51 protein-coding genes (1 of these 51 running past the window's edge) are annotated in these 57,671 nt (G+C 68.6%); 33 read left to right on the top strand and 18 right to left on the bottom strand.

All coding sequences use genetic code 11. The features are described from left to right. The 4 genes from RJ1_RS28075 to asnB form a co-directional block, all read left to right on the top strand. Nucleotides 1–660: the 3' portion of a GOLPH3/VPS74 family protein gene (locus RJ1_RS28075; protein ID WP_073365799.1), read on the top strand. Its footprint begins 15 nt before the window's first position; only the last 660 of its 675 coding nucleotides appear in the window; its start codon lies off the left edge, out of view; it ends in the stop codon at nucleotides 658–660. Nucleotides 661–727: 67 nt separating this feature from the next. Continuing rightward, nucleotides 728–970 carry a hypothetical protein gene (locus tag RJ1_RS47900; protein ID WP_240319775.1) on the top strand — a complete coding sequence of 81 codons (243 nt, stop codon included), beginning with the start codon at nucleotides 728–730 and terminating at the stop codon, nucleotides 968–970. Then, nucleotides 922–2,103, top strand: coding sequence for an HNH endonuclease signature motif containing protein (locus RJ1_RS28070; protein ID WP_240319774.1), 1,182 nt, complete (start codon nucleotides 922–924; stop codon nucleotides 2,101–2,103). The genes RJ1_RS47900 and RJ1_RS28070 overlap by 49 nt, the downstream gene beginning before the upstream one ends. A gap of 300 nt (nucleotides 2,104–2,403) precedes the next feature. Beyond that, a complete protein-coding gene (gene asnB / locus RJ1_RS28065) occupies nucleotides 2,404–4,245 on the top strand; it encodes an asparagine synthase (glutamine-hydrolyzing) (protein ID WP_073365798.1) in 1,842 nt (613 codons plus the stop codon). Here the strand turns inward: asnB and RJ1_RS28060 are convergent. Beyond that, on the bottom strand, nucleotides 4,242–5,735 hold the full coding sequence (locus tag RJ1_RS28060; protein ID WP_073365797.1) for an acetyl-coenzyme A carboxylase carboxyl transferase subunits beta/alpha: 1,494 nt from the start codon (nucleotides 5,733–5,735) through the stop codon (nucleotides 4,242–4,244). The genes asnB and RJ1_RS28060 overlap by 4 nt on opposite strands. Before the next feature lie 203 nt (nucleotides 5,736–5,938). On the opposite strand from RJ1_RS28060, the gene RJ1_RS28055 reads away from it, so the two are divergent. From RJ1_RS28055 to RJ1_RS28040, 4 genes are read left to right on the top strand one after another with little or no spacing between them, the layout of a single operon-like run. Next, nucleotides 5,939–6,763 (top strand): FAD binding domain-containing protein, encoded by an 825-nt coding sequence (locus RJ1_RS28055; protein WP_073365796.1) that lies wholly within the window; start codon nucleotides 5,939–5,941, stop codon nucleotides 6,761–6,763. Next, a complete protein-coding gene (locus tag RJ1_RS28050; protein WP_073365795.1) occupies nucleotides 6,763–9,480 on the top strand; it encodes a molybdopterin-dependent oxidoreductase in 2,718 nt (905 codons plus the stop codon). The genes RJ1_RS28055 and RJ1_RS28050 overlap by 1 nt, the downstream gene beginning before the upstream one ends. Nucleotides 9,481–9,497: 17 nt before the next feature. Continuing rightward, entirely contained in the window at nucleotides 9,498–10,481 is a 984-nt protein-coding gene (locus RJ1_RS28045; protein ID WP_073365794.1) for an antibiotic biosynthesis monooxygenase, read from the top strand. A 21-nt stretch (nucleotides 10,482–10,502) separates the two neighbouring features. Beyond that, a complete protein-coding gene (locus RJ1_RS28040) occupies nucleotides 10,503–10,970 on the top strand; it encodes an SRPBCC family protein (protein WP_073365793.1) in 468 nt (155 codons plus the stop codon). A 6-nt stretch (nucleotides 10,971–10,976) separates the two neighbouring features. On the opposite strand, the gene RJ1_RS28035 is transcribed toward RJ1_RS28040, so the two are convergent. The 5 genes from RJ1_RS28035 to RJ1_RS28015 all read right to left on the bottom strand — a co-directional run bounded on the left by RJ1_RS28035 (nucleotide 10,977) and on the right by RJ1_RS28015 (nucleotide 17,222). After that, complete coding sequence (locus tag RJ1_RS28035; protein WP_073365792.1) at nucleotides 10,977–14,162, bottom strand: multicopper oxidase family protein; 3,186 nt, start codon at nucleotides 14,160–14,162, stop codon at nucleotides 10,977–10,979. Nucleotides 14,163–14,251: 89 nt separating this feature from the next. Then, complete coding sequence (locus RJ1_RS28030) at nucleotides 14,252–15,445, bottom strand: ABC transporter permease (RefSeq protein ID WP_073365791.1); 1,194 nt, start codon at nucleotides 15,443–15,445, stop codon at nucleotides 14,252–14,254. Further along, nucleotides 15,442–16,338 carry an ABC transporter ATP-binding protein gene (locus tag RJ1_RS28025; RefSeq protein ID WP_073365790.1) on the bottom strand — a complete coding sequence of 299 codons (897 nt, stop codon included), beginning with the start codon at nucleotides 16,336–16,338 and terminating at the stop codon, nucleotides 15,442–15,444. The genes RJ1_RS28030 and RJ1_RS28025 overlap by 4 nt, the downstream gene beginning before the upstream one ends. A 31-nt stretch (nucleotides 16,339–16,369) precedes the next feature. Beyond that, nucleotides 16,370–16,924 (bottom strand): hypothetical protein, encoded by a 555-nt coding sequence (locus RJ1_RS28020; protein ID WP_073365789.1) that lies wholly within the window; start codon nucleotides 16,922–16,924, stop codon nucleotides 16,370–16,372. Next, entirely contained in the window at nucleotides 16,917–17,222 is a 306-nt protein-coding gene (locus RJ1_RS28015; protein ID WP_073365788.1) for a helix-turn-helix transcriptional regulator, read from the bottom strand. Before RJ1_RS28015 ends, RJ1_RS28020 begins: the two co-directional genes overlap by 8 nt. Nucleotides 17,223–17,412: 190 nt before the next feature. Between RJ1_RS28015 and fdxA the strand changes: the two genes are divergently transcribed. Next, the gene (gene fdxA / locus RJ1_RS28010; RefSeq protein WP_005244047.1) at nucleotides 17,413–17,739 is read left to right on the top strand and encodes a ferredoxin; all 327 of its coding nucleotides are present in this window, start codon (nucleotides 17,413–17,415) and stop codon (nucleotides 17,737–17,739) included. Here the strand turns inward: fdxA and RJ1_RS28005 are convergent, their stop codons facing one another. Together RJ1_RS28005 and RJ1_RS28000 are read right to left on the bottom strand one after the other, a co-directional pair. Beyond that, nucleotides 17,740–19,380 (bottom strand): ABC-F family ATP-binding cassette domain-containing protein, encoded by a 1,641-nt coding sequence (locus RJ1_RS28005; protein WP_073365787.1) that lies wholly within the window; start codon nucleotides 19,378–19,380, stop codon nucleotides 17,740–17,742. Nucleotides 19,381–19,395: 15 nt separating this feature from the next. Then, entirely contained in the window at nucleotides 19,396–19,989 is a 594-nt protein-coding gene (locus RJ1_RS28000; RefSeq protein WP_073365786.1) for a class I SAM-dependent methyltransferase, read from the bottom strand. Between the two features lie 139 nt (nucleotides 19,990–20,128). Between RJ1_RS28000 and RJ1_RS27995 the strand changes: the two genes are divergently transcribed. Beyond that, on the top strand, nucleotides 20,129–20,977 hold the full coding sequence (locus RJ1_RS27995; protein WP_073365785.1) for an aldo/keto reductase: 849 nt from the start codon (nucleotides 20,129–20,131) through the stop codon (nucleotides 20,975–20,977). Here RJ1_RS27995 and RJ1_RS27990 read toward each other — a convergent pair. Further along, nucleotides 20,974–21,417 carry a cupin domain-containing protein gene (locus tag RJ1_RS27990; protein WP_073365815.1) on the bottom strand — a complete coding sequence of 148 codons (444 nt, stop codon included), beginning with the start codon at nucleotides 21,415–21,417 and terminating at the stop codon, nucleotides 20,974–20,976. The genes RJ1_RS27995 and RJ1_RS27990 overlap by 4 nt on opposite strands. A 185-nt stretch (nucleotides 21,418–21,602) precedes the next feature. Between RJ1_RS27990 and RJ1_RS47895 the strand changes: the two genes are divergently transcribed. Beyond that, a complete protein-coding gene (locus tag RJ1_RS47895; RefSeq protein WP_009478066.1) occupies nucleotides 21,603–21,731 on the top strand; it encodes a hypothetical protein in 129 nt (42 codons plus the stop codon). A gap of 4 nt (nucleotides 21,732–21,735) precedes the next feature. Continuing rightward, a complete protein-coding gene (locus RJ1_RS27985; RefSeq protein ID WP_073365784.1) occupies nucleotides 21,736–22,107 on the top strand; it encodes a hypothetical protein in 372 nt (123 codons plus the stop codon). On the opposite strand, the gene RJ1_RS27980 is transcribed toward RJ1_RS27985, so the two are convergent. Then, nucleotides 22,067–24,172 (bottom strand): MMPL family transporter, encoded by a 2,106-nt coding sequence (locus tag RJ1_RS27980; protein WP_073365783.1) that lies wholly within the window; start codon nucleotides 24,170–24,172, stop codon nucleotides 22,067–22,069. The two genes, RJ1_RS27985 and RJ1_RS27980, sit on opposite strands and share 41 nt — an antisense overlap. Before the next feature lie 55 nt (nucleotides 24,173–24,227). Continuing rightward, nucleotides 24,228–27,515 (bottom strand): ATP-binding protein, encoded by a 3,288-nt coding sequence (locus tag RJ1_RS27975; RefSeq protein WP_073365782.1) that lies wholly within the window; start codon nucleotides 27,513–27,515, stop codon nucleotides 24,228–24,230. Nucleotides 27,516–27,582: 67 nt separating this feature from the next. On the opposite strand from RJ1_RS27975, the gene RJ1_RS27970 reads away from it, so the two are divergent. Continuing rightward, a complete protein-coding gene (locus tag RJ1_RS27970; protein ID WP_073365781.1) occupies nucleotides 27,583–28,257 on the top strand; it encodes a hemerythrin domain-containing protein in 675 nt (224 codons plus the stop codon). On the opposite strand, the gene RJ1_RS27965 is transcribed toward RJ1_RS27970, so the two are convergent. After that, on the bottom strand, nucleotides 28,230–29,723 hold the full coding sequence (locus RJ1_RS27965; RefSeq protein WP_073365780.1) for a phospholipase D-like domain-containing protein: 1,494 nt from the start codon (nucleotides 29,721–29,723) through the stop codon (nucleotides 28,230–28,232). The two genes, RJ1_RS27970 and RJ1_RS27965, sit on opposite strands and share 28 nt — an antisense overlap. A gap of 114 nt (nucleotides 29,724–29,837) precedes the next feature. Here RJ1_RS27965 and RJ1_RS27960 point away from each other — a divergent pair, with 114 nt between their 5' ends. Beyond that, nucleotides 29,838–30,938 (top strand): lipase family protein, encoded by a 1,101-nt coding sequence (locus tag RJ1_RS27960; RefSeq protein ID WP_073365779.1) that lies wholly within the window; start codon nucleotides 29,838–29,840, stop codon nucleotides 30,936–30,938. Here RJ1_RS27960 and RJ1_RS27955 read toward each other — a convergent pair. Then, nucleotides 30,931–32,040 carry an NAD(P)-binding domain-containing protein gene (locus RJ1_RS27955; RefSeq protein ID WP_073365778.1) on the bottom strand — a complete coding sequence of 370 codons (1,110 nt, stop codon included), beginning with the start codon at nucleotides 32,038–32,040 and terminating at the stop codon, nucleotides 30,931–30,933. The genes RJ1_RS27960 and RJ1_RS27955 overlap by 8 nt on opposite strands. Before the next feature lie 144 nt (nucleotides 32,041–32,184). Here RJ1_RS27955 and RJ1_RS27950 point away from each other — a divergent pair, with 144 nt between their 5' ends. From RJ1_RS27950 to RJ1_RS27885, 14 genes are all read left to right on the top strand, one after another. After that, nucleotides 32,185–32,916: an enoyl-CoA hydratase gene (locus RJ1_RS27950; protein ID WP_073365814.1), complete on the top strand. Its 732-nt coding sequence runs from the start codon at nucleotides 32,185–32,187 to the stop codon at nucleotides 32,914–32,916. Nucleotides 32,917–32,961: 45 nt separating this feature from the next. Further along, nucleotides 32,962–34,077, top strand: a complete 1,116-nt coding sequence (locus RJ1_RS27945) for an MBL fold metallo-hydrolase (protein WP_174695028.1) — start codon at nucleotides 32,962–32,964, stop codon at nucleotides 34,075–34,077. Nucleotides 34,078–34,127: 50 nt separating this feature from the next. Then, entirely contained in the window at nucleotides 34,128–36,578 is a 2,451-nt protein-coding gene (locus tag RJ1_RS27940; RefSeq protein ID WP_073365776.1) for an HAD-IC family P-type ATPase, read from the top strand. A 126-nt stretch (nucleotides 36,579–36,704) separates the two neighbouring features. Beyond that, entirely contained in the window at nucleotides 36,705–36,896 is a 192-nt protein-coding gene (locus RJ1_RS27935) for an antitoxin (protein WP_015888853.1), read from the top strand. Nucleotides 36,897–37,002: 106 nt separating this feature from the next. Then, complete coding sequence (locus tag RJ1_RS27930) at nucleotides 37,003–38,619, top strand: Na+/H+ antiporter (protein ID WP_073365775.1); 1,617 nt, start codon at nucleotides 37,003–37,005, stop codon at nucleotides 38,617–38,619. After that, complete coding sequence (locus RJ1_RS27925) at nucleotides 38,616–39,863, top strand: lipase family protein (protein WP_083400499.1); 1,248 nt, start codon at nucleotides 38,616–38,618, stop codon at nucleotides 39,861–39,863. Before RJ1_RS27930 ends, RJ1_RS27925 begins: the two co-directional genes overlap by 4 nt. Next, nucleotides 39,860–40,225, top strand: a complete 366-nt coding sequence (locus tag RJ1_RS27920; protein WP_073365773.1) for an MmcQ/YjbR family DNA-binding protein — start codon at nucleotides 39,860–39,862, stop codon at nucleotides 40,223–40,225. Before RJ1_RS27925 ends, RJ1_RS27920 begins: the two co-directional genes overlap by 4 nt. Then, entirely contained in the window at nucleotides 40,222–41,430 is a 1,209-nt protein-coding gene (locus RJ1_RS27915) for a sensor histidine kinase (RefSeq protein WP_073365772.1), read from the top strand. Before RJ1_RS27920 ends, RJ1_RS27915 begins: the two co-directional genes overlap by 4 nt. A 51-nt stretch (nucleotides 41,431–41,481) precedes the next feature. Further along, nucleotides 41,482–42,261: a LytR/AlgR family response regulator transcription factor gene (locus RJ1_RS27910; RefSeq protein WP_170008905.1), complete on the top strand. Its 780-nt coding sequence runs from the start codon at nucleotides 41,482–41,484 to the stop codon at nucleotides 42,259–42,261. Then, the gene (locus tag RJ1_RS27905) at nucleotides 42,258–42,629 is read left to right on the top strand and encodes a cofactor assembly of complex C subunit B (protein ID WP_073365813.1); all 372 of its coding nucleotides are present in this window, start codon (nucleotides 42,258–42,260) and stop codon (nucleotides 42,627–42,629) included. The genes RJ1_RS27910 and RJ1_RS27905 overlap by 4 nt, the downstream gene beginning before the upstream one ends. A 7-nt stretch (nucleotides 42,630–42,636) precedes the next feature. Next, nucleotides 42,637–44,391, top strand: coding sequence for a sodium/solute symporter (locus RJ1_RS27900; protein ID WP_073365770.1), 1,755 nt, complete (start codon nucleotides 42,637–42,639; stop codon nucleotides 44,389–44,391). Nucleotides 44,392–44,575: 184 nt separating this feature from the next. Beyond that, the gene (locus tag RJ1_RS27895) at nucleotides 44,576–44,938 is read left to right on the top strand and encodes a DUF485 domain-containing protein (protein WP_073365769.1); all 363 of its coding nucleotides are present in this window, start codon (nucleotides 44,576–44,578) and stop codon (nucleotides 44,936–44,938) included. After that, entirely contained in the window at nucleotides 44,935–46,569 is a 1,635-nt protein-coding gene (locus RJ1_RS27890) for a monocarboxylic acid transporter (protein ID WP_073365768.1), read from the top strand. Before RJ1_RS27895 ends, RJ1_RS27890 begins: the two co-directional genes overlap by 4 nt. Before the next feature lie 71 nt (nucleotides 46,570–46,640). Then, nucleotides 46,641–47,072, top strand: coding sequence for a type II toxin-antitoxin system Rv0910 family toxin (locus RJ1_RS27885; protein ID WP_073365767.1), 432 nt, complete (start codon nucleotides 46,641–46,643; stop codon nucleotides 47,070–47,072). Between the two features lies 1 nt (nucleotide 47,073). Here the strand turns inward: RJ1_RS27885 and RJ1_RS27880 are convergent, their stop codons facing one another. Beyond that, entirely contained in the window at nucleotides 47,074–47,988 is a 915-nt protein-coding gene (locus RJ1_RS27880) for an ABC transporter substrate-binding protein (protein ID WP_073365766.1), read from the bottom strand. A gap of 88 nt (nucleotides 47,989–48,076) precedes the next feature. Here RJ1_RS27880 and RJ1_RS27875 point away from each other — a divergent pair, with 88 nt between their 5' ends. After that, nucleotides 48,077–50,359, top strand: coding sequence for an ATP-dependent DNA ligase (locus RJ1_RS27875; protein WP_439958217.1), 2,283 nt, complete (start codon nucleotides 48,077–48,079; stop codon nucleotides 50,357–50,359). After that, nucleotides 50,356–50,952 carry a hypothetical protein gene (locus RJ1_RS27870; RefSeq protein WP_073365764.1) on the top strand — a complete coding sequence of 199 codons (597 nt, stop codon included), beginning with the start codon at nucleotides 50,356–50,358 and terminating at the stop codon, nucleotides 50,950–50,952. Before RJ1_RS27875 ends, RJ1_RS27870 begins: the two co-directional genes overlap by 4 nt. On the opposite strand, the gene RJ1_RS27865 is transcribed toward RJ1_RS27870, so the two are convergent. Then, nucleotides 50,902–51,168, bottom strand: a complete 267-nt coding sequence (locus RJ1_RS27865; protein WP_073365763.1) for a hypothetical protein — start codon at nucleotides 51,166–51,168, stop codon at nucleotides 50,902–50,904. The genes RJ1_RS27870 and RJ1_RS27865 overlap by 51 nt on opposite strands. Nucleotides 51,169–51,189: 21 nt before the next feature. Continuing rightward, nucleotides 51,190–51,744, bottom strand: coding sequence for a hypothetical protein (locus RJ1_RS27860; RefSeq protein ID WP_073365762.1), 555 nt, complete (start codon nucleotides 51,742–51,744; stop codon nucleotides 51,190–51,192). Nucleotides 51,745–52,002: 258 nt separating this feature from the next. On the opposite strand from RJ1_RS27860, the gene RJ1_RS27855 reads away from it, so the two are divergent. The 3 genes from RJ1_RS27855 (at nucleotide 52,003) to RJ1_RS27845 (ending at nucleotide 55,266) form a co-directional block, all read left to right on the top strand. Continuing rightward, nucleotides 52,003–52,689, top strand: coding sequence for a response regulator transcription factor (locus tag RJ1_RS27855; RefSeq protein WP_073365761.1), 687 nt, complete (start codon nucleotides 52,003–52,005; stop codon nucleotides 52,687–52,689). Nucleotides 52,690–52,712: 23 nt separating this feature from the next. Then, nucleotides 52,713–53,690 (top strand): HAMP domain-containing sensor histidine kinase, encoded by a 978-nt coding sequence (locus RJ1_RS27850; RefSeq protein WP_073365812.1) that lies wholly within the window; start codon nucleotides 52,713–52,715, stop codon nucleotides 53,688–53,690. Between the two features lie 79 nt (nucleotides 53,691–53,769). After that, nucleotides 53,770–55,266, top strand: a complete 1,497-nt coding sequence (locus RJ1_RS27845; RefSeq protein WP_073365760.1) for a DUF4153 domain-containing protein — start codon at nucleotides 53,770–53,772, stop codon at nucleotides 55,264–55,266. Here the strand turns inward: RJ1_RS27845 and RJ1_RS27840 are convergent. Next, the gene (locus RJ1_RS27840; protein WP_073365759.1) at nucleotides 55,263–56,636 is read right to left on the bottom strand and encodes an HNH endonuclease signature motif containing protein; all 1,374 of its coding nucleotides are present in this window, start codon (nucleotides 56,634–56,636) and stop codon (nucleotides 55,263–55,265) included. The two genes, RJ1_RS27845 and RJ1_RS27840, sit on opposite strands and share 4 nt — an antisense overlap. 810 nt (nucleotides 56,637–57,446) lie before the next feature. After that, the coding region (locus RJ1_RS47330) for a hypothetical protein (protein ID WP_218026511.1) at nucleotides 57,447–57,671 on the bottom strand (225 nt) is incomplete at its 5' end.

The following is a 57,671-nucleotide window of genomic DNA, read 5'->3' as shown; positions in this document are numbered from 1 at the left end:
GAAGACCTGCTGTTGCTGCTTCTCGACGACGCCTCGGGCAAGCCCGTCGTGGACGGGACTCGGATGCCGCGCGTCCTCGCCGGCGCCGTTCTTCTGGAACTGGCCCTCGATGACGTCGTCACCCCCGCCGAACTCGGCGAGGACGTGAAGAAGGGGCGTCTCGTCGTCCGGGACGGAGCGCGACCTCAGGATCCGCTGCTCGCTCGGGCCGTCGACCTCATCGGTACGTCCAAGCCGATGAAACCGGAGACAGCCATCGAGAAGCTCGCCAAGAACCTGCGCGACGAACTCGCGAAACGCATCGTCGACGCGGGCTGGGTCCGCGAGGAGAAGGGCAAGGTGCTGGGCATCTTCCCCACCACGCGGTGGCCGGAGGTCGACGGACGCCACGAACGCGCGGTGCGCTCCGAGCTGAGCGCCGCGATCCTCGACGGGGTCACCCCCACTCCGCGCACCGCCGCGCTCGTCTCCCTTATGTCCGCTGTCGACGCCGCGCCGAAGTTGTTCCCCGACGCCGATCGTCGCGCCGTGAAGAAACGGGCGAAGGAGATCTCCGAAGGCGAATGGGCGGGCAAGGCAGTGCGCAAATCCGTCGAGGCCGTCAACGCCGCCATCATCGTCGCCGCCACTGTGCCCGCCATCGTCGCGGGGAGTGGGTAGAACCGCTCCGGGCGCGGATTGTTGTGGGGTCTTGTGGAGCGCAACGACTTTCGCTACTGTAGAACGCATGTTCGATACGGGGGTATTCGATCGAGGGGTCCGTGAGACGATCTGCTGTCTCGCCGACGCGGAATCCGATGTGGGTCTGGTCGAGTTGATGACCGATCTGCATCGCAGTGAGTCGGTGGTGGCCGAACGGAAGCTGGCGGTGATTGCCGAACTCTTCGTTCGTCGAACCGCGGAAGTCGAATCCGACGGGGCGTGGACCTCGACCACGAAGTGGTCGAGGCCGAGATCGGTGCCGCGCTGACCATGGGGCGAGCGTCGGCGGGTCGGCTGATCGGACTGGGTATGGCTCTGCGCACCCGGTTGCACGCCACCCGCGAGGCCATGGCGCGCGGTGATCTGGACATGTACCGGGTGCGCCTGATCGACGATGCGACGGCAAACGTCGGCGACGAGCGGATCGGTGAAGTCGAACATCAACTCCTCGAACAGGTTCTGGCCCTGCCACGCTCCGGTGGAACCGGGCTGACCGGCCGCAGGCTGACGAACGCCGCGAATCGCATCATCGCGAGGCTCGACCCGGCGGGGGTGCGGGCCAAGCGGGAGAAGGCGCAGGCGGACAGGTTCGTCGGAGTCGGCGCGGCGGAGGACGGTATGTGTCGAATCCTCGGATCGCTTCCCGCGGCGCAGGGACGTGCATTCGACGCGCGATTGCGCGAACTGGCAAACACCGTGTGCCCGAAAGATCTTCGAACGTACGAACAGAGACGGGCCGACGGATTGTCCGCACTCATCGACGGGGTCGGGTTCGTGCAGTGTGAAAGCGGGCGGGTCGATTGCGGCCAGGACTCCCGCATCGCAGCGACGGCGCGCAAGCCTCTCGTGCACCTGATCATGCTCGACTCCACACTCGCGGGCGGCGACGAACCGGCCTATCTCGACGGCTACGGAATCGTCGATGCCGCGCATGCGCGCGACATCGCCGCCGCCGCGGATGTCGAACCGCTGCGGGCTCCGAGCGCTGTCGTCCCAACCACGTACCGTCCCGGCGCCGTACTCGACACCTGGATGCGGGTGCTGGCCGGCGGATGCGAATGGCTGCACTGTGGCGTTGCGGCGTGGAACACGGACCTCGATCACCATCGGCCATTCGACCACGCAGATCCCGCGGCCGGCGGTCCGACAGTGGCCGGCAACATGACCGCCTACTGTCGAAATCATCACCGGCTCAAACATTCCGGACACTGGACGGTGACCGCCGACGGTGGAATCGAGTTGATCGCGCCCACCGGTCACCGATACCGCCCGCGGTCGTCGGGGCTCCTGGGTGTCGGACGGAGCGATGCTGGCGGACGTGACCACGATGCCGGAAGCGACCATGTTGCTGGAAGTGGCCACGTCGCCGACGGGGGAGCGCTTCGCCGCACCTGTGAGTAGAACACGGCTGCCCGGATCCGGGCGGAGCGCCGCCGACGGCAGGCGCGCCTGGATGTGGCGCGGCGCCGGTCGCCCCACGCACGCGCAGCCGACACCTGCGCTGTCGACGACCCTGCGCCGTTCTGACGTGCGGCGTTCCGTGCCCCACCGGCTGTGCGTCGAAAAGGGTTACCGTGGAAGGTAGGTGGTTAGCAAGAGTAAAGAACTGTCAATGTGATCGCTACGGTTCGGACTCGGGCCCGCCGCCTCGCAACTGACCATGCGCCGAAGGAAGAGCGCCAGCGACAGCCGGAGGAAACAATGTGCGGAATCGCCGGATGGATCTCGTTCGAACGCGACCTACGCGTCGAACAGTCCACCGTGGATGCCATGGCCGAGACGATGAACTGCCGCGGGCCGGACGACCGTGGCACGTGGGTTGTCGAACATGCAGCGCTCGGGCATCGAAGGCTCGCGATCATCGACCTGCCGGGCGGGCACCAGCCGATGAGCGTGGAGACCCCTGGCGGCACCGTGGCGATGGTCTACTCCGGTGAGGTCTACAACTTCGGTGAACTGCGTGAGGAGTTGTACGGGCGCGGGCACCGGTTCGTCACGGACTCCGACACCGAGGTGGTCCTCCACGGGTACCTGGAATGGGGGGAGGCCGTCGCCGAGCGCCTCAACGGCATGTACGCATTCGCCATCTGGGATTCGCGCACCGACACACTCGTGATGATCCGTGACCGTATGGGCATCAAACCGTTCTACTACTACAAGACTCCCGACGGTGTGCTGTTCGGTTCGGAACCTAAAGCGATCCTTGCCAATCCGATCGCCGAGTCGACCGTCACGATGGACGGGATCCGCGAGTTGTTCGCGTTCGTGAAGACGCCGGGCCACGCAGTGTGGGAGGGCATGCGCGAGGTGGAACCGGGCACGGTGGTCACCGTCTCCCGCACCGGGCTGCGCACCCACCGGTACTGGACTCTGCAGACGCGTCCGCACACCGACGACCGGGACACGTCCGTCGCACACGTCCGGGAACTCCTCGACGACATCGTGCGCCGGCAACTGATCGCCGACGTACCGCGGTGCACCCTGCTGTCCGGTGGTCTCGACTCCTCGGCGATGACCGGAATCGCCGCCGAGCAGCTTGCCGAGGTCGGCGAGACGGTCCGGACGTTTGCCGTCGACTTCGTCGGCCAGACCGAGCATTTCGTCGCGGACGAACTGCGGGGCACCCCGGACGCCCCGTATGTGCACGACGTGGCCCGGCGATCCGGCACCGCGCACCAGGACATCGTCCTCGACTCCGACGCGTTGGCCGACCCCGCCGTGCGTGCGAAGGTCATCCGGGCACGCGACATTCCCATGGGCCTCGGCGACATGGACGCGTCGCTGTATCTGCTGTTCAAGGCGATCCGTCGGCACTCGACGGTGGCGCTGTCCGGTGAGTCGGCAGACGAGGTGTTCGGCGGGTACAAGCAGTTCTTCGACCCGAAGGCACAGCAGGCCGACACCTTCCCGTGGCTCGTACAGTTCGCCGAGCATTTCGGCGACGAGAGCAACATCTTCACCCCGGAGGTGACGGCCGGGTTGAACATGGATGCGTACGTGCAGGACTCGTATTCCTCAGCCGTATCCGGGATCGACCGGTTGGACGGTGAATCCGACTTCGAATGGCGGATGCGGAAGATCTGCTACCTGCACCTGACGCGTTTCGTGCGGGTCCTGCTCGATCGCAAGGACCGCGCCAGCATGGCCGTCGGACTCGAGGTGCGGGTGCCGTTCTGCGATCACCGGTTGGTCGAGTACGTCTACAACACACCGTGGTCGCTGAAGACGTTCGACGGCAAGGAGAAGTCGTTGCTGCGAGCCGCGACGAGGGATGTGCTGCCGCAGTCGGTGATCGATCGGGTGAAGTCGCCGTATCCGTCCACCCAGGACCCCAAGTATGCGGTGGCGTTGCAGCAGCACGGCAAGGAGCTGCTCAGCGACCCCACGCACCCGGTGTTCGGCCTGGTCAGTGCGGACTGGCTGGCGCGGGCGGTGTCCGTCGACACGCCGCAGATCACTCAGGTGTCGCGCCGCGGACTCGAGCGCACCCTCGACCTGGCGCTGTGGCTGGACATGTACAACCCGACGATCAAACTGTCTTAGTGCAGCCCGAGGTTCCGGTAGCGGGCGAGTCGGGCCGCGAAGCGTTCGCTCTCGGGAACCCCGGTCAGCGCGCGGAGTTCGCGGGAGATGGCCTCGCCGACCCGCTTGGAGAAGTCGACGGGCTCGTCGGCGGCATCGGGGTGCTCGGGGATGATGGCGTCGATGACGCCGTCCCGCAGCAGATCGAGTGAGCGGATGCCCTGCGCGGCCGCCATCTCGGGTGCGTGGGTGGTGTCGCGGTGGACGATGGCGCTGGCGCCTTCGGGCGGAAGCGGGGCCAGCCACCCGTTCTGAGCGGCGAGCACGCGGTCGGCGGGGAGGAAGGCGAGCGCCCCGCCGCCCGTGCCCTGACCGAGCAGGACCGACACGGTCGGCGTCTTCAGGGTCACGAGGTCGGAGATGCAGCGTGCGATCTCGGGGGCCAGTCCGCGTTCCTCCGCCTCCTTCGACAGTGCGGCGCCGAGGGTGTCGATCACCAGGACCAGCGGGATCTGCAACTCCTCGGCCAGTCGCATGCCTCGGCGTGCCTCGCGCAGAGCGGCGGGGCCCATCGTGTTCAGGGCGGATTGGCCGGCGCGGTCCTGCCCCAGCAGCACGCACGGTGCGCCGCGGAAACGGGCCAGCGACAACAACACCGTCCCCTCGGTCTCGCCCTGGCCGGTGCCGCTGAGGGGGACCTGTTCGGTGGCGGCGTGCCGCAGCAGGTGGCGGATGCCGGGCCGGTCGGCGCGCCGCGACAGCATCACCGACTGCCAGGCGGGTACGTCGGGAATGTCGGTGGCCGGCGCCGGCTCGGTGACGTCGGGTGACGTGGGCGGGTCGATCAGCACCCGCAACGCTCGATGCACGAGCCGCCGCAGGCGGGTGGCGGGCACGACGCCGTCGATGACACCGTTGCGGTAGAGGTTCTCGGAGGTCTGCACGCCGTCGGGGAACTTCTCGCCGTACAGGGCTTCGTAGACGCGGGGTCCGAGGAACCCGACGAGTGCACCGGGTTCGGCCACCGTGATGTGCCCGAGAGAACCCCAGGACGCGAACACGCCGCCGGTGGTCGGGTTCCGCAGATACACCAGATAGGGGAGATGGGCGGCCTTGTGGGTGGCGACGGCCGCCGCGATCTTCACCATCTGCACGAAGGCGACGGTGCCCTCCTGCATGCGTGTGCCCCCCGACGTGGGCGAGGCGAGCAGGGGGAGACCCTCACGGGTGGCGCGTTCGATGGCGGAGACGATCCGCTCGGCGGCGGCCACGCCGATCGAACCGGCCAGGAATGCGAACTCGCAGGCGATCACCGCGACCGGGCGGCCGCGGACGGTGCCGACACCGGTGATCACCGATTCGTCGACGCCCGACTTGTCGGCGGCCTTCTGCAGGTCGGCGCGGTACTTCTCGTTCGGCCGCGCGTCGACGGGTGTGGTGTCCCAGGAGACGAAGCTGCCGGCGTCCAGTACCAGCTCGAGCACGTCGTGGGCGGAGATCTTGGCGGCCATGGCCCTGAGAGTAGCGGTCGGGCCGGGGCGGGGGATGTCTGCTACGGCGGGTGACGGTCGCTCTCGGCCGCGGAACACGGCAAACAGCGCCCGGGTGGAACCCGGCAATTAACACCGAGACCGCTGCCGCGGTGTCTAAAGTCAGATGGGTTGACGCAGGCCGGGTACGAGAACGACGACATTTTCCCGAGTGGAGCAGTCATATGGACCTCAACACCATCACCGACGTCGTGCGGCGACCACCCGACCGGCCGGGTTCGGAGTGGCGCGACGGCGACGCCTGGCTGGCCGGCGGAACGTGGTTGTTCTCCGATCAGCAGCCCCACCTGCGCCGTCTCGTCGATCTCACGACGCTCGGCTGGGAACCGCTGGTGCGGAGCGACGCGGGCCTCGAGATCGGGGCGACGTGCACGATCCGTGACCTGTATGCGTTTGCGCCGCCGGACGACTGGCGCGCCGGGTCGTTGTTCGGGACGAGCTGTGAGGCCTTCCTGGCATCGTTCAAGATCTGGAATTCGGCCACGGTGGGCGGCAACATCTGCATGTCACTGCCGGCGGGCCCGATGATCACGATGACGGTCGCGCTCGAGGCGACGTACACGCTGTGGGCCGTCGACGGATCCGAGCGCACCGTCGATGCCGCCGACTTCGTCACGGGCAACCACGAGAACGTACTGGCGCCGGGTGAGGTCCTGCGGCGCATCGACATTCCGGTCACCGCTCTGCGCAAGCGTCACACGCACCGCCGCTTCACGCTGACGCACCTGGGCCGGTCGACGCTCTTCATGATCGGCACCCGGACGCCCGGCACCGACGACTTGCTGCTCACGATCACGGCGGGCACCACACGTCCGATCCGCCTGGCGTTCGACGCCGCGCCCGACGCGGAGGCACTGCAGCAGAGCATCGATGCGATACCCGCGGACGAGTGGTTCGACGACCCCAACGGCACACCAGACCACCGTCGCCACCTGGCGAAGCATTTCGCCGAGGAGATCCGGACCGAGTTCGCGGCAGGAGACCGGTGATGACGTACACCGTGAACGGCAGGACGTTCGACGAGGAGCCGAATCCCGGCCAGTGCCTGCGTACGTTCGTGCGTTCGCTGGGCCATCACGGCGTCAAGAAGGGTTGTGACGCAGGAGATTGCGGAGCCTGCACGGTGTGGCTCGACGGAGACCCGGTGCACAGTTGCATCACGCCCGCGTTCCGCGCGGAGGGGCGTGAGGTGACCACGATCGAAGGCCTCGGCACGCCCGACGACCTGCACCCGCTGCAACGGCAGTTCCGGGACGCCCCCGGCTTCCAGTGTGGCTTCTGCACCGCGGGGATGATCATGACGTCGGCGACGTTCACCGACGCCCAGAAGCAGGACCTGCCCCGAGCGTTGAAGGGCAATCTGTGCCGCTGCACCGGGTACCGGGCGATCGAGGACGCGGTGAACGGCGTCGCCGCGATCGAGGTCGCCGAACCGGGCCGGGCCGTCGGCACCAGCGTCGGGGCGCCCGCCGCCACCGACGTCGTCACGGGCCGCGCCGAGTTCACGATGGACACCGCGATCGACGGCCTGCTGCACCTGAAGGTGCTGCATTCCCCGCATGCCCACGCCCGCATCGTCTCGATCGACACGGCGGCGGCGCTCGCCGTCCCCGGTGTGCACCGTGTGTACACGTGGGAGGACGTGCCCCGGAAGCGGTTCACGACCGCCATCCACACCGATCACCTCGTCGACCCCGACGATACGTACATCCTCGACGACACGGTCCGCTTCGCCGGCCAGCGGGTGGTCGCGGTGCTGGCGGACACGGTCGGCGCCGCGGAGGAGGGCTGCCGCGAGGTGGTCGTCGAATACGACGTGTTGCCTGCGGTGTTCGACCCGGAGGAGGCGATGGCCGACGGCGCACCGCAGTTGCATGGTTCGGACGACCCGTTCGTCCGCGATCCTGTGCACAACATCCTGCTCGAGCTCCACGGGGAGGTGGGCGACATCGAGGCGGGGTTCGCCGAGGCCGACGTGATCCACGAGGGCACCTACTTCACCCCGCGCGTGCAGCACGCTCATCTCGAGACGCACGGGTCGATCGCCTGGATGGAGGACGGCCGCCTGCACGTGCGCACGAGTTCGCAGTCGCCGTCGATCGCCAAGGTCAAGCTGGCTCACCTGTTCGACCTGCGCCCCGACCAGCTGCGCGTGTTCTGCAAGCGTGTCGGTGGCGCTTTCGGCGGCAAGCAGGAGGTGTTCTCGGAGGATCTCGTCGCGCTTGCGACCCTCGACACGGGCAGGCCGGTCTGCTTCGAGTTCACCCGGGAGGAAGAATTCACGACGGCGTCGCCGCGGCATCCGATGAAGCTGACCATCACGCTCGGCGCCCGGTCGGACGGCACGCTCACCGCGTTCCAGGTGCGCAACGTGTCGAACACCGGGGCGTACGGGAACCACGGGGGTGAGACGTTGTTCGCGGCCGGTGCCGCCATCTCGGCGTACCGGTGTCTCAACAAGAAGTTCGATGCGTACGCCGTCTACACGAACAGCGTGCCCAGCGGAGCGCTGCGGGGCTACGGGATGACCCAGCCCGCCTTCGCGGTGGAGTCCGCGATGCACGAGCTGGCGGTCGCCCTCGATATCGACCCGCTCGAGTTGCGGCGCCGCAACATCGTCCGCCCCGGTGACTCACTCGTGGCGATCGACGACGTCCCCGACGACGTCGGGTTCGGGGAGGACGGACTCGGGCAGTGCATCGACCTCGTCGACGACGCATTGCGGCGGACCGCGAACGGGCAGGTGCTGGGCGACGACTGGCTCGTCGGCGAGGGCACCGCGAGTTCGCTGCACGAGACCGCGCCTCCGACCGAGCACATCTCCGAGGCGTGGGCGACGCTCGGCGACGACTGTGTGTACGAACTCGCCGTCGGTACCGTCGAATTCGGTGAGGGGACGTCGACTGCGCACGTGCAGATCGCGGCCACCCATCTCGGCACCACACCCGCACGGATCCGTCTCGTGCAGTCCGACACCGACCGTACGGGTTTCGATACGGGGGCCTTCGCCAGCGCCGGCCTCTTCGTCGCCGGCAACGCCGTGTCGAACGCCTCCGTTGCCCTGCGCGACCGCATCCTGGCGTTCGCCGCCGCGCACACCGGAGTCGACGTGACCGAGTGCTCGATGGACGACGACGGGGTGCTCTGCGGGAGCACCCGAGTGCCGTTGACCGACCTTCTCGCCGCGGCCCGTCGCCGGGGCATCCGGTTCACCGTGGCGCGCAAGGCGTACGGGTCGCCGCGCAGCGTCGTCTCCAACACCCACGGTTTCCGCATCGCCGTCCACCGGATCACGGGCGAGATCCGAATCCTCTACAGCGTGCAAGCCGCGGACGTCGGGGTCGTCATCAACCCGGTGCAGGTGCGCGGTCAGATCGAGGGCGGCGTCGCCCAGGGAATCGGCTTCGCGTTGACCGAGAATTTCCACGTCGACGCGAACGGCGTGATGATCAACCCGAACCTGCGCAACTACCGCATCCCCACCTACGCCGACATTCCCCGCACCGAAGTGCTGCTGGTCGAGTCGGATGACTCCGTCGGGCCGATGCGGGCGAAGGGAATGGCGGAGTGCTGCATCAACCCGGTGGCGCCTGCGCTGGCCAACGCCCTGGAAAACGCGACGGGTGTGCGTTTTCGCGAGTTGCCGCTCACTCCCGAGCGGATCTACCACCGAATCGGCGAGAACCGATCGGTTCCGACGACCTGAGCCGTGAGGAGAGGGCGATGGACACCGAGAAGCCCACCGAGAAATCCACCGGCAGCGCCGCGACGGTCATCATCGGCCAGAAGGTGCGCGCCGGATCCGAGGAGGCGTTCGAGGCCTGGCAGCAGGACATGAATGCCGCCGCGTCCCATTACCCCGGATTCCTCGGCGCCGAGATCTCCGCACCCACCGCCGTGCAACCCGACTGGGTCGTGGTCTACCGCTTCGACTCCGTCGCCCACGTGCAGGCGTGGATCAACAGCGCCACCCGGCAGGACCGCCTGGACGCGGGGCAGCAGTACTTCGACGGCCCCGCCACCCAGCAGGTCATCAGCGGCGGCACGCGGGAGACGGATCCGCTGGTGACGGTCGTCGTGACGCATCGCGTCGATCCGAAGCACGTCGACGACTTCCTCGTCTGGCAGGACCGACTGCGACTGGAGGAGAGCAAGTTCGACGGCTTCCGCGGCAGCGAACTGTTCCGCCCGATCGAGGGGGTCCAGGACGAGTGGACCGCGCTGTACCGCTACGACAGCGCGGCCGACCTCGACGTGTGGCTCACGTCGGAGAACCGCCGGGAACTTCTCGCGGAGGGGGAGAAGTTCCACGACTTCGAATTGCGCACCATCGACAACTCATTCGGGAGCTGGTTCGCGTTCGACGAGAAGGGCAACGAGGCGCCCCCGCCGTCCGAGACCAAGACATCGATCGCGGTGTGGGTCGGTCTCTATCCCACCGTCGTGATCCTCACCCTCGCGCTGTCGCCGCTGAAGATGCCGCTGTGGCTCGGTCTGCTCATCGGAAACCTGCTGTCCAGCTTCATCATGAGCTTCGTGACGATGCCGTACTACGTAAACCGTCTGCTCGCGCGTTGGCTGAGGCCGCCCCCGGACGTCCCGGTGGCGAAGACGAACCGTCGCGGGGTCGCGGTGGTCGCCGGGGCTATGGTGTTCTGGGTCGTCGTCTTCTACTTGGTGACCATCCAGTTCTGGACCCTGCCCTGAGAAGAGAGAAACGGGTGCCTCATGTCAGCCTCGGAAATCCGGGTGAGCCGAACGATCGATGCGCCGGTCGGCGCCGTATGGGCGGTCCTCACCGACCTCGACAACGCGGAGTCGGTGCTGAGCGGTGTGGAGAAGCTCGAACGGCTCGACTCGACGAAGTACGAAGTCGGCACGCGGTGGCGTGAGACCCGGGTGCTGTTCGGGAAGTCGTCGACCGAGGAAATGTGGGTCACGGAGATCGACCCGGAGAAGCGCACCGAGGTGAAGGCGTCGTCCCACGGCGCGGACTACACGACGGTGTTCACCCTGTCGCCTGCCGGTGACGGCACAACCCTGACCTTTCATTTCTCCGCGGAACCCACTGGCCTGGGCGCGTTGTCGAAGTTCATGATGAAACTGTTCGGCTCCTTCGCGCTGAAGGCCACCACCAAGGCGATCCGGCGCGATCTCGACGACATCGCCGCCGCGGCCGCGAAGCGCGCCGGCTGACCGGGTCTACCGGCCGCCGAGGGGCACGGGCCCCGTCGTCGCGGGGAGCGTGGGGAGTGTGCCCAGCGGCAACGGCACGACCGTCGTGGACTGCGGGTCCGGGCGGCCGAGCCCGAACTTGCGGACCTCGGTGCCGCCGGCGCCGGCGCCGCTGACCAGGAGGTCGGCGCCGGTGGTGGTGCTGGTCGTGGCGACCTGCACGCCGATGCCGGGAGGGCCGCCGGCGAACGGCGCGAACGACGCGATCTGTGTGAAGGCGACGGCGCCGTCGGAGTGATGGTTCGGGCTCTCGAGATACATGCTCGGTTCACCGTCGAGGCGCGACCCGCTCGACCACACCCGCACCGTGCCGTCGCCGCCGAGCATGCCGGTGACGATGCTCTTCGCGCCGCCCTCGGCGCCGGCCACCCACCCCGTGGACAGGGACACGCCGTCGTGGTAGCTCTCGTCGAACGCCAGGAACTCCGATGTCGTTCGCGGCCCGCCGGTGTGGCCGGCGTGCTCGTCCGCGCTGCCGTTCGATGCGGCGGCGGCGGTCGGCTCGAACAGGTCGTAGCGGAACGTCTTCACCCGGGGCGCTTCTCCCGGACCCGGGGCGGTGACGATGCTCGCCCGGCCCGAGGCGGCGTCGACCAGCCCTGTCGCGACCGTGACCCCGGACTGCGATCCGGGGTAGGGCGTGAAGGCCGAGAACGGTTCGGGTACCGAACCCTTCTCGGTGGGCAGCGTCGACGAGAACACCTTCACCTGCGATTCGGTGCCGGGGCCGGTGCCGACGATGATGTTGTCGGCCAGCGCGTTTCCGTCGATGTCGGCGCCCGCGACGGTCACGCCGCCGTGGAAGCCGGCGTCGAACGGGGCGAACCGGGTCAGTTCGGAGGTGAACGGGCCGGAGCCGACGTCGTTGCCGTCGTAGGCGACGACCTCCGGTGCCACGCCCGCGCCGGTCCCGGCGACGAGGTCGAGAATCATGTCGCCGTTGACATCGGCCATCGCCACCGTCGGGGCGCCCTCGAAGGCCGGGAACGGCGTGACGGCGGCGATCACCTTGTCGCCGTTGCCGTCGTGGACCTGCACGGTCGCGGGGGTACCCGGGGTTCCCGGCACCGCCACCGCGTACGTCGACACTTCGGGGATCACGTTGACGGTGGCCATCAGCCCGTTGTCTTCATGGTTGAGGCGATGGCAGTGGATCACGAAGGTGCCCGTGTATTCGGTGAACTTGGTGCGCAGCGTCACCGATGCCGGAACGAGGGCGTTCTCGTTTGCGTCCGTCACGGGTGCGGGCACGTTGACGTTGTCCTCACCCCACGGTTGCACCCCGGTCCTGGTGCCCGCGACGGGATCCACGATCTCCATCACCTGGAAGTCGTTGACGTGGATGTGCATCGGATGCTCGTCGTTGTTGAGATTCGTGATCGTCCATTCCTCCACCGAATTGAGCCTGGGCTGGATCAACGGGATGTTCGGGAAGGTGTTGTCGTCGAACTCGTACGTGAAGGCCTTCGGGTCGCTGTTGCTCGCCTTCTCGTTGCCGAACCCGCCGGAGACCGTCAGCGTGCGCTTCACGTCGGGTGTCATCACCGACGTGTCCACGAAGGACGTGTAGGCGTCGAGGTTCTGGCCGGGCTCGAACGGCGTGGTCGTGCCGTCACCGCTGTCGGGGGTCACGTGGAGGAGGGTCTGGGTGGGGAAGGTGAAGAAGCCGTCGGCGTAGCTGATCACGGACGGGTCGACGGTCACGGTGCCCAGGACGGCCGGCGGGTTCTCGGTGCCGTCGTTGGTGTACAGCACACCGGGGTTGGTGACGGGTTTCGCGCCTTCGAGCGGCGGCATGTCGAGCACCAGATCGCCAGTCTCCGGCATCGTCACCGCGATCGCATACCGCGACCCGGGCGGGATGACGAGCCGGGTTCCGTCACCGGCCACGGGCAACTGCACCTGGGTGAACGGATTGCCGTCCTGCCCGACGACGGAGAACTTCGGATGATTGCCCGTTGCCGTTTCGGTGAGCCTGAGCGGCATGTAGGCGAAGTCGCTGATGTTCGCCAGCACCCAGATCTCCGTCTGTCCCGGCTTCAGTTTCAGGTCCGGCTGGAACTGCCCGTTGACGGTGTATTGCACGTCGCGTTCGTTGTCCGGCAGCGACGGATCCGCCGGAACGTTCGTCGTGTCACTGGTGAAGCTCTGGAGATTGCCTGGCACGAACTGGTTCTGGCCGCGATGGTTGGCCGGGGACAGTGGTCCGGCGTACCAGTTGGTGACGTACCGGGAGCCCTCCGAAGTCTCGGAGAAGTTCACCGGCGCCAGGCTCGGCGAGTACGTGCCGTCCGCGAGCTGCGTCCCCTCCGGCGGCTTCAGCGTGGACACGAACTGTGGCCAGTTCGGGTCGTTCAGCTGGTGGCCGTTGCCTTTACGGTCGAAGACGAAGTTGTACTGCAGCGCCATGTCGCGAATGGGTACGTCGTTCTGCGTCACCAGGGGAAGGTTGCCGTCGGGCCGCCCGATCTCCAGCAGTCCCGCGAGCCCCGCGTACGTCTGCTGCGCGGTCAGGGTGTGACGGTGACTGTGGTACCAGTACAGGCCGTTCGGCATGTCCTTCGGCACCGCGTAGTCGTACACGTTGCCCATCCCGGCGGGGATGTCGAGCAGGACGTTGTCGGCGTTGCCGTCCGGGCTCACGTGCAACCCGTGCGTGTGCAGGTTCAGCGGCGCCGACGCGAGGGCAGGCGGGTAGATCGGCACCTCACCGCCCGCCGGAGTGAAGGCGGGGTCGTAGAAGTCCTCGACCGTCAGGTTCTGCAGATCGTTGTCGTAGTGGATGATCAGGCGTTCACCCGGGTCGACCCGCAATGTCGGTGCCGGGTAGATGTCGTCGCCGCTGGTCGAGCCGTCCGAACTCGTGCCCTGCAGGAGCTCGTATCCGAAGAGCAGGAAGTTGGACACCGGTTCCGAGACGGTGTCGAGATCGACCGTCCCCTGATGGGCGGACAGCCGGACCTCGAGCACTCCGTTCTCGCTCGACAGCTTGACCGGCTCCTGGTACGCGACGGGGGAGCCGTCGGGGCCGGCGTTGCCACCGCCGCCCGCAGTGGTCGGCTCGTCGGACGTGCAGGCCGTGAACATCAGCGTCATGGACGCGACCACGGCGACCGCGACCGCGACGATCGGCTTCCTGCGACGGACGACCATGGGGTTCCCCGTTCCACGACGGCAGCTGAGCAGCATCGATCGACGATTCGAAGACTACACAGGGAACTGGGCCGTGCGCTGGGGATTCGCTACCTGCCGAGCGCCTCCTTCCACGATACGACCTTGCCGATCCGCAGGATCGAACGCTGGTAGATTTTCGCGGCCAGCACGCTGAGCGCGGCGGTGACGGCGAGCATCAGGCCGATGGTCACGACCACCTGGACGGGGGACGCCACACCGGCGGCGATGCGGAGCGGCATCAGGATCGCGGAGAAGGGCGGAATCCAGCTGAGCACGTTGCTGAGCGTGCCGTCCGGGTTGCTCACCGAGGAGAAGGCGCTGAAGAACATGATGACGATCAGGACCATCAGTGGTGACGCGGTGGCGTTGACATCCTCCTGGCGGGACACCATCGAGCCTGCCGCGGCATAGAGGACGGCGAAGAACGCGAATCCGAGCACGAACCAGCCGAGCGTGCCGGCCAGCACACCGAGTGCCGTTCCGGTGACGGTGAGGACGCCCGTCGCGAGTCCGGCGGCGACACCCGCGACACCGTAGGCGGTCAACTGGACGAGACCCACCGCGCCGATGCCGATCACCTTGCCCCACAGCAGCTGTAGCGGGCGGAGCGTCGACAGGAGCAGTTCGACGACGCGGCTCGACTTCTCTTCGACCACACCCATGGCCACGTACATGCCGAACATCATGATCTGCATGTACAGCAGGACGACCACGGCGATCGACAGGGCCACTCGCTGCCCCTTCTCCGGGTCGGGCGGATCGAGTGCGTCGACGGTGACGACGGCCCGGCCGGTCGCCTCGGCGAGCTGCGCGGGGTCCACTCCCTGCGCGGCGAGCGCGCCGGCCTGGGCCTGCTGCACCACGGCCGCGTCGATCACGGTGCGGAGCCCCCCGCCGAGCTCGGATTCAGTGACGGCCGTGACGGATCCGGCGGCGCCGGGAACCAGTGCGACGTCGAGGTCTCCGTTGCCGACCTGGTCCCGTGCGGATTGTTCGTCCGGGAACTGGTGAACGTCGACCGGTGTCCCGACCGCGTCTCCGGTGGCGACGAGGGCAGGCGCGAGGCCCTGGTCGCCGACGAGTCCGACGGTCGCGCGTTCGTCGTCGCCGCCCGAGAACAGCGAGTACGCGACGATGCCACCGACGATGGCGAGCAGGATGATGACGTTGCTGACGACGAAGCTCTTCTTCGCCACCTGTGTGAGGAATTCGCGGCGGGCCACGAGGCCGATCGCGCGGGCGGGACTCAGTGGGGCACTCATGCCGTGACCACCTCTCGGAACAGGTCGGTGAGGGTGGGCCTGTGCAGCGAGAATTCGTGCACCGGGCCCGTTTTCAGAGCGGTGTGGAGGACCAGCTGATCGTCCGCGTCGGCATCGAGCGACAGCAGGGTGCGGCCGTCGAGGTGGCTGATGGTGGTGACGCCCTCGAGGTGATGGGCCCAGCCGACGGGGGCCTCCGGTGCGTAGACTTCCAGTCGGGCGTTGCCGCCGCCGCGCAGCTCGTCGACGGTGCCGACCGCCCGCATCCGGCCGTGACTGATGATGCCCACCCGGTGGCACAGACGCTGCACGAGTTCGAGCTGATGGCTCGAGAAGATCACCGGCACTCCGGTGTTCGCCTTCTCCACCAGTACGTCGCTCATGACGTCCACCGCGACGGGGTCGAGCCCGGAGAAGGGTTCGTCGAGAACGAGCACCGCGGGATCGTGGACGAGCGCGGCGGCCAGCTGGACTCGTTGCTGGTTGCCGAGCGAGAGCGCGTCGACGGTGTCGCCGGCACGGTCCGCGATGCCGAGGCGTTCGGTCCAGCGGGCGACCGCTTCCCGCGCCGCGGAGCGGGACATGCCGTGCAGCTCGGCGAGGTACTCGAGTTGCTTGCCGACCTTCATCTTCGGGTAGAGGCCGCGTTCCTCCGGCATGTACCCGATTGTGCGGCGCACGTCCAGGTCCACCGGCTTGCCGCCGAGCCGGACCTCACCGGAATCGGCGGACAGGACTCCCAGCGCGATGCGCATGGTGGTGGTCTTGCCGGCGCCGTTGCTGCCGACGAAACCGAAGATCTCGCCGGGGCGGACCTCGAAGGACAGGTCGTCGAGTGCGACGACGTCGCCGTATCTTTTGGAGATGCCGTCGATCGTGAGGGTGTGAGACATGGGTCCTTCCCGTTCTGGAGGGCGGAGGTTGCTACGAGGTCAGGTGGTCCGAGGCCAGGTCGTCGGGATCGGGGTCGGGTTGTGTCCAGCCGAGGATCATGGCGGGCGTGCAGCCCCCGATCATCAGTGTGGTGACGACGAGCAGACCGGCGGCGTACGGCACGTTGCCGTGATCGCCGTCCAGCGCGCCGACGAAGATCAGGTACAGCGCGGGAGCGAGCGTCAGTATCTGGGTGACCGTGAGTCCGATCGACCGGGCGCTGTTGCGCTGCTGGATCTCCCACTCGTCGAGAGCGTCGCGCGGAGCGTCCCCCTGTCGCCCGGACACGATCTGGAGCATCGTCCACAGCGGGAAGAAGAACAGGCATGCGGGCAGCCACAGCAGCGGCCCGACGACCATGTCGAAATGACACACGATGCCGACGGCGATCATGAACACGAACGTGACCGCGAGTGCGACCACCAGGATTCGTCTGCGGCTGCGCGTCCGCCAGCCCGGTAGCCAGGTCCGGTAACGGCTTTCGTTCTGGAGGAATCTGCGCGTCCGGAACCCCTGGTACCGCTCGATCAGAGTGGTCTCAGCCATGGGAACTCTCCCCGCTTCCTGTCGTGGACGGCGGTCGGTGGGTGCGGTACAGCTCGGTGGACAGCGGGCCGAACTCGGTGCGCGAGAAGATGGCCTCCACCGGGAGTTCGAACACCCACGAGATGCGGAACGCCAGGTCGAGGCTCGGGTAGTGGTCGCCGCGTTCGAGTGCGCCGACGGTCTGGGGATTGACGTCGATGAGTCCCGCCAGCTGAGCCCGGCTCATCCCGCGCTCGGCGCGCAGGACGCCGATGCGGTTGTAGATGGGGAGGGCGTCCCCGCGCCGTACTGGGCTCATCTAACAAAGTGTTGTGAAAACCCAACAGTTTGTCAACCGTGCACAACGGCGACGGCGTGTCTGGTGTGATGGGATCACCCACTCGGCCGGGGCCAGGTGACGCCGGACGTCCACAGGTTGACGGTGGCGAATTGAGTGGCAGAGTGGAGGCGATTCGCGCCGGACGGCAGGAAAGGCCAGGATTACTGACGTGACGTACACCATCGCAGAGCCCTGTGTCGACGTTCTGGACAAGGCATGTATCGAAGAATGCCCTGTCGACTGCATTTACGAAGGCGGTCGGATGCTCTACATCCACCCCGACGAGTGTGTCGATTGCGGTGCCTGTGAGCCGGTCTGCCCCGTCGAGGCCATCTTCTACGAGGACGACGTCCCGGATCAGTGGGTCGAGTACACCAAGGCGAACGCCGACTTCTTCGACGACCTGGGGTCACCCGGTGGTGCGGCGAAGCTGGGGAAGGTCGACTACGACCCGCCGTTCGTCAAGGCGCTGCCGCCCATGGCCGAGGGCGACTGACTACTCCTCGGACAGCCGGCCGCCGTCCATCCGCCACCGGCGTGTGCTGCGCGTCGAGTCCAGCATCCGCCGGTCGTGGGTGACGAGCAGCAGCGTGCCGTCGAAGTTCTCCATCGCCTGCTCGAGCTGTTCGATCGCGGGCAGGTCCAGGTGGTTGGTGGGCTCGTCGAGCACCAGCAGATTCACGCCCTTCGCCTGGAGCAGGGCCAGCGCTGCGCGGGTGCGCTCGCCGGGCGACAGTGACGCCGCCGAACGCAGCACGTGGTGTCCCTTGAGCCCGAACTTCGCGAGCAGGGTCCGCACGTCGGCGTCCGGCCAGTCGGGGACCTGCGCCGCGAAGGCGTCGGCCACCTTCTCTGCGCCCTCGAACAGTCCGCGGGCCTGATCGATCTCCCCGATGGCCACACCGGAACCGAGTGTCGCGGTGCCCGCATCCAGGGCGATCTTGCCGAGCAGCACCTTCAGCAGGGTGGTCTTGCCGGAACCGTTGGCGCCGGTGATGAGGATCCGGTCGCCCCAGTCGACCTGGGTGGTGACCGGGCCGAACGTGAACTCGCGGTCGCCGCCCCACGCCACGGTGGCACCGTTCGCCGTCGCCACGACCGATCCGCTGCGCGGGGCGGCGGCGATCTCCATCCGCAGGTCCCACTCCTTGCGCGGCTCCTCGACCACCTCGAGCCGTTCGATCCGGCGCTGCGTCTGGCGGGCCTTCGCGGCCTGCTTCTCCGTGGACTCGGTGCGCAGACCCTTGCCGATCTTGTCGTTGTCCTTCGCCTTGCGACGCGCGTTGCGGACGCCGTGCTCCATCCAGTTCCGTTGCATCTGCGCGCGGTCCTCGAGGTCCGAGCGGGTTCCGGCGTACTCCTCGTACGCTTCGCGCGCGTGTCTGCGCGCGATCTCCCGTTCGGCGAGGTACGAGTCGTAGGTGCCGTCGTAGACCGCGATCTGCTGTTGCGCGAGATCGAGTTCCACGATGCCGGTGACGGTGCGCGCCAAAAACTCTCGATCGTGGCTCACCACCACCATGGCGGCGCGGCTCTCGGCGACGAACCGCTCGAGCTGCTCGAGACCCACCAGGTCGAGGTCGTTGGTCGGCTCGTCGAGCAGCAGCACGTCGTATCGGGACAGCAGCAGCGACGCCAGTCCGGCGCGTGCGGCCTGCCCACCTGACAGCGACGTCATGTGGGCGCCGAGCGGCACCCCGAGCCCGAGTTCGCTCACCACCTTCTCCGCGCGCTCGGCGAGGTCGGCGCCGCCCAGCGCCAGCCAGCGTTCCAGGGCGGGGGAGTACAGGTCCTCGTCGGATTCGCCGAGGGTTTCGGCGGCGGTGTTCATGGTGTGCTCGGCCTCGGTGACGCCGGTCCTGCGGCCGAGGAAGTCGAGGACGGTCTCCCCGGCGATCCGGTCGGGTTCCTGGGCGAGGTAGCCGACGGCCGCGTCGGGCGGGCTCAGCACGACACTGCCCTCGACGTCCGCCGACCCGATCCCGGCGAGGGTGGTCAGCAGCGTCGACTTACCGGCACCATTCGCGCCCACGAGGCCGGTCACGTCGCCCGGGGCGACGGTCAGGTCGAGGTCGGTGAACAGGGTGCGCTCACCGCGCGAAGCCGACAGTCCGCTGATACGCAGTGTTGCAGTCACCCGGAGATTATCCACTCACCGCTTGACGAGGCGGAACCAGCGGGGGTCGGCCTTCTTCAGCGGTCCCGGCATTCCCGTGGTGTCGGCGTCGACGTCCGACACGAGTTTCCACTTCTCGAACGTCCGCTCCACGTCGGAGCGGGACACGCCGCGCGGCAGTGGGCCGCGATGTCCCGGCCCGAACGCGAACATCAACAGGGTGGCGTGCGGTTCGGTCACGGTCGTGATGTTCTCGGCGTACGCGACCCGGTCGTGGTCGCTGAGCCCGTGATAGCACCCCACGTCCAGGACCAGGTGGTACCCGCGGCCGACGGCATGCTCGAGGTCGGTGGCGTCCGCGTGCATGAACCGCACGTCGACGCCGGCCTTCCGCGCCTTGGACCGCGCCTTGTCGAGGGCCAGCTGGACGGTGTCGATCCCCGTCACCTGCCACCCCCGCCGGGCCATCTCGATGGCATGGTCACCGGTGCCGCACCCGATGTCGAGGACCTCGCCCGGTGGCGCGTCGAAGGGATCGATCAACGTCTCGATCTGGTTCCCGAAGACCCGGCCCGCTTTCACCCAGGGCGTGATCTTGAACCGATAGGCCAATGTGTACCCGAGGCCCATGTCCGCCCCTTCCACCGGGCGCGTCACCACCTGAACGCCGATGCCGTCGGATTACCCGGTCGTATCGAAACGACACCCGAAATTCCACATTCTGAGACGGCGGGGAACATCTCGTCAGGTTGCCCGGTTGCACAGTCCCATGGGTTTCAACAATGCACAGAGTCCTGTACCTACGGTCGCGCTCAACGACGGGAACAGCATTCCTGCCCTCGGCTTCGGCGTGTGGCAGGTGCCGGACGACGAGAGCCACGCCGCTGTCACCGAGGCGCTGAAGGCCGGGTACCGCAGCATCGACACCGCCAAGATCTACGAGAACGAGACCGGGGTGGGGCGCGCGCTCGCCGACTCCGGAATCGCCCGTGACGAACTGTTCGTCACCACCAAACTGTGGAACGACGACCAGGGTTACGACTCCACCCTCCGCGCGTTCGACGACAGCCTGAACCGGCTCGGCCTCGACTACGTCGACCTGTACCTCATCCACTGGCCGGTGCCGTCCGCCGACCGCTACGTGGACACGTTCAAGGCTTTCCAGAAGATCAAGGCCGACGGGCGTGCGCGTTCGATCGGCGTGTCCAACTTCACCCCGGCGACCCTCGACCGGCTGATCGCCGAGACGGGCGAGGTGCCCGCGATCAACCAGGTGGAGCTGCACCCGCGGTTCAACCAGGCAGACCTGCGTGCCTTCCACACCGGCAAGGGCATCGCGACCGAGGCGTGGAGCCCGCTGGGGCAGGGCACCGTCCTCGAGGACGACTCCATCGCGAAGATCGCTGCAGCACACGGTAAGACGACGGCTCAGGTGATCATCCGCTGGCACCTGCAGATCGGCAACGTGGTCATCCCCAAGTCGGTGACCCCGGAGCGCATCGCCGCCAACTTCGACGTCTTCGACTTCGAGTTGACCCCCGACGAGATCAACACGGTCGGATCGCTCACCCGCGCGGACGGCCGGATCGGCCCCGACCCGGACACGCTCGGCTCCTAAGCCAGCCGGAAGTCCGCGAAGTCGAAGCCCGGGGTCACGACGCAACTGACGAGAGTCGGTTCGTCGCCCTCGGGCTTCGCTCGCTGCCAGTGCCGCGGCGGGACCAGCAGTTGAGGTTGCTGGCCCGCCGCGACGTCTGCACCGAGGATCTGCGCGACCGGATCCTCGGGTTCGCTTCCGTCCCCACCGAGTTCGAGCCGCAGGGGGCTGCCCCGGTGGTACAGCCACATCTCGGCGCTGCGCACGCTGTGCCATTCCGACTGCTGACCGGGCATCAGCAGGAACAATATCGCGGTACCGGCCGCCCTCGGTCCCGGGTAGTCGGCCGGCAGACTCGCGGCGGGGATCGTGACGTCGCTGCGCCACGTCTCGCGGTACCAGCCCCCTTCGGGATGAGGCGCGAGGTCGAGGGTCCGGGCCCACTCCGGTAATTCCGTCATGCCCGCCATTCTGCCGCCCGGCGCCGCGTCCGGGGGTGTGGTCGCTCTACACTCCGCGGCCGGGGGGGTGGTGTTCCACCACCCCTGGGGTGTCTTATCTCGCAGGGCCGGAGCGGCGAGAGTCGTAGGTGTTCAGAAAGCGGGGGGCACGACATCCCGCACACCAGCGACGAACAGGAGAAAACATGCTCGGAATCATGCTCGGACTCGGCGGAGCCGCAATCGGACTCGGGATCGGCGTCATGGCCCTCGGGGTCGGCCTCCTTCTCAGTGACGCGACGATCAAGCACGATGTCGGCGAACTCCCCGACTGACTCCGTGTGGGTCGACACCCGTCGGGGGCGGGTGCGGGCGCGAACTGCGGCCCGTACCCGCCACCCGCTGGCGTGGTTTCACTCCGTCCTGACCCGCAAGCGCGGTATTGCCGTCCAGACACCGCCCGCCACTGCCGGCGAAGTGCTCGAACGCCTCGCCGACATGCCGCTCAGCGTCTGGACCTACGGTTTCGATCACGACTCGGTGCGGCACCTGGGTCCGATGTCGCAGGACTTCGCGACCGCATTCGGTCTCGGTTCCAACGACCGCCGCATCGCGATGGTGGACGCGAACGGGGTGTGCATGGCGAGCATCCAGGCCCTGTACCGGCGGGTCATCGCGCTCGAAGCGGAAGTGAAACGCCTGCGGACGTAGCGTCGGTGTCCGGTGTCGAATCACGGTGTCCGCCCGGTCGCCACCAGTTGGCGTTGCCCAGCAGGTACATCGTCGACGGGACCAGCACCATCCGCACGATCGTGGCGTCGATGAAGACCGCGGTCGCGAGACCGACGCCCATCATCTTCACGGTCACGTCCCCGTCGAGCGCGAACCCCGCGAACACCGCGACCATGATCGCCGCCGCGCTGGTGATCACCCGCCCCGTCGACGCCAGACCCTCGACGACGCTCCGATGCGAGTCACCCGTGTCGAGCCAGCGTTCGCGCACCCGGGAGAGCAGGAACACCTCGTAGTCCATCGACAGTCCGAACAGGATGGTGAACATCAGGATCGGCACCCAACTGGATACGGGCAGCGCGTGCGGGAGGCCGAGTAGTTCCGCGCCCCAACCCCATTGGAACACCATCACCATCACCCCGTAGGCGGCTGCGACGGACAGCAGGTTCATGACGGCCGCCTTCACCGCGACCACCGGCGCACGGAACACGAACGTGAGCATCACCACCGACAGCGCGACGACGAACGCGATCACCAGCCACAGTCGTTCCGCGAGGCGGGCGGAGATGTCGGCGAACATCGCGGTGAGGCCGGTGACGTGGACGCCGTCGGCGGCCTCGGACCGGATCCGCTCGAGCAGTTCGGTGCTGCGGGGGTCGCTGGGACCGGTGGTCGGCTGCACCGAGACGAGTGCGGCAGTCGAGTCGGAGTTCATCAGGACCGGGGACACCGACGCCACCCCGGGTTCGGCGGCGAGGTTTCGTGCGATCGACGGAAGTTCGGCTGCCGGAACCTTGTTCAGGTCGATTGCCACCAACAGAGGGCCGTTGGCGCCGGGTCCGAACTCGGCGTCGATGAGATCGTAGGCCTGCCGGATCGTGTGGGCGGCCGGTGCGCTGCCGGCGTCCTGCGGCCACGTCCGCATACCGAGTACCGGCGCGGCCAGGAGCAGCAGCACCCCGAGCGCCGTCAGTGCCCACAGCCACGGCCGGCGGCTCACCCGGATCGCCCACCGTTCGGTCAGCGGCGACGTGCTGTGCCGTTCGGCCCGGGCACGGGACCGCGTGCCGAGCACCCGGGTGCCCGCGAGCCCGCACAGCGCGGGCACCAGCGTGACCGAGGTGAGCATCACGATGCCGACCATCGCGAACGTGGCGTACCCGAACGATGCGTACATCGGCAGCCCGGACAGTCGTAGTCCGAACAGGGAGACGAGGACGGTGGTGCCCGCGAAGACGACGGACGCCCCGGCGGTGGAGTTGGCGGCCGCGACGGCGTCCCGGACGGACATCCCGGACCGCAACCCTTCGGTGTACCGGGTGACGAGCAGCAGCGCATAGTCGATCCCGACGCCGATGCCGACCATCGTGGCGATGGTCGGTGCGATGGTGCTGATGCTGGTGAACGCGGCCAGAATCGTGATGAGCCCCGACCCGATGCCGACGCCGACGAGCGCCACGGCCAGGGGCAGTCCGGCGGCCACGACGGAACCGAACGCGAACACGAGGATGATCAGCGCCAGGATCATGCCCACCGCCTCGGCGGTGCCCGACGGCTTGGAGATGTTCTCCGGCACCTGCCCGCCGAGTTCCACCTGCAGTCCCCGCGCCTGCGTGTCGGCCACCGCGGCGTCGAGCGCGTCGACCCCCTCACTGCCGTGGAAGTCGGTCACCGGGATGCGGTAGTTGAGGCTGATCACGGCCGTGTCGGAATCCTGGGACAGGCGCGGCGGCGACACGGTACTGACACCGTTCACGTCCGCCAGTCTGCTGCCGAGGTCGGTGAGAACGGCGGGGTCGAGTGGTCCGTCGTCGGAGTGCACGACCACCCGTGCGTCGGCCCCGGACATCTCGGGGAACCGGTCACTCAGCAGAGTCGTCCCCTCCTGCGACGGCAGACCGGGCACGTTGTAGTCGTCGTGGTTGGTGCCACCGAAGGCCGACGCGGCGGCGAACACCAGAACGAGGAGTGTCAGCCAGGTGACGATCACTCGCCAGGGGTGGGCGGCGGCGGCCGCGCCGAGGCGCGCGAGCAGGGAACTCATGGGGGCGCCTCCGGAAGCAGGGGTGTTCTGTCGCCTCCGACTGTGCGCCCGGCGGCTAGTGGTCCACTTGGAACTCGCTTGGGTGGGTGGTCACCCGGGTGCGGGCGGCCGCCACCCAGGCCGGGCAGCCGCAGCGTTCGGCCAGTGCGAGCGCGGCAGCGTAGTGCGTGCGGGCCTCCTCGGGACGGCCGAGGAGCAGCGCGAGGTCGCCGAGGATCGTGTCGACGGGGCCCACTACGAACGCCGCCGTGTCGCCGCCGCCGATCTGTCCGCTGTACGGGCTCAGCTCCGTGTACACCGACTCCGCTTCCCCCCGCTCACCCAGACCCGCGACGACGATGCCGCGCAGCGACATCATCAGCGAATGGAAGAAGTCGCGGCGGACCGGACGGTGGTCGCGCCGCACCTCCCGGGCCCGATCCGGCTTGCCGTTGGCGAGAAGGGTGAGGGCGTGCAGGTCGACGATCACGTCGGCCGCAGCGCTGTCGATGGTCGCGATCACGGGCTCGAGTTCGCCGACGCGACCCTCGGTGAGCCGCAGCGTGAACACCGACAGTGCGAAGACGCTGTCCGCGTCGAGACCCGCCCGGGTCATCAGTTCGTGTCCGCGCACGTAGTGCTGCTCCGCCGCGTCCAGATCCCCGGTGAGGTGCGCGACCATCGCACGGCTCATCTGCCGGGTCGCCTGCGCCTGCTGGAACCGGTATCGGTCCGCCAACTCCGACTGGATGCTCATGTGATGCTCGATCGCCGGGATGTCACCGTTGCCGGACGCGATTTCGGCCAGCAGGTGGTGGCCCAGCATGGTGAACACGGGGAGCTGCGTCTCGTCACCGATCCGGAGCAACTCGTCACCGATCACGTGGTCGCCGAGCGTGCTGGTCGGCGATCCGGTGCCGGCGTGGACGGCGCTGAGTACCAGCCCGAGCAGCACCGGATCGTCCAGGTCACGGGCGAGGGCTTCCGCCTCCCGGACGGCGGAACCGGTGCGCTCGTGGTCCTCCGCCCCGATCTCGTGAACGAGCGTCACCAGCAGCCGGCACCGCATCGCCGGTTCCAGGTCCTCGTCCCGCAGCAGCGTCTCGATCTGCTCCACCACAGCCGCGTCCACTGCGCCGTAGCGCCGATTGATCCACGGGGTCGGGGTATCGACGAACGCGAGCGCCCGGATCGCGAGATCGGTGCGGCCCGCGTCCCGGGCGATCGCGAGAGCCCGGTTCCGCGAGCGCGACCCGGCCAGTCCGCTGCCGGCGGCCAGTTGCGTGCGGCTCAGCTCGGTGAGGAGTTCGACCCGCTCGTCCACGGATGCGGATGCGTCCGGAGGCAACCGGTCGGCCGCCCGAAGCGCGTTGTCGAGGAAACCGATCTCCGCATCGTGGGCGTAGCGGTCGGCCGCCTGCGCTGCGGCCGCGACGTTGTGGTCGAGCGCCTGCCGTGCGGTCGTCGCGGACAGCGCCTCGGTGAAATGGTGGGCCAGAGCCGCGACGTCGTGCGGCCGCAACTCCTCGAGGGCCGCCCCGACCCGGGCGTGCCAGCGGCTTCTGCGGAGCCGGGTGAGATCGGAGTAGAGGGTGTCGCGGACGAGGGCGTGAGTGAATCGCACGGTCCCGGCGCGCGGTTCGCCGAGCAACCCGGCGATCACCCCGGATTCCAGCGCGTCGAAGACGGTGTCCTCGTCGACCTCGGCGGCGCGGGTGAGGACGTCGATGTCGGATTCGCGGCCCACGACCGCGGCGAGCCGCAGGACGGAGACGGCAAGTTCGGGGAGGCGGGCGATCCGCCGGCGCAGGACGTCCCGGACCCCTTCGGGGACCTCCGACGTGGCCACCAGTTCGCCCTCGCTGTCCAGGAGTCGCGCGCTCTCCTGCAGGTAGAACGGATTGCCGCCGGTCCGGTCGGCAAGTGCGTGGAGGGTGTCGGGGTCGGGGTCGCGACCCGACACCTGCCGGATCAGCTCCGCCGAATCCTCCGGTCCGAGACCGTTCAGGCGGATGCGCGTCGGCTGCAGCGACGCGAGATCGGCGAAACAGTTCTCCAGTTTCGCGTCCACCTCGTCCGGGCGGAACGCGAGGATCAGCAGGATCGGCGGCCGCTGCTGCGCCAGCCGCACCAGGATCGACAGGGTGTCCTCGTCGGCGCGGTGGACGTCGTCGAGGACGACGGCGAGAGGGCCGTGATCGCGGACGGTCCCGAGGTAGTCGGCGACGGCCCGGTGCAGGAGGAAACGGCCGCTGGGCGCATCCGCCCGCGCCGAGTGCGAACGGTCGTCGGAGAGCAGCGGTGCGAGCGCTGCCGCCTCGGCGCCGGGGTCGACCGTCTCGCGCAGTGCCCGCAGGATCTCCACCCACGCCCAGGCCGGCGGGGCGCCGTCCACTTCGGGGCAGCGTCCCACCGCCACCTGCCAGCCGGCGGCGTCCAGTGTCCGGCGGAACCGGCGCAACAGCGACGATTTTCCTGATCCGGCGTCGCCGCCCAGGAGAACCACGGGGGTGCCGGGGGCGGTCGTCAGCGCGGTCAGGGTGGTCAACTCCTCGGTGCGGCCGAGGAACAGCGGGGACGGGGTGGTGTCGACGGGGACGCCCGCGTGCTCGGGGACGGGTGCGGACGGGACGGTGCCGGTGAGGATCTGGCGTTCGAGTTCGGTCAGCCCCGGACCGGGGTCGAGACCGAGTTCGCCGGCCAACCGGTTGCGGGCTTCGCGCAACGCGGCCAGGGCGTCCGCCTGCCGCCCGCCTCGGTGCAAGGCCAGTGCCAGCAACCGCCACCCCTCTTCCCGGAGCGGGTGTTCCCGGCTGAGGGCCTGCGCGTCGAGCGCTGCGCCGGCGGCGTCGCCGGCCGCGAGGGCGGCGGTCACCAGACGTTCGCGGGCCACCACCCGCAGTTCCTCGAGCCGCGCGATCTCGGTGAGAGCCCACTGCTCACCGGCCACCTCGGCGAACGCCGGCCCGCGCCACAGGCTCAGTGCCCGTTCGAGATCGGTTCGCGCCGTGTCGGCGCCGGCCGAGCGGATCAGATTCTCGAACTCCCACGCGTCGACACCGGACGTGGGCAGGATGAGCGCGTAACCGGGGGCCCGGCTCACCAGGACGGTGGAGTCCGCCCGCGGAGCACGATGCGGTTCGAGGGCACGTCGCAGGTTCGAAATGTACGCCTGAAGTGCACCGACAGCCCGCGGCGGGGGAGCGCCGTGCCAGAGGTCGTCGACGAGCCTGTCTACGGGAACCACAGCGCCGCGCGCGACGAGCAGGAGTGCGAGCACGGCCCGCTGGCGGGGGCCGCCGAGGTCCACCGCCCCCGCTTCGTCCTCCGCCTCGAGCGTCCCGAGTACTCGAATCCGCACCATCGTCCCGCAAGCGTAAGCACTAGTGGCTTCCAAGTGCTCTCCAAGACGCCGAACCGACCCTGATTGCATGACAACGTCAACTGCTCACACGACCCGCCCCGACACCCGCGAGATGGTGGTGGTCCACAACTGCTTCCGCAGGCAGTTCGCCGCGCTGCCTGCACTCGTCCGCCGTGTTCCCTCCGGTGACACCGACCGCGCCGCGGTGGTGGTGACCTATTTCGAGGAGCTCGCCACCGCCCTGCACCACCACCACACGAGCGAGGACGACCTGCTGTGGCCGAAGCTGCTCGACCGCGCGCCCACCGATGCGGCTCTGGTGCTGCGGATGGAGGAGCAGCACGAACGCATCGCGGAACTGCTGTCCCGGGCGCAGTCGCAGGGCGCCCGGTTCACGACGGCGGCCGTGGACGGCGAACCGCTGGCCAAGACGCTGACCGCTCTGTCCGCGGCGCTCGACGAGCACCTCGGCGAGGAGGAGCAGCGCATCCTCCCGATGGCGGAACAGTTCATGACCCTCGCCGAATGGCAGGAGATGGGCGATCGTGGCCGCGCGTCGATCCCCCAGGACCGGCTGCTCGTGTTCCTCGGCTTCATCCTGCACGGAGCGACACCCGGGGAGCGGCGAATGTTCTTGTCGGAGATGCCCTTCGCGGCCAGGCTGGCATGGTCCGTGCTGGGCCGGCGGGCATTCCGCAAGGACTACCGGCGCATCTACGGCACCGAACCTGCCGCCTTCTGACGCCGGATCACCCTGCGCCGCAACCGGACCCGGTTGGTTCGCTCCCAGAGACTCGGAGGTGTGCGTTCGGGATCCATCAGTTCGTTTTCCGCCAGCGGGCTGTCCTCGTCCTCGACCGTGTCCGGCTCGAACTTCTCCAGGGTTCGGCCACCGCCCCGCAAGGCCTCGACGGTGCGCAGTAGCGAGGAGGTCTCGGCGAGGGTGGCCTCGAACTGCGCGGCCGGGACCCCGAGATGCTCGCACACGAGCTGACGGCGAATGCCGAGGATGGTCCGCCGCAGCTGGTCGCCGTTCGCCGTGTCCGCGGTGACCTCGACCGCCAGGTCGCATTCCGTGTCGAACCCCATCGAACGGTTGTTGAGGTTCGACGAGCCCACGCGCAGCAACCGGTCGTCCATCACCAGCACCTTGGCGTGGACGTAGATCGGTTCGCCGCCCGCCGTGACGGGGTAGTACACCCCGAGCCGGTTCCCGGCGTCGGCCCTCCACAGCAGGTGCAGCAACCGGCGGCGCGCGCCGTCCATCGCCTTCTGCTCGAGCCAGCCGTCGGCGTTGCGCGGCAGCACCAGGACGATCTCCGGACCGTCCGGCTCGCGCAGGCGCGCGGCAATCGCCTCGGCGAGGGTGCGCGACGCCAGGTACTGGCTCTCGATGTACAGCGACCGCTCGGCGCCGGCGATCGCCGCCAGATACAGCGCCTCGATCTCCCGGACCTCGTCGCGATCGGCGAGTTCCGGCAGCGTGCGGGCGACGCCCACGTCGACGGAGCGCATCGTCGGCTCCAGCCCTTCCGGCCACGGCGTCCTCCCGACGACCTCGTCGACCGGCGCGAGTTCCCGGCCCGTGGCCGCCTTCCACCGGGTGCGGGCGAGTTCGCCGATGGCCTTCGCCGCCTTCCCGTCGACCGCGGTGGTCGCGTCGTGCCACGGCCCGTATCGGTTGCCGTTCGGCTGGGTGCGGTAATGGTTGTCGTCCCGGTGCTCCGGGGTGTCCCACCGGTCGACGGTCATGTCGATGCCGCCGCAGAAGGCGAGCGCGTCGTCGATGACGACGATCTTCTGGTGGTGCGCCGAGCCGACCGGGTGGGCGGCGTCGAGTTCGAAGTGCAGGCGGCGGTCCGTCACCCAGTTCACCACGAAGATCGGCGTCATGCCGCGCCCGATCGCGGCGAACGCGCCGATGTTCCACTTGAGCAGGTAGATCTCCAGATCCGGGCGTTCCCGCGTCAGCCACGCCAGGAACTTGCCGAGCCGATTCGGGCCGTCGAGCGTCTTCTCGTGCGGTTCGAACTTGATCCTCGTGTCGAAGTCCCAGCCGATCAGGATGATGCGCCGGCGGGCCTGCAGCATCGCGGACTTGGCGTGGCGGAAGTAGTCGGCCGCGTCGACGATGCACGCGAGACGATCGGCGTGGGCAACCTGCCAGCACGTGTCGCCGGGAGCCAGGATCGGGCCGTCGTCGCTCATGTCTTTTCTGCTCCCCGTCTGTTTCGTCCGCCCTTCCCCTGCGGGTGGACGATTCACAGTACTGCGCCACCCCCGCCCAGCTACCGTTGAGTAGTGCGGAGGTGGTGGCGCATCGTGGCGTTGCTCGCACTGGTCAGCGTGCTGTGGGCACCAACTGTCGGTGCGGATCCTCTGCGGGCCGGATCGACCCCCGGCGCCGTCGTCGACTCGTCCGAGTTGCCGGCCGAACTCTGGCTGCGCGGCACCGGCAGCGCGTACCGGATGACCTACCTGACGACCGACCGCCACGGCATCACCCCGTGCACGGGGATGCTGTTCGTGCCGGCCGGTGCACCACCTCCCGGAGGCTGGCCCGTCATCGCGTGGGCACACGGCACGGTCGGGAACTCCGACGCCGATGCTCCCTCGGTCACGGGGGTCGACCCCCAGTCCTCGGACTACGTGAGCAGCTGGCTGCAACTCGGGTACGCCGTGGCCGCCACCGACTACGTGGGCCTGGGCACCCCCGGTGTCCCGCCGTATCTCGACGGGAAGGTCGCCGGACGCAGCGTCGTCGACTCCGTGCGCGCAGCCAGGGCGGTCGACCCCGACCTGTCCGCCACGTGGATGGTCGTCGGACTGTCCGAGGGCGGGCAGGCCGCGGTGTTCGCGGCGCACGCCGCCACCACGTACGCGCCGGAACTCGACTACCGCGGGGCCGTCGCGAACGGTGTGCCGTCGAACATCGAGATGGTGTCGAACTGGAGTGGACCCTGGTTTCCGCCGCAAGGTCTCGCCGGTCTCACCGTGTACATGTCGTACCTGATCGCCGGGGTCCGGGACGCGTACCCGCAACTCGACATCGACAGCTACCTCACCCCGGTCGGCAAGCAGTTCGTGGACGCGGCCCCCGAAGTGCCGTTCCGGCAGTTCGCGGCCATGACCGGTACCGTGTCGGTGGCGCAGATGCTGTCGCGGGCACTCGACGTCCCGGCGCTGCAGGACGCGCTACGCGAATACCTCGAGGTTCCGGTCGCGGGTTACGACCGTCCGCTGCTGCTGGTGCAGGGGGTCACCGACGCGTCGGTGCCGCTCCCGCTGACGGAGAAGCTCGTCTCCGAGATGCGGACGGCCGGTACGGATCTCGACTACCGGGTGTACTCCGGTGGTCACTTCGGCAGCATGTACCAGGCCGGTCCCGACCAGGCCGCGTTCATCGCGTCCCTGATCAAGTAACCGGCGCCGATCCTGTCGGCAGGCTCAGGTGGCGGGTGAGTTCGCGGGCCGCGGCCTGCCCGGCCCGGTTCGCGCCGATCGTCGACGACGACGGGCCGTAGCCCACGAGATGGATCCGCGGATCCGACGCCACCTGGGTGGCCAGGCGTCCCGTCATCGTGATTCCGCCGCCCGGCCCGCGCAGACGCAACGGAGCGAGGTGATCGAGGGAACTGCGAAACCCCGTGCACCACAAGATCACATCGACCTTCAGTTCGCGGCCGTCGGCCCACCGCACGCCGTCCGGGGTGATCCCGCTGAACATCGGTTGCCGCGCCAGCACCCCGCGTTCACGGGCGGCGCGGATCGCCGGCGTCACCGGCAGACCTGTCACCGACACCACCGACCCCGGCGGCAGGCCGCGGCGCACCCGATTCTCGACGAGAGCGACGGCGGCGCGGCCGATCTCGGGTGTGAACGGCTCGTCCCGGAACTCGGGTTCCCGCCGCGTCACCCACGTGGTGGTGGTGACACGGGAGATCTCGTCCAGCAACTGCACCGCCGAGATGCCGCCGCCGACGACGAGAACGTGCTGCCCCGCGAAGTCCTTCGCCGACGAGTAGTCCTTGGTGTGCACCTGGCGGCCGGTGAACGATTCGGCGCCGGGGTACCGCGGAATGAACGGGCGCTCCCACGTGCCCGTGGCGTTGATCAGGCCGCGCACCGTCACGGCGCCGCGGTCGGTTTCGATCCGCAGACGCTCGCCGCGTGCGCACACCACCCGCGTGTGCACGGGCCGGTGTACCGGCAACCCGAACTGCTTCTCGTAGGTCGCGAAGTACTGGGGAACCGCCTTCGCGGCGTGCACCAGTGCGGCCTCGGGGTCGCCCGGATCGACACCGACCGTCTCGGCGAACCCGAGGCCCGGGAGGTCGTGGACACCGTTGACGGTGCTCAGCGTCAGCGACGGCCACCGGAACTGCCACGCGCCACCGGGCCCCGGCGCGTGATCGAGAACCACGAATCCCGACTCCGGTTCCACCCCGAACCGGCGCAGATAATAGGCAGCGGAGAGCCCTGCCTGTCCCGCGCCGATCACGGCCACGTCCACATCACTGTTCATGCCGGTCCTCACCTCCACCCTCACAACTACCGGAGAGCCTCGTGTGTTCCGGCGGATTCGGCTGTGGTTGGCTGACAGCTGTCCAGTCGGGTGGGCAGGGGAGAATTCGTCAGTGGACTGCAATCACGAAGAAAGCGAGTGGACATGATCGGGACGGGTCGTGACGGCGACGTCTTCACCCTCGAACTGCAACGCCCCGACCGCCGCAATGCGTTGAACACCGAGATCTGCGAACTCCTGCGGGAGGAGACGGAGAAATCCGTCACCGACGGCGCGCGGGTGATCGTCCTCACTGGGCAGGGCAGCGCGTTCTGCGCGGGTGCCGACCTGTCGGGCGACGTGTACGCCGACGGATTCACCGACACCCTGCTCGAGATGCTGCACACCATCGACTCGGTGCCCGTCCCCGTCATCGCCGCGATCAACGGTCCCGCGATCGGCGCGGGCAGCCAGCTGGCGCTCGCCGCGGATCTGCGGGTGGTCGCCCCCGAGGCGCGTTTCGCCATCCCGGCCGCGAAGCTCGGGATCTCGGTGGACCGCTGGACGGTGCACCGTCTGGCAGCCCTGATCGGCGGCGGACCGGCGCGCACCATCCTGCTCGGCGCCGAAGAGGTCGGGGCCGACGAGGCGCTGGCGCACGGCCTCGCCAACAAGCGCGGCGACCTCGCCGTCGCGCAGCAGTGGGCACATTCGATCGCTCGTCTCGCCCCGCTGTCGCTGCAACACCTCAAGATGGTGCTCAACGACGACGGCACCCAGAGCCCGCCGCCGCCCGAGCAGCTCGCGGCCCTGCATGCCGCGTGGAAGAGCTACGACGCGCAGGAAGCGCGCACGGCCCGCGCGGAGAAGCGTCCTCCGGTCTTCCGCGGTCAGTAGCCCGCTCGGCGCACCTTTCCCGCACGCGTGGTTACAGTTGTCGGGGTGAAAGCGAAGAGCGCTGTGACGACTGTTCTGGCCACCGCCACCCTCGGGTGGCTGACGCGGGCTGCGTGGGGGCTTCCCGCGCAGATCGGCGCGTCGCGCGCCAAGGTTCGTCCGTACGCCGCGACGTCGCCGCGGTACCGCGACCGTCAGTTCCACAACACCGATCCGGGCAGCACGATGCTGCCCGGCGCGGAGACGGGGATCTTCAAGGCACTGATCACGCGCGGCTCGGCGGGACGCCCCCGCAGGCCGATCCCGCTCGCGACGCCCCTCGCGCCCGTCGAGGCCGCCGACGCCGCGGTCACCTGGTACGGCCATTCGAGTGTGCTCGTCGAGGTCGACGGGTACCGGGTGCTGGCCGACCCGGTGTGGAGCCGGCGGGTGTCGCCGTCCGCGATTCTCGGCCCGTCCCGCATGCACCCGACTCCCGTGCCGCTGGCCGACCTGCCCGTGCTGGACGCGATCGTCATCTCGCACGATCACTACGACCACCTCGACATGGCGACCGTGCAGCAACTCGCCGCCACCCAGAAGGCGCCGTTCGTCGTCCCGGTCGGCCTCGGAGCGCACCTGCGTCAGTGGCGGGTGCCCGAGGAGCGGATCGTGGAACTCGACTGGGACGAGTCGACCACTCTCGGCGAGCTCACACTCACGTGCACCGAGGCCAGGCACTTCTCCGGCCGCGGGCTGGTGCGCAACACCACGCAGTGGGCGTCGTGGGTGCTCGCCGGGCCGAACCGGAAGGTGTTCTTCGGGGGCGACAGCGGGTACACGCCCCGGTTCGCCGACCTGGGCCGCCGGTACGGTCCGTTCGACCTCACCCTCCTGCCCGTCGGCGCCTACGACCCGCGGTGGCCCGACATCCACATGAACCCCGAAGAGGCGGTGCAGACCCACACCGATCTGAACGGCGGCGACGCCACCCGCGGGTTGCTGGTGCCGGTGCACTGGGCCACGTTCAATCTCGCGTTCCACACGTGGTCCGAGCCGATCGTCCGGCTGCTCGCGGCCGCGGAGGAGACGGGCACCGCGGTGGCCGTGCCGATGCCCGGGCAGCGCATCGACGCGCTGAAGCCGGCGGCCCAGACGCCGTGGTGGACAGCCCTGGGCTGAGTCCGGCGCGCATCCCCTCGGAGCCGAGCCCCGTTGCGTAGCCTTTGACCATGGCATACGACGAAACCGGCACCGAGAGCGTTGCAGTCGTCGCAGTGGAAGGTTTGACGGCCGCCCAGGTGGCGGAGCGGGTGGCGGCCGGCAAGACCAACGACGTTCCCGACCGCGCCAGCCGATCGGTGCGCGACATCGTGCGCGCCAACGTGTTCACCCGGATCAACGCGATCCTCGGTGTCCTCCTGCTCATCGTGCTGGCCACCGGTTCGATCATCGACGGCATGTTCGGCCTCCTGATCATCGCCAACAGTGGCATCGGCATCATCCAGGAGGTGCGGGCCAAGCGGACTCTCGACAAGCTCGCGATCGTCAGCCAGACCAAACCCGTGGTGCGCCGCGACGGGGTGGCCGTCGCGATGGCGCCGCGGGAGGTCGTGCTCGACGACATCATCGAACTCGGCGCCGGCGACCAGATCGTCGTCGACGGTGTGGTGGTGGAGGCGGCGTCCCTCGACGTCGACGAGTCCCTCCTCACCGGTGAGGCCGACCCGGTGCACAAGGACGCCGGTCAGCAGGTGCTGTCGGGAAGTTTCGTCGCCTCCGGCAGCGGCTGCTACCGCGCCACGAAGGTCGGAAGCGATGCGTATGCCGCCACACTCGCGGACGAGGCCAGCAAGTTCACGCTCGTGCACTCCGAACTGCGCAGCGGCATCGACAAGATCCTGAAATTCATCACGTATCTGATGATTCCGGCGGGTCTGCTGATCATCTACAACCAGTTGTTCTCGAGCGGGGAATCGATCCGGCCTGCGCTGAGCGGGATGGTGGCCGCGCTCGTGCCGATGGTGCCCGAAGGGCTGGTGCTGATGACGTCGATCGCCTTCGCGGTCGGCGTGGTCCGTCTCGGTCAGCGGCAGTGTCTCGTACAGGAGTTGCCCGCCATCGAAGGTCTGGCCCGCGTCGACATGGTGTGCGCCGACAAGACGGGAACACTCACCGAGAACGGCATGCGGCTGGCCGAACTGCGCTGCGCCGATTCCGCCGACACCGAACCGTCCCGCGCGGCGCTCGCCGCGATGGCCGCGTCCGATCCGCGGCCGAACGCCAGCGTCCTCGCGATCAAGGAGGCGTTTCCCGACGACCCCGGGTGGGGTGAGGCCACCGCGGAGGCGCCGTTCTCCTCGGCGAAGAAGTGGAGTGGTCAGTCGTACGGAGCCCACGGCAATTGGGTTCTCGGTGCGCCGGACGTCCTGCTCGACCCGGGCAGCGACATGGCCCGGCAGGCCGAGGACGTGGGGTCGTCGGGGCTGCGGGTGCTGCTGCTCGGCAGTGGCGACGTCCCGGTCGACCACCCGGCGGCGCCCGGCGTGATCACGCCGCGGGCGCTGGTGATCCTGGAGCAGCGGGTGCGCCCCGACGCCCGCGACACCCTCGAGTACTTCGCGAGTCAGAACGTCACGGTGAAGGTCATCTCGGGGGACAACGCCGTGTCGGTCGGTGCGGTGGCCGGGTCGCTCGGACTGCCCGGCGGCGACCGGCCCGTCGACGCCCGCGAACTGCCCGCCGACCGCGACGCCCTCGCCGAGACTCTCGAGACGTCCACCACGTTCGGCCGGGTGCGGCCCGATCAGAAGCGGGAGATGGTGGGGGCGCTGCAGTCTCGCGGCCACACCGTCGCGATGACGGGCGACGGCGTCAACGACGTCCTGGCCCTCAAGGACGCCGACATCGGGGTGTCGATGGGCTCGGGCAGCCCCGCGACCCGTGCGGTCGCGCAGATCGTGTTGCTGGACAACAAGTTCGCCACCCTGCCCTACGTCGTGGGTGAGGGCCGCCGGGTGATCGGCAACATCGAACGGGTGTCGAACCTGTTCCTCACCAAGACCGTGTACTCGGTGCTCCTGGCGTTCCTCATCGGCATTACCGGTGTGCTGTCGCAGATCTTCCATTTCGAGCCCGTGCCGTATCCGTTCCTGCCGCGGCACGTGACGATCGCCGCCTGGTTCACCATCGGCATTCCCGCGTTCATCCTGTCGCTGGCCCCGAACAACGAGCGGGCCCGCTCCGGATTCGTGCCACGCGTGATGCGCCTCGCCGTCCCGTCGGGTGTGATCATCGGTGTCACGACGTTCATTTCGTATCTTCTCGTCTACGCCGGCCCGGATCAGACGGAGACGCAGAAGGTGCAGGCGGGCACATCGGCACTGATCACGCTCATCATGATCGCGCTGTGGGTGCTGGCGGTGGTGGCGCGGCCGTACGTGTGGTGGAAGCTCGTGCTGATCTTCGGATCCGTCGCCGGATACCTCATCCTGTTCGCGTTGCCGTTCACCCGCGAGTTCTTCAAACTCGATCCGACCAACGTCGGCGCCACCACCTCCGCGCTCGTGTGCGGGTTCGTGGGAGTGGTTCTCGTCGAAATCGCCTGGTGGGTGACGGGCCGCCTGCACGGTGAGCACCGTCGGCTGTTCGCGGCACCCGAGGATCTGCCGGGCGTGCACTGAAGCGACTACGGCTCGCGACGATTCGAACGGTTGGCGTCGCCGAGTCAATGCTGTGAGACTGGGTGCACGGCGAGTGATCGAGCTCGCTCGGCAAGTGCGTGCGCATGCACCGGAGGAGGAAGAACGATGAGTTTCGTCGACACACTGAAGGGCCTGCTGGGCAAGGGGAAGGAAGCCGCTTCGCAGAACGCGGACAAGGTTCACGGCGCCATCGACAAGGCTGCCGACGTCGCGGACAGCAAGACCGGCGGCAAGTACAGCGACAAGATCGACAAGGCCGCCGACGCGGCGAAGAAGGCTGTTCCTCCGAAGGAGTGAACACTTCTCACACAGACGCGCGTGGGCCCCGGTTTCCGGACCGGGGCCCACGCGCGTCTTCGGAGTTGACCCGCGCACGGCGGGCCGGCGCGGCAGAATCGGTGTCGTGAACGGCGTCCTGGTACTTCTCGTCATCATCGCGGCCATCGCCGTGACGAGTTTCGCGAAGCGCCGTGATCTGCAGGCCCCGCTCGTCCTCGTCACCATCGGGTCGGTGGCGTCGTTCATTCCCGGGATGCCGCGGCTCGAACTGGACCCGGAAGCCATTCTCGGTGTGGTGCTGCCGCCGCTGCTGTACTCCGCGGCTCTCAAGTTCTCGGTGGCAACGTTCCGGCGTCACCTCGCACCGATTCTCCGGCTGGGTATCTTCACCGTCCTGGCGACGGCTGTCGGGGTGGCCTTCTTCTCCAACTGGCTGGTCCCCGAACTCACGCTCGGCGCGGCGCTGGTCCTCGGTGCGGTGGTCGCGCCGACGGACGCGGTCAGTGCCGTCGCCGTCGGACGCAGACTCGGCCTGCCGAACCGCGTGATCGCGATCCTCACCGGTGAGGGACTCGTCAACGACGCGACCGCGCTGACCCTCTTCACCGTCGCCGTCTCCGCCGTCGTCGGCGCGAAGATCCCCGTCCACCCCCTGGTGTTCTTCGTCTACGAGGTGGTCGGCGGAGTGCTGATCGGGCTGGTGCTCGCGAAGATCGTCGAGTGGGTGCGCCACCGCATGTACGACTCACCGCTGGAAACGGTGCTGGGGCTGATGCTCCCGTTCGTCGCGTACCTCGCTGCCGAGGAGGTGCACGCGTCCGGTGTGCTGTCCGTGGTCGCCGCCGGGTTCCTGATGGGGCACAAGGCCACCGACGCCTCCGTCGCCACCCGCATCCAGGAGCGGTCGCTGTGGGAGAGCGTCGACCTCCTGCTCGAGATGTTCGTGTTCGCCTACATGGGACTGCAACTGAGATTCGTCATCGACGACGTCCGCGACCAGGGCCTGCCGGTGCACCACGTCTTCTTCTACGGTTTCGCGGTTCTCGCGGTGGTCATGGCGATCCGGCCGGCGTGGATTCTGCTGCACTGGCTCCGCCGCCGGGTCGGGCTCGCGATCAGGACGCCGGGCGGTTCGGTGGAACTCGGGTGGCGGGAGAGTCTCGTCGTGTCGTGGGCGGGAATGCGCGGGGTCGTCACGCTCGCCGCCGCGTCCGGTGTGCCCGTGGTGATCGCGAGCGGTCAACCGTTTCCCGGGCGGGAGGTGATCCAGGCGATCGCGTTCGTCGTGGCCGTCGGCACGCTGCTGATCCAGGGCGCCACCATGCCGCTGCTGATCCGCATGCTCGACCTGGCGGATCCCGGCGAACGTGAACGCGAAGAGGAGCAGGTGAAGCTGGCTCGCGCGATCTCCCGGGACGCGGGCGAACACGCGCTCGTCGACTTCGCCGAACACCCACCGGAGGGAATCGACCGGTCGGAGGTCATCGACATCCTCGACCGGGTGCGGCGGTCTATGAGGGCCCGGCTCCAGGCCGAGGAGGCGGAGGACGCCGCGGAGAAGCAGCGAGCCGGAGCGCTGTTCGACCACTACCGGCGCGCGGCCCTGCGCGCGCAACGGGAGGCGATCATCGCCGCCCGCGACGCGGGCACCCTCGACGACGAAGTGATGCGTAGCGTGTTGGAAAGCCTCGATGTGGAGGAGGCAGCAGCCGAGGAGCGGGTGCGGAGACGTCGCGAATGAGGTGCGAGATGAGTGTGCGTCCGGTACGCATCGCCCTGGTTGCTCTCGCCGGTGTCGTGTCGCTGACCGCCTGCGCCACCGACGAGGCGTCCCCGAGTCCGTCTCCCACGACGTCGGTGGCCGCGCCCCACACACCGCCCGTGTCCCCGGCTCCGACGGGTGACGAGCGGGGCGCGCTGATCAGCCGGGAGCCCGTCCCCGACATCGACGGGGCGGTCACCGCGCTCGGGGCCACGACCACCCGGGTCGTCTACCGGTCGACGTCGGGTGTCGACGGCGGCGGCGCGGACGTGGTGGGCACCGTCTTCTCTCCCGCCGGTCCCGCACCGGATGGCGGGTGGCCCGTCGTCACGGTCGGACACGGCACCACCGGCGTCACCGACGAATGCGCCCCCTCGTCCTCGCCGACGCTGCTGGGCACGACGAACCTCGTCCGGCCGCTGCTGCAGCGGGGCTACGTCGTGACCGTCACCGACTACCAGGGGCTCGGCACCGACGGACCGCATCCCTACCTCGAACCGGACACGGCGGCCTACGACCTGATCGACGCGGTCCGGGCGGCGCGCAACGTGGTGCCCGAGGCGTCGACACGCTGGGCGGCGATCGGAGTGTCGCAGGGCGGTCAGGCGTCGTGGTCGGCGGCCGAGCACGCGGACGGGTACGGCGACGGACTCGACTTCGTCGGCTCGGCCAACCTGTCGCCCGCCGCCGATCTGTCGGGGATCTTCGTCGACGGGACGGTCGATCCACTGTCGTTGCCGCAGAAGATGTTCCTGCCGTATCTGCTGGAGGGACTGGGGGTGGTGCACCCCGAGCTGAATCCGGACGACTACATGCGCGGAGCGCTCGCCGCCACCCCCGACGTCACGCTGGCGTGCGTCGCCGCGAAACTCCCCGAGAAGTGGACGGTGGCAACCCAACTCACCCCGGGCGACACCGGTCCGCGGACAGAGGCCGACGCCGAGCGCATGCGCGGATGGCTCGAGGACATCGCCCTGCCGAAGACGGGCGCGGGCGGTCCGATGCTCGTCGTGGTGGGGGAGCGGGACAACCTCATTCTGCCGCAATGGACTTCGCGGGCCGTCGACAACGCGTGCGCGCTCGGCGACGTCGTCGAGCTCGAATCCGACCCCGAACAGGGGCACGCCGACGGACGATCCGTCCCCGGCGCGGTGCAGTGGATCGCCGACCGCTTCGCCGGCGTCCCCGCGCCGGACACGTGTGCCGAGGGAGGAACACCGTGAACGACGCCGATCTCCACCGGCTGAGGGTGCTGTGTCTCGCACTGCCGGAGGCGACGGAGCGGGTCAGCCATGGCGAACCGGCGTGGTTCGTCCGCAAGGCGCCGCAGTTCGCGACCCTCGCAGACCGCCACCACGACGACCGGGTGTCGTTCTGGGCGGCGGCTCCGCCGGGAGCGCAGCAGGATTGGGTGCAACGCGACCCCGAAAGGTTCTTCGTCCCGCCGTACGTCGGGGGCCGCGGGTGGATCGGCGTGTACCTCGACGTCCCGCAGAACTGGGACGACGTCGCCGACATCGTCGAGGACGCCTACCGCACCGTCGCGTCGAAGACGCTGATCGCTCGACTGGACGCCGGCGCATGACCGGAACCGTCCTCGCCGTGGTCGCGTTGCTCGTTCTCATCCCCGTCGTCGCGTTCACCGCCGTGTGGCTGCGTGCCCGGCGCGAGCTGACGACGCCGACGGAACGCGCCGTCCACACCACGCTGCACACCGCGTCGCTGGCGGCGAGGCCGTTGCGGAGGGGCCTCGACGAGACGTCGGCGGAGGAGGCCGCCCCGCACCTGCGCCAGCTGACCGGGGCGCAGGCCCTGGCGGTCTTCGACGCGTCCGGTGACCTGCTCGCGTGGACCGGACCGCACGAGGCCATGACCGAACAACTGCGCGACGCGGCGGCCCGCGCGGTCGACGGGGAGCGCCGGGTGCTCGTCGCGTACGGCGGCCTCGTCCGCGGCACGGGCGACGACGCGGTCCGGGCCCTGATCGCCCAGCCGCTGCTCATCGAGGCCACCGGGGTGGTCGGCGTGCTCGGCATCGTCACCACCGAAGACCCCGGCCCGGGCATGCTCGGCGCCGTCACCGAAGTCGCCCGGTACGCGTGCAGCCAGATCGAACTCGCCGACCTCGACGCGTCCCGCGCCCGGCTCGACCGCGCCGAGGTCCGGGCCCTGCGCGCGCAGATCAGCCCCCACTTCATCTACAACGCGCTGAACACGGTCGCCTCGTTCGTCCGCACCGACCCCGACCGCGCCCGCGAACTGGTCCTCGAGTTCGCCGACTTCACGCGCTACTCGTTCCGTTCGGCGGGCGAGTACACGCTGCTGGCCGACGAACTGCGCAACATCGACCGGTACCTCACCCTCGAACGTGCCCGTTTCGGCGACGCCCTCGCCGTGAAGTTGCAGGTGGCGCCCGAGGTGCTCAACGTGGTGCTGCCGTTCCTCGCGCTGCAACCGCTGGTCGAGAACGCGGTGCGGCACGGAATCGCCGGCAATCCGAACGGGGGGACCGTCAGCATCGTCGCCGCAGACGAGGGCACCGACTGCGTGATCAGCGTCGAGGACGACGGGGTCGGCATGGACCCCGAACTGCTGCGGTCGGGGTCGCTGGACGCGGTGGCCGAATCGTCGGGGGTGAAGGAGGCGGCGCACGTCGGGCTCGCCAACGTCGACGACCGATTGCGCGCCGCTTTCGGCAACGACTACGGGCTCGTGGTGGAAACCGCACCCGGGGCGGGGACGAAGGTGAGCATGCGCGTCCCCAAATTCCGGCGGGGGATCTCGGCGTGAACGTGAGGGGTCCGTGGGACGATTGCTGTCGTTGTGAACCACACTGACGACATGGCCCCGGACGCGCCCCTCACCGTGCTGGCCGTCGACGACGAGAAACCCGCCCTCGACGAGTTGGCGTTCCTGCTGCGCGCCCAGGACGCGGTCGGGGAGATCCGCACCGCGGGAGATGCCACCACGGCGCTGCGCATCCTGCGGGACGGCGACATCGACGCCGTCTTCCTCGACATCAACATGCCCGGACTGGACGGTCTGGAACTGGCCGGGATCCTCGCGAACTTCGCGTCCCCGCCGCAGGTGGTGTTCGTGACCGCCCACGACGACCGGGCCGTCGCCGCCTTCGACCTCGGTGCCGTCGACTATCTGCTCAAACCCCTGCGCGAGGAGCGTCTCGCGGAGTCCGTGCGCCGCATCGTCGAGGGCCGCAGGCGGCGCAGCGGGGCCACCGCGCCCACAGCGCAGGCCGACGAGGTTATCCCGGTCGAACTCGGCGGCGTCACCACCCTGGTCCACCGATCGTCCGTCGAGTGGGTCGAAGCGGACGGCGACTATGCGCGCCTGCACACCGCGGACGGTTCCCACCTCGTCCGTATCCCCATCTCGGCCTTGGAGACCCGCTGGGCGGACGCCGGGTTCCTGCGGGTGCACCGCTCGTACCTCGTGGCGCTGCCCCTCGTGACCGGAATCCGGACCGTCGGCAACGGGCTCGTCGTGTGCCTGCGCCCGCACGGCGACCACCCGCCCGTCGAACTGCCGGTCAGCCGCAGGCACACCCGGATGCTCAAGGACCGGCTGGTCCGGGCGCCGAAACAGTCGTGGACGGCGCGATGAGTTCCCCGGAGCGCGGACCGCAGCGGGAACGCGTGGTGCTCGCGCAGCGCCGCGGGGCGCGCATCGTCCGCACCCGCGTCGAGGTGCAGGAACAGACCGAGGTCGGGGACGCCATGATCCGCGGGCTCGTGCGCACCCAGCTGGGGCTGGCGATCCGGCTCGCGCTTCTCGCGGCGTGCCTGCTGTGCGCGGTGCCGCTCGTGATGTTCCTGTTCCCGGCACTGTCGGACGTGTCGGTGCTGGGGATCCGGCTGCCGTGGGTGGTGCTCGGGGTGCTCGTGTACCCGGTGCTGCTCACCACCGGCTGGATCTACGTGCGCCAGGCGGAGCGCAACGAGCAGGAATTCGCCGACCTGGTGGACGACTGAGCGTCCCGTGACCGACCAACCCATACCCTGGCTGACCCTGGCCGGACTCGCCGCGGCCGCGGTCGCGACGGTGGCCATCGGCATCTACGGAGTGCGGTTGGCGCGCACCACCTCCGACTTCCTCGTCGCGTCCCGCAGCGTCGGCCCCCGGTGGAACGCCGCCGCGATCTCCGGCGAGTACCTCTCGGCCGCATCCTTTCTCGGAGTCGCCGGCCTGATCGCCAAGTACGGCGCCGACGCCCTCTGGTACCCGATCGGGTTCACGGCCGGCTACCTCGGACTGCTGCTCTTCGTCGCGGCGCCGCTGCGACGGTCCGGCGCGTACACGGTGCCCGACTTCGCCGAGTTCCGGCTCGGCTCCCGCCGGCTCCGCACACTCGCCATGCTCGTCGTCGCCGTCGTCTGCGCGCTGTACCTCGTCCCGCAATTCCAGGGGGCCGGACTGACGCTGAACATCCTTCTGGGCGTGCCCAGTTGGGTCGGGGCCGTGGTCGTCGGGGTCATCGTGATCGCCAACGTGGTGGGCGGCGGCATGCGGTCCATCACGTTCGTGCAGGCCTTTCAGTACTGGCTGAAACTCACCGCGGTCGCGATCCCCGCACTGGTGCTGTCGGTGTACTTCTTCGCCGACGAGCACGAACTGGGGTCCGACGCACCGCCCACCGTCAGCGAGCAGACCACCGTCGACATCACCACCGACGTCGTCGTGCAGGTGTCCGAACCGGTGACCGTCGGCGGGTCGGGGACGATCGACGGGGTCCACGCCACCGGTGACGTTCTCCTCGAGCCGGGCGAGCACCACCTCGGCGAGGGCACGACGATGATCCTCGAGGCGGGCGCCCCCGTGCCCGTCGTCGCGGGCGCGCCCGCCGACAACGCCGACTGGATCGCCCCCGGCTGGGGCTTCGGCGGCGAACACCCGATGTACCAGGTGTATTCGCTCATCCTCGCCACGTTCCTCGGCACGCTCGGGCTGCCGCACGTTCTCGTCCGGTTCTACACCAACCCCGACGGCCGGGCCGCCCGGCTGACGTCGCTGGCGGTGGTCGGACTGCTCGGCGTGTTCTACCTGTTCCCCACGCTCCTCGGGGTGTTCGCGCGGTTGTACGTGCCGCAGCTGCTCATCACCGGCACGTCCGACGCCGCGGTCCTGCTGCTGCCCGGCTCCGTGATCTCCGGTTGGGCCGGGCAACTCCTCGCCGCGCTCGTGGCGTCCGGGGCCATCGCCGCGTTCCTGTCCACGTCCTCGGGCCTACTCGTCAGCATCGCCGGGGTGCTCAGCACCGACGTCCTGCGCGGGCGGATCCGGGACTTCCGGATCGCCGCCGTCCTGGCCGGGGTTGTGCCGCTGGTCCTGTCGCTGGCGGTGACGTCGCTGGATCTGTCGCGCACGGTCGGGCTGGTGTTCGCGGTGGCGGCGTCGACCCTCTGCCCACTGCTCGTGCTCGGCATCTGGTGGCGTGGTCTGACCGCCGCCGGGGCGGGCGCCGGGATGGTGGCCGGCGGACTCGTCGCCGGCTGCGCGGCCGGGGTCTCGGTGCTCGGCGGGTTCACCGACGACGCCTGGAACGGCTGGCCGGCGGCGATGGTCGCGTACCCGGCCGCCGTCAGCGTTCCGCTGGCCTTCGTCACGATGGTGCTGGTCAGCAAGGTGACCAGGCGTCAGATTCCCGCCGACGTCGGCCGGATCTTCACCCGCATGCACGCCCCCGAGCGGCTCGGAGTCGGCTCCGACCGGGAGAGGGAGCTCCGCTCCCCGTGAGTGCTTGACGAGTCCCTGCACTCCTCGAGCACGCACGGGCGGCGGAGCCGCTTGTCGCGGTCGGGTGACCGTTCGGCGCACAGTCCGGCAGCTCACCGTGTGACTGGCGCCACAGCCTATTTCTGTGACTCAACTCTCACTAACGTCGGCAATCAGTTCACTTCACACGACCAAGGAGTCTGCAGTGACCACAGCCGACCTCAGCGAGGGCGCACCGCAGAAGCGGCGAGCCCCTGATGCGCAAGCCTTCGTAGACATGCAGGCGAGCCCGGAGTTCCAGGAGTTGCGTCACCGCCTGCGTAGTTTCGTCTTCCCGATGACGGCGTTCTTCCTCGCCTGGTACGCGGCGTACGTCCTGCTGGCCACGTACGCGCCCGAGTTCATGGCCACCAAGGTGATCGGCAACATCAACCTGGGCATCATCCTCGGACTCGGCCAGTTCGTGACCACCTTCGTGATCACCGCGCTGTACGTGAAGTTCGCCAACCGGGAACTCGATCCCCGCTCCGCCGCGATCCGCGAAGAGCTGGAAGGACCGCTCACGTGATCACCACACTCGCCGCCGCCACCGACGTCGGTAACCCGCTCCTCAACATCGCCATCTTCGTGGCGTTCGTCGTGATCACGATGACCATCGTGATCCGGGCGAGCCGCACCACCAAGAAGGCCTCGGACTTCTACACCGGCGGCGGGCAGTTCTCCGGACCGCAGAACGGTTTCGCCATCGCCGGCGACTACCTGTCGGCGGCGTCGTTCCTCGGTATCGCCGGTGCCATCGCGGTGTACGGCTACGACGGCTTCCTCTACTCGGTCGGCTTCCTCGTCGCCTGGCTGGTGGCCCTGCTTCTCGTCGCGGAACTGTTGCGCAACACCGGCCGCTTCACGATGGCGGACGTGCTGAGTTTCCGCCTCAAGCAGCGTCCCGTCCGGATGGCCGCGGCGCTGTCCACGCTGGTGGTCTCGCTGTTCTACCTTCTCGCGCAGATGGCGGGCGCCGGCGGACTCGTCGCCCTGCTGCTGAACATCGACGGCAAGGTCGGGCAGGGCATCGTCGTCGCGGTCGTGGGCGTGCTGATGATCGTGTACGTCCTCGTCGGCGGCATGAAGGGCACCACCTACGTCCAGATGGTCAAGGCGGTGCTGCTGGTCGCCGGTGCCGGTGTCATGTTCTTCCTCGTGCTGTTCGCGGTGCGCGGCAACTTCTCCCAGCTGCTCGCCGACGCGCAGGCGACGGTCAGCACTTCCACGAACGAGGCGATCGCCAGCCGCGACATCCTCGCTCCCGGTGCCAAGTACGGCATCAGCGCGATGAGCAAGCTCGACTTCATCTCGCTGGGCATCGCCCTGGTCCTCGGCACCGCGGGTCTGCCGCACGTGCTGATGCGCTTCTACACCGTCCCCACCGCCAAGGAGGCCCGACGCTCGGTCACGTGGGCGATCGGCTTGATCGGCGCGTTCTACCTGTTCACACTGGTCCTCGGCTACGGCGCGGCCAAGATGGTCGGCCCCGACGTCATCCTCGCGGCACCCGGTAAGGAGAATGCGGCGGCGCCGCTGCTCGCGTTCGAACTGGGCGGCACCATCTTCCTTGCGATCATCTCCGCTGTCGCGTTCGCAACCATCCTCGCGGTGGTGGCGGGGTTGGCGATCACGGCGTCCGCATCGTTCGCTCACGACATCTATGCCAGCGTCATCAAGCGTGGACACGCGTCGGAGGAGTCGCAGGTGCGGGTCTCCCGGATCACGGTCGTCGTGATCGGTCTCGTGTCGATCGTCCTCGGGATCATGGCGATGGGCCAGAACATCGCGTTCCTGGTGGCGCTCGCCTTCGCGGTGGCCGCGTCGGCCAACCTGCCGACGCTGCTGTACTCGCTGTTCTGGAAGAAGTTCAACACCACCGGCGCGCTGTTCAGCATCTACGGTGGCCTGATCAGCTGCCTCCTGCTGATCGTGTTCTCCCCGGCCGTGTCCGGCAAGCCGTCGTCGATGTTCCCGAACGCCGACTTCGACTTCTTCCCGCTGGCCAACCCGGGCATTGTCTCCATCCCGCTGGCATTCGTGCTCGGCATCGGCGGTACCTACATCGGTCGCGGCAAGGCGGAGGACCCCGCCAAGCAGGCCGAGATGGAGGTCCGTTCGCTCACCGGTGTCGGTGTGGAGAAGGCTGTCTCGCACTGATGCCTTCGGCCTGTGAGTACTTGTCAACCGCCCGCGGTTAACAAGTACTCACAGGCCGTTAGGCTGCCCCCATGGCGAAACTGACGGTCAAGACCGATGTTCCTCTCAACCCCCAGGACACCTGGGACAAAGCGTCGAATCTGCAGGACTTCGACCAGTGGTTCGTCGTCCACGACGGCTGGCGGGGCGAGCTCCCCGAGACCCTCACGGAGGGCACCGAAATCAGTTCCGTCGTAACGGTCAAGGGACTGCGCAACCGAGTGAAGTGGACGATCAAGGAGTACGACGCCCCCAACCGGATCGTCCTCAAGGGCGACGGCAAGGGGGGCGTGAAGCTCGGACTGGTGCTCGACGTCAAGGCGAAGGGTGACGCCTCCGAGGTGGCGTTCACCATCGAACTCGGTGGTGCACCCCTGTTCGGACCCATCGGCTCGGGCGTCGCGAAGGCACTGAAGGGCGACATCGAGAAGTCCCTGCAGACGTTCGTCGAGCTGTACGCCTGATTCAGTCGAGGACGTGCGCGCCGCCGGTGTCGGTGATCCACTCGGCGGCAAGGGCGTCCAGCGTCCCGTCGGCGTAGAGGGAATCGACGGCGGCGGAGACGCAGGCAGTGAGTGGACTGTTCTTCTCCAGCACGAGGCCGAAGAATTCGGTGACCGCGTTGGGGCGCGGGAACTGCCCGACGAGGACGCTGTCCTTCACCTCGTTGGCGGTGATCTGGAATCCGGTCGGGATGTCCACCACCAACGCGTCGATGTCGCCCGCGGCCAGGGCGGCCTTGGCGTCGTCGGTGGTGGTGAAGCTGACCGGCGCCTGGCGGGGTTGCACGGTCTGGGTGATGGCGTCGAAACTCGTGGACCCCACCTGCGCCCCGAGACGGAACGGTGCGAGGTCGGCGAGCGATTTGGCCCGCGCGGCGGGAGAATTCTTCAGCGCCAGCACCGACTGTGTGACGGCGTAATAGGGCGAACTGAAATCGACCGTCTCGCGCCGGGTGTCGACGATCGTGAACTGGTCGATGGCGAAATCGAAGTCCTTCGCACCGGCCGCGAGCGCATCGTTGAATGCGACGGTCTCGAACTGCACCTGGTCCGGACCGTATCCGAGCTTCTCGACCACCTCCCGGGCCACGGCACCCTCGTAGCCCTTGCCGTTGGACGGGTCGCCGTCGGCGAACCACGGTTGGTACGACGGGCTGTCGGTCGCGATGGTGAACACGCCGTCCCGGGCGGTGACGCCGCTGCCCGGGGCGCAGTCGCCGACCGCGCGGGTGGACGGAAGTTTGGTGAACGCTTCGGGAATCGTCGACGCCTCGGCCTGGGTGTCGACCTCCGACGCCGAGTCGGTGGTGCAGGACCCGACGAGCAGCGTCAGTGCAGCGGATAGGGCGGCAAGAGCTGTCCTTCGTCCTCGGGGCACCCCGTCATCTTGCCTGCCGGGTAGCGATACGGCCACCGAAGAGGCCGCGCGGCGCACAATATGTATGTATTGGCGGAGGGAGTTGCGCGTGCCGACTGCGGGTGCTCGCCAGGTGACGATCGACGGACATCGCCTGTCCCTGACCAATCTCGGCAAGGTCCTCTACCCGGAGTCGGGCACGACGAAGGGCGAGGTGATCGACTACTACACGCGGATCGCGCCCGCCATGCTCCCGCACGTCGTCGACCGTCCCGCCACCCGCAAACGGTGGCCCAACGGGGTGGACAGTGAGCCGTTCTTCGAGAAGAATCTCGCGGCGTCCGCGCCGGCATGGTTGGAGCGCCGCGCGCTCGAGCATTCGGATCGGTCCGTGCACTATCCGCTCCTGAACTCCGTGGCAGCCCTCGCCTGGGCGGGGCAGCAGGCGGCCCTCGAACTGCACGTGCCGCAGTGGCGGTTCGACCACTCACATCGGGGGGCCGCCACCCGGATCGTCTTCGACCTCGACCCCGGTCCCGGTGTCGGGCTGGCCGAATGCGCGGAGGTGGCGCGCGCCGTGCGGGACCTCGTCGCAAATCTCGGGTGGACGGCGTACCCGGTCACCAGCGGCAGCAAGGGTATTCACCTGTACGTGCCGCTCGACCGGAAGCTGGCCGGGACGGGTGCGTCGACCGTCGCGAAACAGGTGGCAACGGGACTGGAGAAGCTGCGGCCCGAACTCGTCACCGCCAGCATGGCCAAGGCGGTGCGCGCGGGCAAGGTCTTCGTCGACTGGAGCCAGAACAATCCGTCCAAGACCACCATCGCCCCGTACTCGCTGCGGGGCCGGGCCCAGCCGTATGTCGCGGCGCCGCGCAGCTGGGACGAACTCGACGACCCCGACCTGCGTCAGCTGCGGTTCGAGGAAGTGCTCGAACGGTGGGAGTCGGACGGCGACCTGCTGGACGGACTCGATCTGCCGATCGAGAACGACCCCGCCCTCGCCGAGTACCGCCGCAAGCGTGATCCGGGGCGGACGCCCGAGCCGATGCCGGACACGGTGGGGCCGGGGGAAGACAACAGTTTCGTCATCCAGGAACATCACGCCCGGCGTCTCCACTACGACCTGCGGCTCGAACGCGACGGGGTTCTCGTGTCGTGGGCGGTGCCGAAGAACGTGCCGACGACGACGGGGGAGAACCGGCTGGCCGTGCACACCGAGGACCACCCGCTCGAATACCTGACCTTCTCGGGATCCATCCCGAAGGGCGAATATGGCGGCGGCGAGATGACGATCTGGGACACGGGCACCTACGACGCCGAGAAGTGGCGGGACGACGAGGTGATCGTCCAGTTGCACGGCGAGCGGGTGGACGGCCGGTTCGCGTTGATCCGCACCAAGGGCGATCAGTGGCTGATGCATCTGATGAAGGATCAGACCCCGGGCGGGTCGGGTTCGTTGTCCGATTTGCCGCGCGGGCTGTCGCCGATGCTGGCGAGTCCCGGCACCCTCGACGGGCTGGACGCCGAGGAGTGGGCTTTCGAGGGGAAGTGGGACGGCATCAGGGTGATCGCCGAGATCAGCGGCGGGCAGGTGAAGCTGACGAGCCGGGCCGGCAACGACAAGACCCACGATTACGCGCAATTGGGTTGGCTGGCAGAGTCGCTCGGGGACCACGAGGTGGTACTCGACGGTGAGGTGGTCGCGTTCGACGAGCGGGGTGTACCCAACTTCGGTCTGCTGCAGCAGGGCAACGAACCGCACTTCCTCGCGTTCGACGTGCTGTACCTCGACGGGGTCTCGTTGCTGCGCAAGAAGTACACCGACCGGCGCCGCGTCCTCGAGGCGCTGGCCGCGAAGGTGGACGACCTGGTGGTTCCACCGCAACTGCTCGGGTCCGCGCAGGAAGCGCTGGACGAGAGCCGCGGCCGAGGGTGGGAGGGTGTGGTGGCCAAGCGCCGCGAATCCGTGTACCTGCCGGGCAAGCGGGGGTCGAGCTGGATCAAGGTGAAGAACTGGCGCACACAGGAAGCCGTGATCGGTGGGTGGCGCCGCGGTCAGGGTGGGCGGTCGAGCGGAATCGGGTCGGTGCTGCTCGGTGTCCCCGAGGACGGCGGACTGCGGTATATCGGACGCGTCGGAACCGGCTTCACGGAACGGGACCTGAAGGAACTCGCATCCACCCTGCGGCCGCTCGAAACCGATACCAGCCCGTTCGTCGAAGACCTTCCCACCGCCGACCGCAAGGGGGCCGTGTGGGTGACTCCCACGCTGGTGGCGGAGGTGCGGTTCATGGATTGGACCGGTTCGCGGAGACTGCGGCACCCCAGCTGGCGCGGGCTCAGGGACGACAAGACACCCGAAGAAGTCGAGGTGGAACAACCGTCATGACCGGTATCCGATTCCAATCGACCCCGGAGAACGAAATCCCCGTCTCCGTGCCGGCCGACACCGTGCTGGCCCGCACCGACGCCCTCGTGCTGTGGCTGACCGACGTCCACGTGTACAGCTGCGGCGTCGAATTCACGATCCAGGCGCGCAGACCGGAGTCCACGGTGCTGCTCGACATGTTCGGCTTCGGCAAACCCGGTTCGCCGCGGAGCAGTGGGCCGTTTCTGTTCGGTGTCGAGTACGCGGACGGCAGCGTGTTCACCAACCTGCCGGGTGCCCGCATGACCGACGGACTGCACGGCGGTGCGGGCCGAGGTGGGCCCATCACCGGCGACAAGACGTACTTCCTTCAGCCCCTTCCGCCGCCGAAACGGTGGTCGATGATCACGGCGTGGCCCTACTTCGGTGTCCCGGAGTCTCGGACCGACCTCGATTCCGCTGTGTTCGCCGACGCCGCCGAGCGGGTGGAGACGCTGTGGCCGGAACCCGCCCACGCACTCGTCGAGGCCCCGGACGGTCGACAACAGCAGCCGCCGCTGGAATTACCGCCAGGAGGCTGGTTCGAATGGGCCCACCGACGCGGTGTCGAATGATCCGGGCGGTTCGGGCGAGGGGACGTGCAGGGACGGGGGCGTGAAGATCTTCATGGGGGCGGGCGTCGAGTCCGGAACCGGGTGCTCCTCGGAGACACCGACGTCGGAGCTCGGCGGCGCCGTGCCTGCGGCGACGGCGATCCCGGCCGCGCCGATGACGGAGAGGGCGAACACCGCGCTTGCTTCGATCGCGATGCGGGTCTTGGTGTGGGACATGATGTGAATTTCCTCCGGTGATCAGGGGCCGACGACGGTTCCGCCGTCGACGGGGCCGGTTCCGCCGGGCGTCTGCGGGTCCGCCGCGGGCGGGGCGGGCTTCGGGCCGCCACCGACGGGGAAGGGATTGGGTCCGGGATCGAGAACACCCGGCTCGACCTGGCCCGGTCCTTCGAACGGACCCTTCGGCGGGTGAACGGGCTCGACGGGCGGTTCGACGACGACGGGCGGCTCGACGACGGCGGGCGGGTCCATCACGACGGGCGGCTGGACGACGACGGGCGGCTGGACGACGACGGGCGGCTGGGCAACCGGCGGCTGGGCGATCGGTGCTCGGGCGATGGGAGGTGCCGCCACGATGGGCGGGACGACACCCGGTCCCGGCGCCGCGGGTTCGATGTCGGTCGAATAGCCGGGCTCCGCCGAGTACCCGGGACTCACCGAATAGCCGGGGTCTGCGACGACGATCCGACTCGGGGTCGGCGCGATCGCCGGAGCCGGCTGTTGCTGTGAGATGGCCCCCTCCGAGCTCGGGGTCGGAGCCCCCTCGGTATGTCCACCGGCAAGAACGATCACTGCGGCTCCTGCGAGGGAGAACGTGAGGGCGGCGGTTGCGCCGATCGCGATGCGGGTTGCGGTGTGGACGATGGGGTGCCTCCAGTGGATTGGGGTGTCTAGCTGGGCCGATAGACCAAGCTTGCGCCGGACGCGAGGCTTTCGACAGGCACCCCAGGGTGCGCATCCCCCACCCCGCGGCGGAACCGCGGGCAAACCTGCACAGAATCTTCACAGGCTCCGACCAGGATCCGCACGTGCGCGCAATACAGTCGGGGAATGAGCCAGCGAAGAGTGCTCGTCGTCGACGACGAGGCGACCATCTGCGACGCGGTGGCGGCGCGGTTGCGCGCGGAAGGCTTCGACGTCGTGACGGCGTCGGACGGTCCGGCCGCCGTCGCGGAGTGCGAGTCCTCGTCGCCCGACCTGCTGGTGCTCGACGTGATGCTGCCGGGATTCGACGGTCTCGAGGTCTGCCGACGCGTCCAGGCGGCGCGGCCGGTGCCGGTGCTGATGCTCACCGCGCGTGCCGACGAGACGGACATGCTGATCGGGCTCGGTGTCGGCGCCGACGACTACCTGAGCAAGCCGTTCAGCATGCGCGTGCTGGTGGCCCGGGTGCACGCGCTACTGCGACGGGCCGAGCGTGCCCACGACAGTGTGTCGACCGAGCAGGACGGATTGTCGTTCGGCGACATCGAGGTGGATCTGGTGGAGCGGCGCGTCCGGCGAGGCGCCGACGAAATTCATCTGACACGAACAGAATTCGACCTCCTCGCCCACCTTGCCTCCCGGCCGCGGGCGGCGATCACGAGGGAGTCCCTCCTCGCGGAGGTGTGGGGCTGGGGCGACGGGGCCGGTAGCCGGACCGTCGACAGTCACGTGAAGGCGCTGCGCCGAAAACTCGGCGGCGACCTGATCCGGACCGTCCACGGAGTCGGCTACGCATTGGATGTAGCGCGGTGAGCGCGGGCCGCATCCTGGACAGGATGCCCCGGCCTCTCGACCCGCTGCGGTCGTTCAAGGTGAAGACCGGGCTTCTCGTCGTGGCGGCGCTGTTCTTCGCTTCGCTGATGTTCTGGGTGACCGCGCGCTGGCCGTTCCGGTACGCGCTGGTTTTGGCGTTGCTGGTGTCGTTGGCCGTGACCCAGATCCTCGCGCACGGCATGACGTCACCGCTCCGCGCGATGACGACAGCGGCCCGCGCGATGGCGACCGGTGACTATTCACGCCGGGTGCGGTCGACGTCGCGGGACGAGATCGGGGACCTGGCTCGCGCCTTCAACCAGATGGCCGAGGACCTCGAGGCCGCCGACCGGTATCGACGCGAACTCATCGGCAACGTTTCGCACGAACTCCGCACACCCATCTCGGCGCTGCAGGCGCTGCTCGAGAACGTCGTCGACGGAGTCGAGGACCCCGACCCCGCCCGGATGCGGGTGGCGCTCGACCAGACCGAGCGTCTCGGCCGACTCGTCGCCGAACTGCTGGACCTGTCGCGGGTGGAGGGCGGTGCGGTGCAACTCGAACGGGAGAACTTTGCGGTCCGCCCGTTCCTCGAAGACGTGGTGCGGCAGTCGGAGGACCTGCGGCGGCCACAGGCGGTGACCGTCGACGTGCAGCCTCCGCATCTGCGGGCCGACGCCGACACCGCGCGGCTGCATCAGGTGGTGGCGAACCTCGTGGACAACGCTTTTCGGCACGGTCCCGCACGCACCCGGGTGATCGTCCGTGCCCGGCCGGATGTCGGCGGCGTGATCATCGAGGTGGAGGACGACGGCCCCGGTATCGCGCCCGGCGAGCGGTCGCGGGTCTTCGAACGGTTCACCCGCGGCGGGTCCACGGACGGTGGGACGGGCCTCGGCCTGGCCATCGCCCGCTGGGCGGTGGATCTCCACGACGGCCGCATCGAGGTCGTCGACACGGCCGACGGCTGCTGTATCCGGGTGAGTCTGCCCGCCGCCTGACCACTGTTCAACCGATCGGGACGCGACGTCCCGCGATGACGCCTGCCTTCATCCGGCAGCGACAACCAGGGAGGGAACCATGACCATCGCACCCCCGCAACCCGCCAGGCCGACCCCCGGCGACTTCTGGCCGAGACGTGCGTGGCGCCGTGACCGGACGTCGATGGCGCCCCGCCCGATCGTGCTCGCGGCGGTGGCGGCCGGCGTGGTCGCCGCACTGACGCTGCAGGTCACGGTGGTCGGGCTCGGCTACGCGGTGACCGGCGCCGCCGTGGCTGTCGCGGTGTTCGCGACGCGCAGAACGATGCCGTCGGCTGCGCAGGCCGCCGCGATTTTCGGCGCCCTCGCCCTGCTGGCTGTGCTCGGTGTGCGCGGTGCGGGGTGGCTGGCAGCGGTGTGTGTGGCGCTGAGCTGGGTGGTCGGATCGTTCGCCCTCGTCGGCGGCCGAACGTGGACCGGGTTGGCTGTCGGATCGTTCGCGCTGTGGTTCACCCCGCTGCGCGTGGTCCGGTGGACGCGTCGGGGCGCGCGGCGGTGGCATTCGACCGGGAAGGTGCCCGTGGGCCGGGCTGTGGGTGTCGCCGCCGTCAGTGCGGTGCTGCTGCTGGTGTTCGGTTCGCTGTTCGCCAGCGCGGACGCCGGTTTCGCCGAGTTGCTCGGTAAGGCCGCACCGTCCGTCCACGTGTCGAATCCGTTCGGGCGGTTCGTGCTCGGCGTGGTGGTGTGCGGGGGCACCCTGGGTGCCGCGTACCTGTTGAGACGAACACCGCGGGTCGACGCTTTCGCACCGAAGCCGGGACGCCCGGTTGCCCGGTGGGAGTGGGCGTTTCCGCTCGCGCTGCTGGATCTGCTGTTCCTGGGGTTCGTCATCGTCCAGTTGACCGTGCTGTTCGGCGGGAGCTCGCACGTGCTGACCACGGCAGACCTCACGTACGCGGAGTACGCCCGGCAGGGTTTCTGGCAGTTGCTCACCGTGACCGCGCTGACGCTGGTGGTGATCGCCGTCGCGGTTCGGAAGGCGGCGCGAGTCGACGCAGTGGACCGCACCCTCGTGCGGGTGCTGCTCGGACTTCTCTGCGTGTTGTCGCTCGTCATCGTGGCGTCGGCGATCCATCGAATGTCGCTGTACGAGAACCAGTACGGGTACACCCGGTTGCGTGTGACGGTGATGGTGACGGAATTGTGGCTGGGGTTGGTGTTCGCCCTGTTGATCGCCGCGGGTGTGCGGTTGTCGGGGCGGTGGCTGCCGCGTGCCGTCCTGGCGTCCGCGGTGGGCGGGGTGCTCCTTCTCGCCGTGATCGATCCGGATGCGTACGTTGCCGGGAAGAACGTGGAGCGGTTCGACGAAACAGGTCGGATCGATGTGAGCTACCTCAGTTCGTTGTCCGTCGACGCTGTCCCCGCGCTCGATCGCCTGCCCGAGCCGGAACGGTCGTGTGCCCTGTACCGACTCGCGCGACAGGTCGAGGATGAGTCGGTGTGGTACGAGTACAACGCGGCCCGCGACCGGGCGCGCGAGCTCTTGGCCGCACATCCCGTCCGTTCCTGTGATCGTGTCGCGCGCGGCAATTCCTAGAACGGTGGTGGTTCTTCAGGCGAGTGCCGCATGTCCGGCTGCGGCGTCTTCTTCCTGGATCGTGGTCTTCGGTGGAGTTCGATGAGGAAGTCGAGGTCGTGTTCGGCGTGGGAGCGTTGGGTCACCAGTTCGATGCCGCGGATCCGCTTGGTGGTGTGAGTGAGTGCGAGTGCGGCGCCTTCGGGTTCGGTGGGGACGGTCTTGCCGCGTGGGGTGATCGATTCGAGATGGCCGGCGCCGGTGTGCCGGTAGGACCAGGTGCCGTCGGTCTCGAGCCGGTGGTGGCGTCGGCACAGGCACGCGAGGTTGGGTTCGACGGTGAGGCCACCGCTTTCGGGGCGGTCGTGGTCGAAGGGGATGATGTGGTCGAGGTCGCAGTTCCGGGCGGGGACCTGGCAGTTGGGGAACCGGCACAGTCCGTCGCGGGCACGAATGCGGCGGGCGAGTGCGATTCCGGGGGTGTAGGTGGTGGCCGCACGGTCGGCGTTCTCGGCGATCCAGGCCGTGGGGATGCCGGGTCGGTTCGGCACAGCGCTGATGCCGAGGATTGATCCGCCGTTCTCGGCGGCGTGGGTGTACACACGTTGGAAGACGCCGTCGGCGGCCAGTGCGCGGGCGGCGTCTGCGTCGATGGGTCCGTAGCCGTCGAGGTGGGCAGGGGTGTCGTCGAGACCGAGCAGCGTTCCGGCGTTGATGACGACCTGGATCAGGGGTGCCCTGCGGGCGGTGGGCCGGCCCGTCCGAGTGTGGCAGTGCTCGTTCCCGCAGCGGCAGACGAGCGCGCCGGTGCCGTCGGCCAGTGCGGTGAGGGCGTCGGCGCGGCGCTCGGCCAGGGTGCGGGGATCCTTGCTGCAGACGTCGTGGATTGCGATGTCGCGGAGACGCATGGCGATGGTGTGCGCGTCGGCGGCGGGGAGGTTTCCGTCGAGGTGCGACATGCCGTTGTCGGCGGGGCGGACGCGGACGTCGCGGTCGGCTGCCGCGAGTTTCGCACGGTGGGGGAGGCTGTCAGGGTCGTGTCTGGCGACGAGTCGGCGCCAGCGTGCCCGTAGTTTCGAGGGCGGCAGCGGGCGACCGTCGAGGATCGCGGCTTCGAGGATGTAGAGTTCGGCGTCGTCGACACCGGTGAGCATGGTGGCGATGACGCGGGTCTGGTCGAGGTCGATGTGCCCGGCGGCGAATGCGTCGTGGGCGCGGTGCAGGCGGTGGCGTAGTTCGAGGCCGAGTTCGATCCAGGCGGTGGCGGTGGTTTCGTTCATGCCGAGAGCGACGGACAGCTCGACGGAAGCGTGCCTGCCGGAGTGGGCGGGGTTGATGCCGCGGCGTTCGTCTTCGCCGGAGCAGAGGTCGTAGAAGTCGGTGACCGCCATGACCTGCGCGCATTGGGTGCGAAGCGAGCACGGCCTTGTGTGCACGCAGGTCTTCGAGCGCGACGATTCCCGGTGCTGTCGCATCTAACCTATTCTGTGTCAACATCATTCGCCCCCCGTTGAATGTCTGTCGATACCAGCGCGACCCACCGACAAGAAGCCGGTACTCGTGTACTTCCAGTGGGTTCTGGTCGTCGTCGCCGTCAGCTGTGTGGCGCTCGGCCGCGCGTACGGCGGGGATTGGTTGCTGGCGTCTCCCGTTCGCCCTCGGCTCGCTCGGGCCCGGCTTCGTGCACTTCACGTACATGAAGGAATGGCGGCGGGCTTACGTCGCTTTCGACGCGCTCGAGACGCCCGCAGCGCTGAAACCGTACCTGGGGGCGGTCGAGGAGGCCGAGAGGCGAAGCAGGAAGACCCGATGGTGGCGGCGCGTTCGCTGACCGCTGAAGTCAGTTTTCCTGTGCTAGAAAGGGTTCCACCAGTTGATGAAAGCGATGTAGAGATTGGTCGGGAAGAAGAACTCCCAGTCCAGTCCCATGTACGGCAGGTCAGGCAGTGCGCCGATCATGACGATGATCCCATCCCGTTGTTCGTCAGCGCCGCCAACAGGTGCAGCAGGTTGGCGATCAGTGGTGGGAAAATGTCAATGTCTACCCAGTTCATGCGACGTCCCCTCGGGTCATCCCGACCTGCCTGGCGTATCGCCTTTGGTCCGACCTGCGTTACCGCGGTGGGACACAGTTCGGTCGTCGGTCGCTGCGCGCTCCGTAGCGTCTACGTGGAGTGGAGATGTAGTAGTTCCCTCCAGCGTCAAACCGCAGTAAAATAACAACTGGTTCCGTTGGTTGTCGCGTCGAACGCGCCAGTTGTGCGGGAGTTCGAGAACTTCCTGCCCGCAGTCTTCAGTTCAGGGTCTGCGCCATGCACATTCCGCAATCGACCACGACAGCCAGGGGCAACCAGATGAGAAAACATCGCAAATCCACGGAACGACGAGGTTGGATCAAGAAGGCTACGCAGTACGCCCAATTGATT

The organism is Rhodococcus jostii NBRC 16295, from assembly GCF_001894825.1.
GTDB classification, from domain to species: Bacteria; Actinomycetota; Actinomycetes; order Mycobacteriales; family Mycobacteriaceae; genus Rhodococcus_F; species Rhodococcus_F jostii.
The sequence above is the reverse complement of the archived record's forward strand: the minus strand, read 5'-3'. Positions and strand labels throughout refer to the sequence as shown.

Excerpts from the sequence above, each read along its gene's own strand:
- RJ1_RS28060 (WP_073365797.1), bottom strand. The coding sequence starts at position 5,735 with ATGGCCGCCAAGATCTCCGCCCACGACGTGCTCGAGCTGGTACTGGAC.
- RJ1_RS47900 (WP_240319775.1), top strand. The coding sequence starts at position 728 with ATGTTCGATACGGGGGTATTCGATCGAGGGGTCCGTGAGACGATCTGC.
- RJ1_RS27915 (WP_073365772.1), top strand. The coding sequence starts at position 40,222 with ATGACCGGAACCGTCCTCGCCGTGGTCGCGTTGCTCGTTCTCATCCCC.
- RJ1_RS28040 (WP_073365793.1), top strand. The coding sequence starts at position 10,503 with ATGTCAGCCTCGGAAATCCGGGTGAGCCGAACGATCGATGCGCCGGTC.
- RJ1_RS27845 (WP_073365760.1), top strand. The coding sequence starts at position 53,770 with ATGACCATCGCACCCCCGCAACCCGCCAGGCCGACCCCCGGCGACTTC.
- RJ1_RS28000 (WP_073365786.1), bottom strand. The coding sequence starts at position 19,989 with ATGGGCCTCGGGTACACATTGGCCTATCGGTTCAAGATCACGCCCTGG.
- RJ1_RS27990 (WP_073365815.1), bottom strand. The coding sequence starts at position 21,417 with ATGACGGAATTACCGGAGTGGGCCCGGACCCTCGACCTCGCGCCTCAT.
- RJ1_RS27955 (WP_073365778.1), bottom strand. The coding sequence starts at position 32,040 with ATGAACAGTGATGTGGACGTGGCCGTGATCGGCGCGGGACAGGCAGGG.
- RJ1_RS27995 (WP_073365785.1), top strand. The coding sequence starts at position 20,129 with ATGGGTTTCAACAATGCACAGAGTCCTGTACCTACGGTCGCGCTCAAC.
- RJ1_RS47895 (WP_009478066.1), top strand. The coding sequence starts at position 21,603 with ATGCTCGGAATCATGCTCGGACTCGGCGGAGCCGCAATCGGACTCGGG.
- RJ1_RS28025 (WP_073365790.1), bottom strand. The coding sequence starts at position 16,338 with ATGTCTCACACCCTCACGATCGACGGCATCTCCAAAAGATACGGCGAC.
- RJ1_RS27910 (WP_170008905.1), top strand. The coding sequence starts at position 41,482 with ATGGCCCCGGACGCGCCCCTCACCGTGCTGGCCGTCGACGACGAGAAA.
- RJ1_RS28020 (WP_073365789.1), bottom strand. The coding sequence starts at position 16,924 with ATGGCTGAGACCACTCTGATCGAGCGGTACCAGGGGTTCCGGACGCGC.
- RJ1_RS27980 (WP_073365783.1), bottom strand. The coding sequence starts at position 24,172 with ATGAGTTCCCTGCTCGCGCGCCTCGGCGCGGCCGCCGCCGCCCACCCC.
- RJ1_RS27950 (WP_073365814.1), top strand. The coding sequence starts at position 32,185 with ATGATCGGGACGGGTCGTGACGGCGACGTCTTCACCCTCGAACTGCAA.
- RJ1_RS27905 (WP_073365813.1), top strand. The coding sequence starts at position 42,258 with ATGAGTTCCCCGGAGCGCGGACCGCAGCGGGAACGCGTGGTGCTCGCG.
- RJ1_RS27885 (WP_073365767.1), top strand. The coding sequence starts at position 46,641 with ATGGCGAAACTGACGGTCAAGACCGATGTTCCTCTCAACCCCCAGGAC.
- RJ1_RS28015 (WP_073365788.1), bottom strand. The coding sequence starts at position 17,222 with ATGAGCCCAGTACGGCGCGGGGACGCCCTCCCCATCTACAACCGCATC.
- asnB (WP_073365798.1), top strand. The coding sequence starts at position 2,404 with ATGTGCGGAATCGCCGGATGGATCTCGTTCGAACGCGACCTACGCGTC.
- RJ1_RS27935 (WP_015888853.1), top strand. The coding sequence starts at position 36,705 with ATGAGTTTCGTCGACACACTGAAGGGCCTGCTGGGCAAGGGGAAGGAA.
- RJ1_RS28035 (WP_073365792.1), bottom strand. The coding sequence starts at position 14,162 with ATGGTCGTCCGTCGCAGGAAGCCGATCGTCGCGGTCGCGGTCGCCGTG.
- RJ1_RS27855 (WP_073365761.1), top strand. The coding sequence starts at position 52,003 with ATGAGCCAGCGAAGAGTGCTCGTCGTCGACGACGAGGCGACCATCTGC.
- RJ1_RS27970 (WP_073365781.1), top strand. The coding sequence starts at position 27,583 with ATGACAACGTCAACTGCTCACACGACCCGCCCCGACACCCGCGAGATG.
- RJ1_RS28045 (WP_073365794.1), top strand. The coding sequence starts at position 9,498 with ATGGACACCGAGAAGCCCACCGAGAAATCCACCGGCAGCGCCGCGACG.
- RJ1_RS27925 (WP_083400499.1), top strand. The coding sequence starts at position 38,616 with ATGAGGTGCGAGATGAGTGTGCGTCCGGTACGCATCGCCCTGGTTGCT.
- RJ1_RS27940 (WP_073365776.1), top strand. The coding sequence starts at position 34,128 with ATGGCATACGACGAAACCGGCACCGAGAGCGTTGCAGTCGTCGCAGTG.
- RJ1_RS27870 (WP_073365764.1), top strand. The coding sequence starts at position 50,356 with ATGACCGGTATCCGATTCCAATCGACCCCGGAGAACGAAATCCCCGTC.
- RJ1_RS27840 (WP_073365759.1), bottom strand. The coding sequence starts at position 56,636 with ATGGCGGTCACCGACTTCTACGACCTCTGCTCCGGCGAAGACGAACGC.
- RJ1_RS27850 (WP_073365812.1), top strand. The coding sequence starts at position 52,713 with ATGCCCCGGCCTCTCGACCCGCTGCGGTCGTTCAAGGTGAAGACCGGG.
- RJ1_RS28050 (WP_073365795.1), top strand. The coding sequence starts at position 6,763 with ATGACGTACACCGTGAACGGCAGGACGTTCGACGAGGAGCCGAATCCC.
- RJ1_RS28030 (WP_073365791.1), bottom strand. The coding sequence starts at position 15,445 with ATGAGTGCCCCACTGAGTCCCGCCCGCGCGATCGGCCTCGTGGCCCGC.
- RJ1_RS27965 (WP_073365780.1), bottom strand. The coding sequence starts at position 29,723 with ATGAGCGACGACGGCCCGATCCTGGCTCCCGGCGACACGTGCTGGCAG.
- RJ1_RS28055 (WP_073365796.1), top strand. The coding sequence starts at position 5,939 with ATGGACCTCAACACCATCACCGACGTCGTGCGGCGACCACCCGACCGG.
- RJ1_RS27975 (WP_073365782.1), bottom strand. The coding sequence starts at position 27,515 with ATGGTGCGGATTCGAGTACTCGGGACGCTCGAGGCGGAGGACGAAGCG.
- RJ1_RS27865 (WP_073365763.1), bottom strand. The coding sequence starts at position 51,168 with ATGTCCCACACCAAGACCCGCATCGCGATCGAAGCAAGCGCGGTGTTC.